A 56,589-nucleotide genomic window follows, 5' to 3' on the forward strand; every position below is an offset into this window, starting at 1 on the left:
TTGTTTGGGGCCCCGGGTCTGGCGGGGGGGTGGGGTTTTCTGTAGCCCCCCGGGGGGGGGGGGGGGGGGGGGGGGGGGGGGGGGGCCGGGGGGGGGGGGCGGGGGGGGGGGCGCCCCCCCGCGACTGCGAGTCATATGCGAAGAGTGATCATCTCTTTCGTACCACCACGAAGTCGGCGAGCTCGGTGAGCTGCTCCCGCACCCGGTGGGACATGTCGACGGCGTGCAGCGCCTCGATGGCGATGGCGTGCTGACGACGGGCTTCCTGGGCGGTCCACTCGCGGCCGCCCGCCTCCTCGATGAGTGCCGCGCGGACGGCGAACTCCTCTTCGGAGAAGCTGTCGAAGTCATTGCTCTTGGCGTCGGCGGCGAGCAGTTCGCCCAGCCGCTCGGACGCCTCGCCGCCCGCGGCGAGCGCGGCGACGACGGGCAGGGACTTCTTGCGCTGGCGCAGGTCGCTCCAGGTCTGCTTGCCGGTGGACTCCGGGTCGCCCCAGATGCCGAGGAGGTCGTCGACGGCCTGGAAGGCGAGGCCGAGGTGGTAGCCGTACGCCTCCAGGGTGTCGGCGGTACGGTCGTCGGCGCCGCCGAGCACCGCGCCGATGGAGACCGCGCAGGCCAGCAGGGCGCCGGTCTTGTTGCCCTCCATCTCCAGGCACTCCTCGACGGTGACCCGCTCGCGGTGCTCGTAGGAGATGTCCTGGGCCTGCCCGTCGATGAGCTTGCGGGTGGCGGTGGTCAGCCGGCGGGCCGCGCGGCCCGCCTCGACCGTGCCGAGCTCCAGCAGCAGGTCGTAGGCGAGCGCGAAGAGCGCGTCGCCGACCAGGATCGCCTGGGCGGGGCCGTGCACCTTCCAGACGGTGTCGCGGTGGCGGCGCTGCTCGTCGCCGTCCATCAGGTCGTCGTGCAGCAGCGAGAAGTTGTGCACGAGTTCGACGGCCACCGCGCCGGGGATGCCGGCCTCGGCGGGGGCGCCCGCGGCCTCGGCGGAGAGCAGGGCGAGCGCGGGGCGCACGGCCTTGCCGCCGTCGCCGTCCGAGGGGTGTCCCTCGGCGTCGATCCAGCCGAAGTGGTAAGCGGCGACGGTGTCCATGGGCGGCGCGAGCCGGCCCACGGCAGCCCGCAGGACCGGCGCTGACAGGGCTCGTCCGCGCTCCAGAAGCGCGGTGACGTCCGCGGTGTCCGCCACGGTGTCGAAAGCCGGATTCGCCGGGGTCACAGACTCTCCTCTTGTTCCGGTGGTACTGCTCATGCCGCCTCCTGCAGCGGATGTCCAAGGGGGCGGCCGAGGTCGTGGAGGGCCGCGTCGGCGGCGCCGGCGCCGCTGCGCACGGCCCCCTCCATCGTCGCGGGCCAGCCGGTGGCGGTCCAGGCCCCCGCCAGCTGGAGACCGGGCAGCCGGGTGCGGGGGCCGGGGCGCAACCGTCCGACGCCCGGGGCGGGCGCGAAGGTGGCGGTGCGCTCCCGGGTGACGAAGAAGTCGCGGATGCCGGCGCCGCGGGCGGCGGGCAGCAGCCGCTCCAGCTCGGGCAGGTAGCGGGAGCGCAGTTCGGCGACGGGCAGGTCGATCTCGTCCTGGGCGGCCGACTGCGAGACGGCCAGATACTGGCCGGGGCCCGTCAGTCCCGAGGAGTGGGTGCGGTCGAAGACCCATTGGACCGGGGAGCCGATCGCGGCGAAGAACGGCCTGCGCAGCACCTTGCGGTCGTAGATGACGTGCACGTTGAGGATGGGCGCGTTGTCGATGTCGAGCAGCAGGTCCGGTTCGTCCAGCGCGCCCGCGGGCAGCAGGTCGTGGGTCTCCGTCTGCGGCACGGCCAGGACGACGGTGTCGGCGGTGATCCGCTCCCCCGCCGTCTCGACGCTCCAGCGGCCGTCCTCGGTGCGGGTGAGGGAGCCCACCTTGGCGCGGAGTTCGGTGCGGACGCCCGCGGTGTCCAGGGCCTTGCGGGCGAGGGTGTCGTGCAGTTCGCCGAGCGGCACGGAGGCCCAGCCGATGTCGGCGGCGCCGGGCTCGGAGAGCAGGCCGGTCTTGAAGACCTTCGCCGCGAGCGCCATGGAGGCGTTCGGGGCGGTGGCGTTCAGAGTGGCGACGCCGACGAGGTCCCAGAGGGCCTCGATGGTGCGCTCCGACTGGCCGTGCCGCCGCAGCCAGGTGGCGAAGTCGATCCGGTCGAGCTCCGGATCGGCGGGGTCGAGGCGGCCGAGCGCGAGGGCGGCCCGGCCGACGCCCGCCTTCTCGGCGAGCGAGAGGTGCGGATAGGCGGCGAGGCCCCCGGCGAGGTGCAGCGGAACGGGCAGTCCGGTGCGGCGCAGCCGTCCCAGGCGCGGTCCGGCGGCCCGGCCGACGTCCAGCACGGGCACGTCGAGGCGGTCCTGGAGCGGGGCCAGGTGGGCGGCGTCGATCCGGTCGAGGAACCAGCGGTAGCCGGTGCAGCAGCGCAGGTAAACGTGCTGGCCGTTGTCGACGGTGAGGTCGCCGCGCTGGAAGGAGAAGGCGAGGCCGCCGAGGCGGGGGCGTCCTTCCAGGAGGGTCACGTCAAGTCCGGCGTCGGCGAGGCGGAGCGCCGCCGTGACGCCGGCGAGACCGCCGCCGACGACGACGGCGACGGGGCGCGGGGTCTCGTCGCTCATGCGTGCCCCTCCCGCCGGGTCGTGGCCGTCTGCCGGGTCCTCGTTCCGGTGATCGTCGCAGTCGATGACGCGTCGGGCCACCGGAGGGTTGCCCGGGGGCCGGAGCCGCGGGGACGCATCAGGCACGCCCCCTGGCGGTGAGCCGCGAGATGTGGCGGGCGTCCAGTCCGGACAGGCCGCGCACGGCCACGTAGGCCTTCTCGTGGCCGGGCAGCGAGACCCGTCCGCGCAGGACGGCCTCGGGGTCGCGCTCGATCCGGTCGAGGAGGCGGCGATAGATTCCGGCCATCGCCGCGACGCAGGCGCCGCTGCGGCGGTCGAGCATCGGCAGCAGCCGGTAGCCCTCGGCGAACAGGGCGCGGGCGCGGCGGACCTCGAAGTGGATGAGGCCCGCGAAGTCGGAGCCGGGGGGCGGGGTGGTGCGGTGGAAGCCGGCCGAGCAGCCGAATTTGGCCAGGTCGTCGGCGGGCAGATAGGTGCGTCCGTTGCCGGCGTCCTCGCGGACGTCGCGCAGGATGTTGGTGAGCTGGAGGGCGAGGCCGAGGGTGTCGGCGTACTCCGCGGCGCGCTCGGCCCCGCGGGCGCCCGGCGCGGTGCCGAAGACGCCGAGGCTGAGGCGTCCGATGGCTCCGGCGACGCACCGGCAGTAGGTCTTGAGGTCGTCCCAGGTCTCGTAGGTCGCGCCCCGGACGTCCATCAGGACGCCGTCGATCAGTTCGTCGAGCCCGTCGAGCGGGAGCGGGAAGCGGTGGGCCGCGTCGGAGAGCGCGACGGCCACCGGGTCGGTGTCGTCCTCGTCGACCGCGTCCTTCCGGACCCGGTCGAGCAGCTCGCGGGTGCTCTCCAGCCGGGCACGCTTGGTCTCCGGGTCCAGCTCCCCGTCGCCGATGTCGTCGACCCGACGGGAGAAGGCGTACAGCGCCGACATGGCCTGCCGCTTCTCGTACGGCAGCAGCCGGATGCCGTAGGCGAAGTTACGTGCCTGCTGTCCGGTGACGGCTTCGCAGTAACTGTATGCGGCCTGCACCGGCGGCGACATGTACGTCGTCTGTCCCTCCACGGTCCGGCTCACCTCTCTCCACGCGCTCTTCGCAAGACGATTCCCACTTCGCGCAGCAGGCTGGGCTTGGTGGGCTTGGGCGGTCCGGGCAGTACGTCGAACCCGGCGGCCGAGATCGCCGTGAGCGCGCTGCGCCCGCCTCCGACGAATCCGGCGAGGAGCAGCTTGAGCCTGCCGTCGACGCTGCCCACCAGTGGGGGGCCTTCGTTCAGCAGCTCGCTCGCACGCTGGGCCTCGTACGCGATCAGGGCGCGCACGGAGGCTCCGGCGGTGGGCGCGGCCAGGTCGGTCTCGGTGACCCGGAAGCGTTCCATGTCCTCGGCGGGCAGATAGATCCGGTCGCGTTCCAGGTCCTCGGCCACGTCCTGCAGGTGCTCGACGATCTGGAGCGCGGTGCAGACCGCGTCGGAGCGGCGGATACGTTCCGGGCTCGCGGTGCCGGTGAGAGCGAGGACCAGGCGGCCGACCGGGTTCGCCGAGAGCTCGCAGTAGGCGGCGAGCTCGGCGTACGTGCCGTAGCGGCGGATCTTCTGGTCCTGGCGGTTGGCCTCGATCAGGCCGAGAAAGGGTTCGGGGGTGAGCGCGCGGCGCCGCACGGTGGGGCGCAGCTTGCGCAGCAGCGGGTGGTGCGGGTCCTCGCCGGTGGTGGCGAAGACCCGGTGGAGGTCGGTCTCGAAGGCGTCGAGCAGGGCGAGGCGGTCGTCGCTGCGCTCCGGCTCCAGGCCGAGGTGGCGGGCGTCTCCGCCGCCGGGGGCGAGGTCGCCGTCGCCGATGTCGTCGACGAGCCGGGCGAATCCGTAGACCGCCATCAGGTCGTCGCGCCAGGCGCGGGGCAGGAAGAAGGGCGCCACGGGGAAGTTCTCGTCCGCGGCCTTGCCGAGAGTGGCGTCACCGATGTGCGCCTCGGGGGTCGAAGTCACTGCCGACCGCCCGGCGCGGGGACGGCGAAACCACGTCGGAGCTGGAGATCTTCCGTCATTGCCGTCACATCTCCCGTTCTACACTGCTGACCCAAAACAACCCTTTTCGGACACGCCGCTCAATCTTCCGAGTGCACTGCGGCAGAGCGGGCGGTGCCGGGGCGTATCGCCCTACTTGCCATGAATCAGCACCGCTACAGCTTACGTTGTACAGCTCACAGGGGTTCGGCGGGGTGGAGCGCCTGCCGCCGCTTCCCGGCCGTGCCCGTCAACCTTCCCCGCGCACGGCGGAATTGACGTCATCCGCCGGGAGGAGATCGCCCCTGGGGGCCTACTGCGCAGGGCCTGCCCGGCACCGGACACCGCAGGGCCCCCGCCGGACCGGTCCGGCGGGGGCCACGGGGAGGGCTCGCGCTACTTGCCCGTTTCGCGCTCGTACGCCTTGAGGACTTCCTCGGTGGGGCCGTCCATCAGGAGCTCGCCCTTCTCCAGCCAGAGCGCGCGGTCGCAGGTGTCCCTGATCGACTTGTTGTTGTGGCTGACCAGGAAGACGGTGCCGGCCTCCTTGCGCAGCTCGCGGATGCGCTCCTCGGAGCGGATCCGGAACTTGCGGTCACCGGTGGCCAGCGCCTCGTCGATCATGAGGACGTCGTGGTTCTTGGCGGCGGCGATCGAGAAGCGCAGCCGCGCCGCCATGCCGGAGGAGTACGTCCGCATCGGCAGGGTGATGAAGTCGCCCTTCTCGTTGATCCCGGAGAACTCCACGATCTCGTCGTAGCGCTCGCGGATCTCGTCCCGGCTCATGCCCATCGCCAGACCGCCGAGCACGACGTTGCGCTCGCCGGTCAGATCGCTCATCAGCGCCGCGTTCACCCCGAGCAGCGAAGGCTGACCGTCCGTGTACACATGGCCGGATTCGGTCGGCAGCAGACCGGCGATGGCCCGCAGCAACGTCGACTTGCCGGAGCCGTTGGTGCCGATGAGGCCGATGGCCTCGCCGCGGTAGGCGGTGAAGGAGACACCGCGTACGGCGTGCACCTTCCGGACGCCGCGCGGCTCGCCCTTGCCCCGCCGCATCATGCGGCTCAGCGCGGCGGTGGCACTGCCGCGGCCGCCGCCCGTGCCGTTGACCCGGTACACGATGTGCACGTCGTCGGCGATCACCGTGGGGATGCGTCCCTGTGCGTTGTCCTCAGCCACGGCCGTACCGTTCCTCTGCCTTCCAGAAGTACACGAATCCCACGCCGCCCAGCAGCACGGCCCAGCCCAGGCCGACGGCCCAGACGTGGTCCGGCAGGTTCTCGGAGCCGTATCCGTCGATCAGTGCGAAGCGCACCAGGTCCATGTAGATCGCCGCCGGGTTGTACTGGAGCACGTCGGCGATCCAGGCGGGCTTGTCCTTGAGCATCACCGGGATGGAGAACATGACGCCCGAGGCGTACATCCAGGTCCGCATGACGAACGGCATCAGCTGCGCGAGGTCGGGGGTCTTGGAGCCGAGCCGCGCCATGACGAGGGCCAGGCCCGTATTGAAGAAGAACTGGAGAATCAGGGCGGGGATCACCAGGAGCCACGACAGCGAGGGGTAGCTGCCGAAGATCACGGCGACCGCGACCAGCACGATCATCGAGAACAGCAGTTGCTGGAGCTGCTGGAGCGAGAAGGAGATGGGCAGTGAGGCCCGGGGGAAGTGGAGGGCCCGGACGAGTCCGAGGTTGCCGGAGATCGACTTGACGCCCGCCATCACGGAGCTCTGCGTGAAGGTGAAGACGAAGACGCCGGTGACCAGGAACGGCACGAAGACGTCGTGGGGAATCCCCTCCCTGGTCCCCAGGATCAGGCCGAAGATCAGGTAATAGACACAGGCGTTCAGCAAAGGCGTGACCACTTGCCACAGCTGGCCCAGTTTGGCCTGGCTGTACTGCGCGGTCAGCTTCGCCCGGGAGAAAGCCAGGATGAAGTGGCGTCGGCCCCAGAGCTGTCGCATGTACGCGAACAGCCCCGGCCGGGCGCCGCTCACGGTCAGGCCGTACTTGGCGGCCAGCTGGGCCGCGCCGAGGCCCTCGTCGGCGGACGGTGGGGTCCCGAGGGCTACCCCACCGTCGTGGGTCGTGTCACTCACAAGTTGAAACTCTCGTCTTCACGCGCAGCCAGTCGCGGGCGCGGCTCAGGCGGACAGGTCCCGGAAAGAAAATACGCCTCATGCTCTCAGAGGAAAGCCTCTCAGATGACCGGAGGTCGGCCCAGCCTCGTCAGCCGCCACACCGTACGCCACTTCATCGGGCGCCGGGGCCCGCAGGGGGTCGACCAGCCTTCCCGGAATCCGCCGAACCAGGCCTTGAGCGCGGGCGGCGACGGACGCCTGACCAGGGTCAGCAGCAGCCAGACCCCCAGGTAGAGGGGGACCAGCGGGGCGGGCAGGTTACGGCGGGCGAGCCAGACCCGGTTACGGGCGACCATGCGGTGGTAGACCGCGTGCCGGGACGGGGAGGTGGTGGGGTGGTTCAGCACCAGGTCCGCGCGGTAGTCGATCATCCAGCCCGCGTCCAGCGCCCGCCAGGCGAGGTCCGTCTCCTCGTGGGCGTAGAAGAAGTCCTCCGGCAGCGGGCCCACCTCGGCGATGACCCGGGTGCGTACGGCGTTGGCGCCGCCGAGGAACGTCGTCACGCGCGAGGAGCGCATCGGGTCGGCGGCCCGCAGCCGGGGCACGTGCCGCCGCTGGGTGGCGCCTGTGTCCGGGTCGGCGATCCGGAAGGTGATAATCCCCAGCTTCGGGTCCGCCGCGAACGCCTGCCGGCACAGCTCGGCGGTGTCCCGGTCCGGGAGCAGCCCGTCGTCGTCCAGGAAGAGCAGGGCGTCCACGTCCGCCCCGCAGGGGCCGAACGCCTCGATGCCGACGTTGCGGCCACCGGGGATGCCCAGGTTCTCGGGGAGTTCCACCGTGCGCACCCCGGCGGGCACGTCGGGGACCGGGGCGCCGTTGCCGACCACCACGACCTCGATCCGGTCACCGTGCTGGGCGGTGACCGAATCGAGGAGGGCGCGGAGCTCGTCCGGGCGGTTGCCCATGGTGATGATCACCGCGCCCAGTTTCATGGGAAGGGTCACTTCAGCCTGCTGGACACCAGGACGGACACCAGGTGCAGCAGGGTCTGCAGCAGCGCGATGCCGGCCATGACCGCCACGGTCAGGCGGGTGTAGAAGAGGTCGCCGCCGATCGCGTCGACGACGGCCACCACGAGGATCACCAGCGAGGCCTCGATGCCGAGGATCAGCCGGTGGAACTTGAGCGCCGCCGCGGCCTTGCGGGCCAGCGCCATGCCGGAGGAGCGCGGCTCGGACGCCGCCTCCTTCACCGGCGGCATCCCGCCCTGGTGGCGGGCCACGCCCACCAGGTCCGTCTCGGCCTTGATGAGGATCGCGCCGAGCGCGGCGAGGGTGCCGAGGAAGGCCCAGAGCCAGTCGGTCCGGCCCTCGCCCCAGATGTCGGCGGCGCGCAGGCCGAGGCCGACGAGCACCGCGGCGTCGCACAGGTAGGCGGCGACCCGGTCGAGATAGACCCCGCTGAGCGAGTACTGCTTCTTCCAGCGGGCCAGCTCGCCGTCCACGCAGTCGAACAGCAGGTAGAGCTGGACCATCACCACGCCGAGCACGGCGCCCCAGATGCCCGGCACCAGCAGCGCCGGGGCGGCCAGCGCACCGGCCAGCGTCATGACGTACGTGACCTGGTTCGGCGTGACCCGGGTGTTGACCAGGTAGCGGTCCACGCGCAGCGAGACCTCACGCATGTACATGCGCCCGGCCCAGTGCTCGCCGCTGCGCCGGTCCTTCACGCCCGGGGGGTGAACGACCGGACGGAGTTCAGCTACTGATGGTCGTCGCATAGTCGGCGTACGCGTCCCTGATCTGGTCGGTGGAAAGGTTGAGGTGCTCCAGGATCGTGAAACGTCCCGGACGGGTCTGCGGCGCGTAGTCGACGGCCCTGATGAACTCGTCGACGCTGAACCCGATCTCCTCGGGCAGCACCGGCAGACCGTGGCGGCGCAGTACCGATGCCATCAGGAGGGCCTCCTGGCGGGCACCGCGCAGATGCATGGCGAAGCAGGCGCCGAGGCCGACCTGCTCGCCGTGGCTGGCCGCCCGCTGGGCGTACAGCAGGTCGAAGGCATGGTTGATCTCGTGGCAGGCGCCGGACGCCGGACGGGAGTCGCCCGCGACCGACATCGAGATGCCGGTGAGCACGAGCCCCTCGGCCAGCACCTTGAGGAAGGCGTCGTCGCCGACCCCGCCGGGGTGGCGCAGCACGGCCTCGCCCGCCTGGCGGGCCATCGCGGCCGCGAGACCGTCGATCTCCTCGCCGTTGACCTCGTGGGCCAGCTCCCAGTCGGCGACGCAGGAGATGTTCGAGACCGCGTCGCCGACGCCGGAGCGGACGTACCGGGCGGGCGCCTCGCGGATCACGTCGAGGTCGATGACCACGGCGATCGGGGTGGGGACTCCGTAGGAGCCGCGCCCGTTGTCGTTGTCGAGCGTCGCGACCGGCGAGCACAGGCCGTCGTGCGAGAGGTTTGTCGCGACGGCGACCATGGGCAGACCGACCCGCGCGGCGGCGTACTTCGTCACGTCGATGATCTTGCCGCCGCCGAGGCCGACGACGGCGTCGTACCGGTTGCCCTTGATGTCGTCGGCGAGCTTCACCGCGGAGTCGATCGTGCCGTCGGAGACCGGGTACCAGTCGGCGCCCGGCAGGACCGGCGCGAGCCTCTCCCGCAGGGCGCGCCCGGAGCCGTCGCTGATCGCGATGGCGAGCTTGCCCGAGGAGGAGATCCGCTGATCGGCCAGGAGACCCGCCAGATCGTCCATGGCGCCGCGCCGGATGTCGACGACGACCGGGGACGGAATGAGCCGGGTCAGTACTGGCACGCGATCTCCCGGCCCTTCTGGAGGTCGTCGTGGTTGTCGATCTCGACCCAGGTCACGGTGCCGATGGGGGCCACGTCGACGGTGAAGCCGCGGTTCACGAGCTCCTGGTAGCCGTCCTCGTAGTAGAGGTCGGGGTCGCGCTCGAAGGTGGTCTTCAGCGCGTCCGCCAGCTCCTCGGCGGCCTCGGCCTCGATGAGGGTGACGCCGATGTACTCACCGGTCGCGGTGGCCGGGTCCATCAGCTTCGTGATGCGCGAGACGCCCTTGCCCTCCTCGGTGATGACCTTCATCTCCTCGTCGGCGAGGCTCTTCTCGGTGTCCAGGGCGAGGATGATCTTCTGGCCCTTGCCGCGGGCGTCCAGGAGGGTCTTCTCGACGGAGAACGGGTGCACGGTGTCGCCGTTGGCGAGGATCACACCGCGCTTGATGACGTCACGGGCGCACCACAGGGAGTAGGCGTTGTTCCACTCCTCGGCCTTGTCGTTGTCGATGAGCGTGAGGGTGACGCCGTACGTCTCCTCCAGCTCGGCCTTGCGGGCGTAGACGGCCTCCTTGCGGTAGCCGACGACGATCGCGACCTCGGTGAGTCCGACCTCCGCGAAGTTGGCGAGCGTGAGGTCGAGGACCGTCTTGTCGCCGTCGACAGGGACGAGCGCCTTGGGCAGCGTGTCCGTGTAGGGGCGCAGACGTCGTCCTGCACCGGCTGCCAGTACGAGGCCGATCATGCGAGTTCTCCTTCGTCGTGGACGGCGGGGGCCGAGGAGGACACCCAGAAGCGGATGGACTCCACGAGCACCACCAGAGCCACGGCGACCGCGAGCGCGGTCAGGGCCGTGGTGAAACCTGAGGTGTGGGTGAGTGCGGCGGCGAGGACGGCCACCAGCGCGGTACGGCCCTCGTGTCCACCGATCGTCCGTACCAGCCACTGGGGCGGTGCGCCGGTGCCGCCACGGATGCGGTACACCGTGTCGTAGTGGTGGTAGGCGACGGCCGAGACCAGCCCGAAGGCGGCCGGAACGGCGTGCGGCACGTCGCTGCGGGCCGCCAGCACGAGGATCGTGACGTACTCCGCGGCCCGGAAGAACGGCGGCACCAGCCAGTCGAGCGCGCCCTTGAGCGGGCCGGCGACGGCGAGGCCGGAGAGGACCACGTACACCGCCGCGGCGGCGACGGTGAGCCAACTGCCGTACGGGAGGAAGAGGGCGCCACCGATCATGACCAGCGTCCCGAGCAGGGCGACGGCCGGGACCGTGAACGCGCCCCGGAGCCCGGGGGCGACCGCCGCGACGCCCTGGGCGAGCGGGCCGGAGTCGGCGAGGTCCGCGAGGGCCCGCGCGGCCCGGTCGGTGCGACGGGCCTTACGGGTCAGTGAGCGCAGCAGTCGGCCCGCCGTGGTGTAGCAGGCGGCCAGGGCGCAGCCGATGAGCAGGGCGTAGAAGACGATGCGCGGGGTGGTGAGCGCGGTGAGCACCGCGATCATGGCCCAGCGCTCGCCGATCGGCAGCACGATCATCCGGCGTACCCAGACCGTCCAGCCGACGTTGTCGAGCTTGTCGGAGAGGGCGGCGGTGGGGCTGGTGTTGGCGACGGCGTCGTGGTTGGCCTCGTTGAACGAGAAGTCCACGACGTGGCGGCAGGCCTGGAGGACCATCGCGCCGAGCGCGAGGACCCAGACGTCATCACCGCCGCGTACGGCGCCGATGGCGAGCCCGGCGTAGTACGCGTACTCCTTGGCCCGGTCGAAGGTGGCGTCCAGCCAGGCGCCCATCGTGGAGTACTGCAGCGAGTAGCGGGCGAGCTGCCCGTCGGTGCAGTCCAGGACGAAGGAGACCAGGAGCAGGATCCCGGCGGCGACGTAACCGCCCCGGGTTCCGGTGGCCGCGCTGCCCGCCGCGATGAGCGCGGTGATCAGCGAGGCGGTGGTGACCTGGTTCGGGGTGAAGCCGCGGCGGGCGCACCAGCGGGCGATGTAGCGGGAGTAGGGGCTGATGCAGAAGGTGGTGAAGAACCCGTCGTGGGCCTTGACCGCGCTGCGCAGCCGTACGGCCTCGTCGTCCACCTCGTCGCGGGCCGTCTCGGCGGCCGCCCGCTGTCCGGCGTCGGTGGGGACGTCGGCGGTGAGCGAGCCGAGTTCGGGGCGCTTGACGGCGGTGCCCTCGGCCTCCAGCGCGACGGCGATGCGGCCCGGGACCGTGCGGTCCTCGGGCGCGGGGTCGGTCTCCGGCTCGACGACCGGGGCGCCCGCGCCGACCGCCGCGGTGGTGCGCTCGAGCGCACGCAGCAGGGCGCCGCGCGCCTCGGGCTGGGCGGTGAGCGCGCCGGGGACGGTGGCGGCGGGGAAGCGCGGGTCGGTCAGGCCGAGCCGCAGCGCGTGGACGTGGCCCACGAAACGCGGGTCGACCAGGGCGACCCGGCGGCCGGCCGGGACAGCGGCGAGGAGGGCTGCGGCGTCACCGGCGTCGACGGCGGTCCGCACATCGAAGCCCAGGGACCGCAGATCGTCCGCGAGCGACGACCCGGGTACCGGCGTACCGGTGAGAATGGCGGTCGACAGACGAACTCACTCCTTGGCACTGACGGGGGCGACACACGGCCGTACGGCCACGGGACGGGCCGGCGGCGTGTCGGCTGAGGCTATCCGATGAACGGAAGGCCGAGTTCACCACCCGTTTGTGCGCTGTTCGGGTGGGCCTGCAAGCGCGGCCGCCGTTCGCGATCATCATCATCGATCGGGGGCCCGGCCCACAAACCGCGGCTGGAACCGCGTGGGCGGGGTGAGGGCGGGCCCTTAGGCTGACGGTCATGACATGGCTGATCACAGGCGGGGCGGGATACATCGGGGCACACGTGGCACGGGCCACGGTCGCGGCGGGCGAGCGGGTCGTGGTGCTCGACGACCGCTCCAGCGGCATCGTGGACCGGCTGCCGGAGGGCGTCACACTGGTGGAGGGATCCCTCTCCGACCGGCCCCTGCTGGACCGGGTGCTGGCCGACCACGCGGTGAGCGGTGTGGTGCATCTCGCGGCGAAGAAGCAGGTCGGCGAGTCCGTGGAGAAGCCGCTGCTGTACTACCGGGAGAACGTCACCGGGCTGGGCGTGCTGCTGGAGGCCGTGGTCGCGGCCGGGGTGCGGCGCTTCCTCTTCTCGTCCTCGGCGGCCGTCTACGGCGTACCGGACGTGGAACTCATCACCGAGGAGACGCCCTGCCTGCCGATCAACCCGTACGGCGAGACCAAGCTCGCCGGGGAGTGGCTGGTGCGGGCCACCGGGAAGGCGCACGGGATCTCGACCGCCTGCCTGCGGTACTTCAACGTGGCGGGCGCCGCCGCACCGGAGCTCGCGGACACCGGGGTCTTCAACATCGTGCCGATGATGTTCGAGCGGCTGACACGCGGCGAGGCCCCGCGGATCTTCGGCGACGACTACCCGACGCCGGACGGCACCTGTATCCGTGACTACATCCATGTCGCCGACCTGGCGGAGGCGCATCTCGCCGTGGCGCGGCGGCTGGACGAGGCGGGCACCGGCGACCTGACGCTGAACGTCGGCCGGGGCGAGGGCGTCTCCGTACGGGAGCTGGCCGAGGTGATCGGCGAGGTGACGGGCCACGACCTGAAGCCGGTGGTCGAGCCGCGCCGGGCCGGTGACGCGCCGAAGGCGGTGGCGTCGGCCGCGCGGATCACCGAGGAGCTGGGCTGGACGGCGCGGCGGAGCGTGCGCGCGATGGTGGAGTCGGCCTGGGAGGGCTGGTGCCTGCGTCACCCCGAGGCCCGTTCGTGATCGTTCACGGGTGGCGTCGGTGATCGTGTCAACGCTCTGACCTGCGGAACGTTTCCGCAGGTCAGAGCACATGACAACGGTGTTCAGTGCCGTGTTGCCTCATACCCCCCACCCGTAGTTCACTGGCCTGGTCGGGGCGGTTTCGACCCGACACGTCCTACGGACCTGGAGGCGTTTCGCATGGGGGCTGGCCACGATCACGGGCATACGCACGGCGGGCCGCCTCCGACCGGCACGGCGGCCGCCGCGTACCGGGGCAGGCTCCGGGTGGCCCTGGCGATCACGCTGAGCGTGATGGTCATGGAGATCGTCGGCGGGGTGCTCTCCGACTCGCTGGCCCTGATCGCGGACGCCGCCCATATGGCCACCGACGCCCTGGGGCTCGGGATGGCGCTGCTCGCCATCCACTTCGCCAACCGTCCGGCCGGCCCGAACCGCACCTTCGGCTTCGCCCGTGCGGAGATCCTGGCGGCGCTCGCGAACTGTCTGCTGCTGCTGGGGGTCGGTGGCTATCTGGTCTTCGAAGCGGTCGAGCGGTTCATCACCCCGGCCGAGACGAAGGGCGGCCTGGCCATCGCGTTCGCCGCCGTCGGTCTGGTGGCCAACGTCGTCTCCCTCTCCCTGCTGACGCGCGGACAGCAGGAGAGTCTCAATGTGCGGGGCGCCTATCTGGAGGTGCTGGCCGACACCCTGGGCTCGCTCGCGGTGATCATCTCGGCGGGCATCATCATGGCGACCGGCTGGCAGCCCGCCGACCCGATCGCCTCGCTGGTGATCGGCCTGATGATCGTCCCCCGGACGGTGAAGCTGTTGCGGGAGACCCTCAACGTGCTGCTGGAGGCGGCGCCCAAGGGTGTGGACATGGCGGAGGTGCGGGCCCACATCACGGCGCTGCCCGGGGTCCTGGACGTCCACGACCTGCACGCCTGGACGATCACTTCGGGGATGCCGGTGCTCTCGGCGCATGTGGTGGTGCGCCAGGAGATGCTCGACTCGATAGGGCACGAGAAGGTGCTGCACGAGCTGCAGGGCTGTCTCGGGGACCACTTCGACGTGGAGCACTGCACCTTCCAGCTGGAGCCGAGCGGTCACGCGGAGCACGAGGCGCATCTCTGCCACTGAGGCGGTGCTAGGGTGGTTTCGCTGAGACGTTCGAGTCTCACGGTGGAGCGGAACCCGGTGTCACCGGGACCCTTTTCGAGAGGAGCTGAGGTTGATGACGGTCGCGACGACGCCTTCCCGGCGCAGCAATCGGTCCTTCCTCATCTCCCGGGTTTCCGGCTAGGTCCACTTCTTCCCGGATCAGGTCGGAGCCCTCACACCCAAGGGTTCCCACGTTGACCGACCACACTGACGACGCCTCGCGCACCGAGGCGTTCTTCACCCTGCACCACCGTCTTCCCCGGCAGAGCCCCGGCTCCGACGCGACCACGCGCCGGCTGCTCGCTCTGGCCGGCCCGTTGCCCGACCGTCCGCGCGTCCTCGACCTGGGCTGCGGTCCGGGCCGTGCCGCTCTGCTGCTCGCCGCCGAGGCGGGCGCCGAGGTGACCGCGGTCGACCTGCACCAGCCGTTCCTGGACGAGCTGCGCGAGGCGGCCGGGGCCCGTGGCCTCGACGACCGCATCCGTACGGTCCGGGCGGACATGGGCGACCTCACCGGCCCCGCGTTCCCCGAAGGGTCCTTCGACCTGATCTGGGCCGAGGGATCGGCGTACTGCATCGGGTTCGACACCGCCGCCCGCGACTGGCAGCGGCTACTGGCCCCGGGCGGCGCGATGATGATCTCCGAGTGCGTCTGGACCACGGACGCACCCTCCGCCGGGGCGCGCGAATTCTGGGACCGCAACGGTTCCCCGCGCACCCTGCCGGAGACCACCGCGGCGGCCGTCGCCGCGGGCTGCACGGTCGACGCCGTGCTGGTCCAGCCCGACAGCGACTGGGACGAGTACTACGTACCGCTCGCCGAACGGGTCGGGAGCACCGACCCGGGCGCTCCGGGCATGGAGTGGGCGCTCGCGGCCACCCGCGAGGAGCTGGCCGTACGGCGGGAGCACGGCACGGAGTACGGCTACGCCGCGTATGTGCTGCGCCCGGCCGACCCCCGGTGGTCCACCCGTGCGGAGACGCCGGCGGACCGTGCGACCGTGCACGCGGTCAACGCGGCCGCGTTCCCGACCCGGGACGAGGCGGACCTCGTGGACGCCCTGCGGGCGGACGCGGAGGCCTGGCTGCCGGACCTCAGTTACGTCGCCGAGGCCCCGGACGGGTCGCTCGCGGCGTACGCGCTGCTGACCCGCTGCCGGGTCGGCGACGCCCCGGCGCTCGCCCTGGCCCCGGTGGCCACCTCTCCCGCGTACCAGCGGCAGGGTGCGGGGCAGGCCGTGGTGCGGGCGGTGCTGGACGCCGCCCGGGTGCGCGGTGAGGCGCTGGTGCTGGTGCTCGGTCATCCCGAGTACTACCCGCGCTTCGGTTTCGTGCCGGCCTCGCGCTACGGAATCCGGCCAGGTTTCGAGGTGCCGGACGAGGCGATGATGGCCCTGGTGCTGGACGATTCCGTCCCGGTTCCGGCGGGCATGATCCGTTATCCGGCGGCCTTCGGGGTCTGACGGTCCGTCCGTCCCGCCGCGCTCACCGGGCGCGGCGGGGCGGACATGCCCGGACCCGAAGTACGGACAAGCGGCTTTTGTACGGCAGACTTGACCGGACTCCAGGGGCCCGGCGCACGAGGCCGGGGACCAAAGCGAAGGATGGGTATGCCGACCACACCAGCCACCGCGACGCACAGCTCGTCGAACGGCACCGCAGAAGCGATCATGCTCGAACTGGTCGACGAGAACGGCACCACCATCGGCACCGCGGAGAAGCTGGCGGCCCACCAGGCCCCCGGGCAGCTGCACCGCGCGTTCTCCGTGTTCCTCTTCGACGAGCAGGGACGGCTCCTGCTCCAGCGCCGGGCGCTCGGCAAGTACCACTCCCCCGGTGTCTGGTCGAACACCTGCTGCGGGCACCCGTATCCCGGCGAGGCCCCGTTCGCGGCCGCCGCCCGGCGTACGTACGAGGAGCTGGGGATCTCGCCCTCGCTGCTGGCCGAGGCGGGCACGGTCCGCTACAACCACCCGGACCCCGCGTCGGGTCTGGTGGAGCAGGAGTTCAACCACCTGTTCGTGGGAATGGCGCAGGAGGCGCTGAAGCCGGACCCCGAGGAGGTCGGGGAGACGGCCTTCGTGACGGCGGAGGAGCTGGGTGAGCGGCACGCGCGGGCGCCGTTCTCGGCGTGGTTCATGACGGTGCTGGACGCGGCCCGGCCGGCGATCCGTGAGCTGACGGGCCCCTCGGCGGGCTGGTGACCCTCCGCCCGGTCGCGTACGGGGCGGTCAGAGCTGCGTCTTCAACGGCAGCGCCGCCCAGATGATCTTCCCGCCGCTCGCGGTGTGCTCGACGTCGCAGGTGCCGCCCGCCTCCGCGGTGACCACCTTGACCAGCAGCAGGCCCCGGCCGCCGGTCTGCGCGTAGTCCGTCTCCAGGGCGGTGGGGCGGTAGGGGTGGTTGTCCTCGACCGAGACTCTGACCCAGTCGGCGGCGATGGCCACCTCGACGGCCAGCTCGGGCGAGAGGAGCGCCGCGTGCTTGACGGCGTTGGTGACCAGTTCCGAGACGATCAGCAGGAGCCCCTGGAGGATGTCGTCCTCGATCGGCACGCCCTGCCGGCCGAGGAGATCGCGTACGGCGTGCCGGGCACTGGGCACGGACGCGTCCACCGCGGGGGCGGTGAAACGCCACACCCCCTCGTACGACACGGGGTCGGCGGGGGCACTCCCGAGGCTCTCCATCGTCCGGCACCAGCTCTCACTCGCACTGCACTGACCGTCGAGTAAAGAGTGTTGGGAATGGCTTGGTCCGGACCGTGCCACTGATCGGAAGTAGTCAGGTATCGGCGCTATTCGACCAAACACGCACGCCTTTGCGGGCTCAGCGACTACTTCTGCTCTTCTTCTGGTGACGTGATCGGCTCGTCCGGGGCCGGGGCAGTTTCATCGAGCCGCTCCGAGACCATGCTGACGATGCGCCGGCCGCCGACGCCGATGGCGATCAGCCCGAGCCCGTCGAACAGCAGGGCCAGCGAGAAGAAGCAGCCCAGAACATACAGACTGCTGTGCGGCCAGTCGAACAGCACCAGCAGCCCCAGCAGCAGGCCGAAGGCTCCCTGGAGCAGCGTCCACCCCATCTGCGGGCCGCGCACCACGACGCTGCCGACCAGCCGGAAGACCCCGCCGGTCAGGAAGAGCAGGGCGGCGAACATGGTCAGCGCCTCGGCCGTGCCCTCGGGGTGCTTGATGACGACGACGCCCGCGGCGAGGTTGAGGGCCGCGACCACGACGCCCAGCCAGAAGTAGTTCGTGCCGCGCGACTCGATCGCGTGCAGCAGCCCGACCAGCCCGCCGACGAGCAGCAGCCAGCCGAAGAGCAGCATCGAGGTGAGGGTGGCGACGCCGGTGTAGACGAGGCCGATGACGCCCGCGATCACCAGCAGCGTGCCGAGCAGCGCGAGCCAGCCGAAACTGCGGCTGAGCCTGCGGCCCTCGGCGGTGGGTTCGTTCATCGACAGCTCCTCACGGTGCGTGCCCGGTTCGCGACCCCTTCTTGATCATAGGTTCGAACCCCCCGGATAGCATCCGGCCCATGGACCGTACGGAACCCCGCCTGATCCCGTCCGTCGAGCGCGGCGTCGCCACCGTCGTGATCGCGAACCCCGCCAAGCGCAACGCGATGACCGCCGCGATGTGGCGGAGCCTGCCGGAGCTGCTGGAGCGGCTGGCGGCCGACCCGGCGGTCCGGGTCCTGGTGCTGACCGGGGCCGGGGACACCTTCTGCGCCGGGGCCGACATCTCCACGCTGCGGGAGGGCGCGGACACCGCCCAGGGCCTGGCGGTGGCGGCCGAGGAGGCGCTCGCCGCGTTCCCCCGTCCGACGCTGGCAGCGGTGCGCGGCTACTGCGTGGGCGGCGGCAGTCAGCTGGCCGCCGCCTGCGATCTGCGGTTCGCGGAGGAGGGGGCCTCCTTCGGGGTCACCCCGGCCAAGCTCGGCATCGTCTATCCCGCCTCCTCGACCCGGCGGCTGGTCGCCCTCGTCGGTCCGGGCACGGTCAAGCATCTGCTGTTCTCCGGCGAGCTGATCGACGCGGAACGGGCGCTGCGCACCGGCCTGGCCGACGAGGTGCTGCCCCCGGGCGGCCTGGACAAGCGGGTCGAGGAGTACGTACGGGTCCTGGCGTCCCGGTCCCAGCTGACCCAGGCCGCGGCGAAGGAGTTCGCCGCGGGCCGGACGGACCGGGACGCGCACTGGGCCGGTGAGGCGCGGGGCAGCGATGACACGGCGGAGGGCGTCGCCGCCTTCCTGGAGCGGCGCGCGCCCCGGTTCACCTACACCACCGGGCCCACCGGGTGACGCGGTGCGCCACGGGTCCTACCGCGTGACGTGACGGCTCTTGGCCCGCCACTCCTCGACCAGGGCCGCCGGGGCCTTCTCCGGCGAGCCGCAGTCGTACGGCGGCTGCGGGTCGTACTCCGTGAGCAGCTGAACCGTGCGCGCCGCGTCGTCGCCCGCGATCCGGCCGAGCAGGGTCAGCCCCATGTCGATGCCGGAGGAGACTCCGGCGGCGGTGACGTACTTGCCGTCGAGGACGACGCGTTCCCCGGTGGGCTCGACGCCGAACTCCTTGAGCACCTCCAGCGCCAGCCAGTGCGAGGTGGCCCGTCGGCCCTTCAGGAGTCCGGCCGCCGCGAGGAGCAGCGACCCGGTGCAGACCGAGGTGGTCCAGGTGCTGGTGGCGTCGACCGCGCGCAGCCAGCCGAGCAGGGCCTCGTTCGCCATCTGGTCGCTCTGGCCGGGGCCGCCCGGCACGATGACCAGATCGGGCGACGGCACCTCGGCGAGCGTCTTCTCCGCGACGAGTGCGAGGCTTCCGCTGTCGTTGCGGACGGGTCCGGTCCGTTCGGCGACGAAGACGGTCTCCGCGCCCGGAGCGCGGCTGAGGATCTCGTAGGGGCCCACCGCGTCCAGGGCGGTGAAACGGTCGAAGAGCAGGATGGCGATCTGCACGGGAGCTGCCTCTCGGTTCGGTCGGTGGTGGTGCCGTCGGTCGGTCAGGAGCCGGCCGCGGGGGTGCGGAAGCGGCGGCGGTATTCGGCCGGCGCCGTCGCGAGGGTCTTCACGAAGGCGCGGCGCATGGCCTCCGGGGTGCCGTAGCCGCTGGCGCGGGCGATCCGCTCGACGCCGTCGGCGGTGTCCTCCAGGAGTCGGCGGGCGTGTTCCAGACGGACACGCTCGACGTACCGGCCCGGGGTCGTGCCGGTCTCCGCGCGGAACGCCCGGGCGAAGTGCCGGGGCGAGAGCCGGGCGCGAGCCGCGAGGGCGTCGACCCCGAGGTCGGCGTCGGGGTGCTGGGCGATCCAGTGCTGGATCTCGCGCAGCGGTTCGCGCTGTGCGGTCTGGGCGCTGAGCTGGGCGCTGAACTGGGCCTGGTTGCCGGGGCGGCGCAGGAACACCACGAGGTGCCGGGCGATGTTCAGCGCGAGGTCCCGCCCGTGGTCCTCCTCCACGAGCGCGAGAGCCAGATCGATCCCCGCGGTGACGCCCGCCGAGGTGGCCAGCCTCCCGTCCCGTACGAAGATCGGCTCCGGATCGACCCGGACGGCCGGATGGTCGCGGGCCAGCCGCTCGCAGTAGTTCCAGTGGGTGGTGACCCGGTGCCCGTCCAGCAGGCCCGCCCCGGCCAGCAGCAGCGCCCCGGTGCACACGGAGACGAGCCGCTCCGCCCGTGGCGCGTGCTCCCGCAGCCAGTCGGTCAGCTCGGGGTGCGCGTCGCGGGTGCCGTGTCCGCCGGGCACCAGCAGGGTGTGCGGTACGGGTGCGTCGGCCAGGCTGCCGTCGGGCACCAGGGTCAGGCCGCAGGTGGACCGGACAGGGCCGCCGTCGAGCGAGGCGGTCCGCAGGTCGTAGGAGACCCCGGGCGACCGGGAGGCGCCCGCGAAGACCTCCATCGGGCCGCTCACGTCGAGGCTCTGGACGCCGTCGAAGAGGACGACGAGCACGGTTCGCTGCTTCACGTCCGCCATCCTGGGCGACGGGCGGAGATGGCCGCAATGACGAGTACCCCACCTTTCCTGCCATCACCCCGGCTGTGAGGATCGCCCCGCTCCCCCGGGGTTCCGCGTCGTACCGACCAGTCGGTAACGTGCCGGTATGAGTTCTCTCCCGGCCCGCGCGGAGCGCCGCTGCCACAACGCCGTCAACCCGCTGCACTCGTGTCTCTTCTTCTCCCCCGACCTGGGTACGGAGATGGCGAAGATCGGCATCGAGGACCCCAGTGCCGCCTACTTCGCGACCCGGGCCGCCGCGCTCGGCGCGGTGGGTGCGGGGACCGTCAGCGCCACCTTCTACAACTTCAACCCCGTGCTGGTGGCCCGTCATGTGCCCGCCGTCTGGGAGACCGCTTCTCCCGACGTGGTCCTCGGGGCCCGGCTGCGGGCGGCGGACGCCACGCTGCGACGGCTCCTCGGCGAGGAGATCATCGCCTCCGACGCGATGGCGGAGGCGGCCCGGCTCGCGCTGCGCGCCACCGAGGCCTGCACCCCGCACGCCCGCCCGCTGTACGCCGCGCACGCGGATCTGCCGGTGCCCGAGGAGCCGCACCTGGCGTTCTGGCACGCGGCGACCCTGCTGCGCGAGCACCGGGGCGACGCGCATCTCGCCGCCCTGCTCGCCGCCGGTCTGGACCCGCTGGAGTCGCTCGTCAGCCACACGGCGACCGGCAAGGGGATGGCGATCCGCTGGATCCTGTCCTCCCGCGGCTGGCGCCGCACCGACTGGGAGGCGGCCTCCGACCGGCTGCGGAAGCGCGGGCTGCTGGCCGACGGCGAGAAGCTGGCGCTGACCGAGGGCGGCACGGCGCTGCGCGCGGAGGTCGAGGAGGCGACGGACCGCATGGACACCGCCCCGTACGAACACCTGGGCGCGGAGGGCGTGGAGCGGCTCACCGAACTGGGACGCGGCTTCCTGTTCACGGCCGCCTCCGCGGGGGCGTTCCCGGCCTCGGCGACCGGCCAGGGCTGACGCCGGACCTTACGGAGCCCTCGCCCACGCCGGCGGGGGCTCCGGGCGTGTTGCCCGAGGTCACGCGACACGGCCCCCGGCCACGCGGCACAATGCAGGCCAGGGGGGATGCCCCCCGGCAAGCAAGAACGTGCTCATCGCGACCCGAGCACGGCCAGCACAGCCAGTACGAGAAGGCGAGTCGGGAAAACCGTGACGACGTCCATCGAAGGCAGGATCGCCGAGGAGCTCGGCGTACGTGAGCGACAGGTCAGGGCCGCCGTCGAGCTGCTCGACGGCGGATCGACCGTGCCGTTCATCGCGCGCTACCGCAAGGAGGCGACCGAATCCCTCGACGATGCGCAGCTGCGCACGCTGGAGGAACGGCTGCGCTATCTGCGGGAGCTGGAGGAGCGGCGTACGTCGATCCTGGAATCCGTACGCGAACAGGGCAAGCTCGACGCGGCGCTGGAGGCGAGCATCCGGGCCGCCGAGACCAAGGCGCGCCTGGAGGACATCTACCTGCCGTTCAAGCCGAAGCGGCGGACGAAGGCGCAGATCGCCCGGGAGGCCGGGCTCGAACCGCTGGCGGACGGGCTGCTCGGCGACCCGTCGGTCGATCCGCTCGCGGCGGCCGCCGCGTTCGTGGACGGCGACAAGGGCGTCGCGGACGCGGCCGCCGCGCTGGACGGCGCCCGGTCGATCCTCACCGAGCGGTTCTCCGAGGACGCCGACCTGACCGGCGAGCTGCGCGAGCGCATGTGGACGCGCGGCCGGCTGGCGGCGAAGGTGCGCGAGGGCCAGGAGGAGGCGGGCGCGAAGTTCGCCGACTACTTCGACTTCGCCGAGCCGTTCACCGCGCTGCCCTCGCACCGGGTGCTCGCGATGCTGCGCGGCGAGAAGGAGAACGTCCTCGACCTGGTCCTGGAACCGGAGGAGCCGGAGGCCGCCGAGAAGCCGGGCCCTTCCACGTACGAGAACATGATCGCCCGTCGCTTCGAGATCGCCGACCGGGGCCGCCCGGGCGACAAGTGGCTCGGCGACACCGTGCGTTGGGCATGGCGGACCCGGATCCAGGTGCACCTGGGCATCGATCTGCGGCTGCGGCTGCGCACGGCGGCGGAGGACGAGGCGGTACGGGTCTTCGCGTCGAACCTGCGCGATCTGCTGCTCGCCGCCCCGGCCGGCACGCGCGCCACCCTGGGCCTGGACCCCGGTTTCCGTACGGGGGTGAAGGTCGCGGTCGTCGACGCCACCGGCAAGGTGGTGGCCACCGATGTGATCCACCCGCACGTGCCCGCCAACAAGTGGGACCAGGCGCTGGCGAAGCTCGCGCATCTCGCGAAGGAGCACGCGGTCGACCTGGTCGCGATCGGCAACGGCACGGCGTCCCGCGAGACGGACAAGCTCGCCGGTGAACTGATCGACAAGCACCCGGAGTTGAAGCTCACCAAGGTGATGGTCTCGGAGGCGGGCGCCTCGGTGTACTCCGCCTCCGCGTTCGCCTCGCAGGAACTGCCCGACATGGACGTGTCGTTGCGCGGCGCGGTCTCCATCGCGCGGCGGCTCCAGGACCCGCTGGCCGAGCTGGTGAAGATCGACCCGAAGTCGATCGGTGTCGGCCAGTACCAGCACGACCTGTCCGAGGTGAAGCTGTCCCGTTCGCTGGACGCGGTCGTCGAGGACTGTGTGAACGGCGTCGGTGTGGACGTCAACACCGCGTCCGCGCCGCTGCTTTCACGGGTCTCGGGGATCAGCTCGGGGCTCGCCGAGAACATCGTGACGCACCGGGACACCAACGGCCCCTTCCGCTCCCGCAAGGCGCTGAAGGACGTGGCGCGGCTCGGCCCGAAGGCGTACGAGCAGTGCGCGGGCTTCCTGAGGATCCGGGGCGGCGACGACCCGCTGGACGGCTCCAGCGTGCACCCCGAGGCGTACCCCGTTGTGCGACGGATGGGGAAGACGGCGGGCGGCGAGGTGGCCTCGCTGATCGGCAACGCGGAGGCCCTGCGGTCGCTGCGCGCCGCGGACTTCGTGGACGACATGTTCGGGCTGCCGACGGTGACGGACATCCTCAAGGAGCTGGAGAAGCCGGGCCGCGACCCACGCCCCGCTTTCCGCACGGCGACCTTCAAGGAGGGTGTCGAGAAGCTCGGCGACCTGGAGCCCGGCATGGTGCTGGAGGGCGTCGTGACGAACGTGGCCGCCTTCGGCGCGTTCGTCGACATCGGCGTTCACCAGGACGGTCTGGTGCATGTCTCGGCGCTGTCGAAGACGTTCGTGAAGGACCCGCGGGACGTCGTGAAGCCCGGGGACATCGTGAAGGTCAAGGTCATGGACGTCGACGTGCCGCGCAAGCGGATCTCGCTGACGCTGCGTCTTGACGACGAGCCCGGCGCGGGCGGCGGTTCCGGCGGCGGGCAGCAGGGCCGCGGCGAGCGGGGCGGCCGTCCTCCGAAGCAGCGCCAGGGCCAGGGCCAGCCGTCCGGTGGCGGTCAGGGCCGGCAGGGCGGCGGCGGCCGGGACCGGCGCGGCGGTGGCGGCGGCGGTGGATCCCGGCAGGGCCAGGGGGCTCCGGCTCCGGCGAACAGCGCGATGGCGGACGCGCTGCGGCGGGCCGGGCTGACCGACCCGAAGCAGGGCGGCGGCCGGGGGCGCTGAGGTGGATCGCGGTGGGGGCGGATCGCCGTGTGCGGCCCGCCCCCACCGCCGCGGTTCCGCTCAGACTTCCTTGACCTGGCCGTCGGCCACTTCGATGCGGCGAGTCGTCCGGACCGCCTCCAGCATCCGCCGGTCGTGCGTGACCAGCAGCAGAGTGCCCGTGTACGTCTCCAGGGCCGCTTCCAGCTGCTCGATGGCGGGCAGGTCGAGGTGGTTCGTCGGCTCGTCGAGCACCAGGAGATTGACGCCCCGGCCCTGGAGCAGGGCGAGGGCCGCACGGGTGCGTTCGCCCGGGGACAGGCTGGTCGCGGGCCGCATCACATGGTCGGCGCGGAGGCCGAACTTGGCGAGCAGGGTGCGGACTTCGGCCGGCTCGGTGTCCGGAACCGCCGCGCAGAACGCGTCGAGCAGCGACTGCGCGCCGAGGAACAGCTTGCGGGCCTGGTCCACTTCGCCGACGACGACGCCCGAACCGAGCGTGGCGTTGCCGGAGTCCAGCGGCAGCCGCTCCAACAGGGCTGCCAGCAAAGTGGACTTGCCCGCGCCGTTGGCTCCGGTGATGGCGACCCGGTCCGCCCAGTCGATCTGGAGCGAGGCGGGGCCGAAGGAGAAGTCGCCGCGCACCACCCGGGCCTCGCGCAGGGTCGCGACGACGGCCCCGGAGCGCGGGGCGGAGGCGATCTCCATCCGCAGCTCCCACTCCTTGCGCGGCTCCTCGACGACATCGAGACGCTCGATCATGCGCTGGGTCTGCCGGGCCTTCGCGGCCTGCTTCTCGCTGGCCTCGCTGCGGGCGTTACGGCCGAGCTTGTCGCCGTCGGTGGCCTTGCGGCGGGCGTTCTTGACGCCCTTGTCCATCCAGGAGCGCTGCATATGGCCACGCGCCTCGAGGGACGCCTTCTTGTCGGCGTACTCCTCGAAGCCCTCGCGGGCGTGCCGGCGGGCGGTCTCCCGCTCCTCCAGGTAGGCCGCGTAGCCACCGCCGTACAGGTTGATCTGCTGCTGGGCGAGGTCCAGCTCCAGCACCTTGGTGACCGTGCGCATCAGGAACTCGCGGTCGTGGCTGATGACGACGGTGCCCGCGCGCAGGCCGGACACGAAGCGCTCCAGGCGCTCCAGGCCATCCAGGTCGAGGTCGTTGGTGGGCTCGTCGAGCAGGAAGACGTCGTAGCGGGACAGGAGCAGCGAGGCGAGTCCGGCACGAGCCGCCTGTCCGCCGGAGAGCGCGGTCATGGGCCGGTCGAGGCCCACGGTCAGGCCCAGCTCGGCGGCGACCTGCTCGGCCCGCTCCTCCAGGTCCGCGCCGCCGAGGGCGAGCCAGCGCTCCAGGGACTCGGAGTACGCGTCGTCCGCGCCGGGGGCGCCCGCGACGAGGACCTCGGTGGCCTCGTCCATGGTGCGCTGGGCGTCGGCGACGCCGGTGCGGCGGGCGAGGAACGCGGCCACGGTCTCACCGTCGCGCCGCTCGGGCTCCTGCGGGAGGTGGCCGACGGTGGCGGTGGGCGGGGAGAGCCGCAGCTCGCCCTCCTCCGGGCGGTCGAGCCCGGCGAGCAGCCGGAGCAGGGAGGATTTGCCGGCGCCGTTGACTCCGACGAGACCGATCACGTCACCGGGGGCGACGACGAGGTCGAGCCCGGCGAAGAGCGTGCGGTCGCCGTGTCCGGCGGCGAGGTCCTTGGCGACAAGAGTGGCAGTCATCAGGGTCCCGATCCTAGTCTCCGTCGCTCCATGCCCCTCGCCCCGCTGCCCCTGGCCTCGGGTTTCCGGTTTCGGTTAGCGTCCGGGCAGCGACGGACGCGTACCGAGGGGACAGGAGTGACCGTGATGACGGATGTGATCGTGGTGGGCGGCGGGGTCATCGGGCTCACCACCGCCGTGACCCTGGCGGAGCGCGGGCTGCGGGTGCGGGTCTGGTCGCGCGATCCGGCCGGGGCGACGACGTCGGCGGTGGCGGGGGCCCTGTGGTGGCCGTACCGGATCGAGCCGGCGGAGCGGGTGGGCGACTGGTCGCTGGAGACGCTCGCGGTGTACGAGGAGCTGTCGGGCGCACCGGAGGAGACCGGCGTACGGCGGGTGGCGGGGCTGCACGCCGGGGAGCGGTTCGCGGCGCTGGGCGGCTGGGCGGCGGAGCTGAAGGACGCGGTGGAGGTGCCCGAGGGGCTGCGGGTGACGCTGCCGCTGCTGGACATGCCCGTCCATCTGGCGTGGCTGGAGCGACGGCTGGTGGCGGCGGGCGGCGCGGTGGAGCGGCGGGCGGTGGCGGGGTTCGGCGAGGCGGCGGAGCGGAGCCCGGTGGTGGTGAACTGCACGGGCCTCGGGGCGCGCGAGCTGGTGCCCGACGCCGGGGTGCGGCCGGTGCGGGGGCAGCTGGTCGCGGTGGAGAACCCGGGGATCGAGGAGTGGTACACGGAGGCGGATCCGGCGTCGGCCGCGACGACGTACTTCTTCCCGCAGCCGGGCCGGCTGGTGCTGGGCGGTACGGCCGAGGCGGACGACCCGCGCACCGAGCCCGACCCGGGGACGGCTCGGGAGATCGTGGCGCGGTGCGCCCGGATCCGGCCGGAGATCGCCGGAGCCCGGGTGCTCGGGCACCGGGTGGGGCTGCGGCCGGCGCGGGAGGCCGGGGTGCGGATCGAGGCGGAGGCGCTGCCGGGCGGCGGCCTGCTGGTGCACAACTACGGGCACGGCGGCGCGGGTGTGACCGTGGCCTGGGGGTGTGCTCGGGCGGCGGCGGCGCTGGTGGGCTGAGCCGAACCGGCCGACGGCGCACAGCGGCCGACGGCACCGGAGCCCGCGACCGGTCGACGGTCGCGGGCTCCGGGTGGACGTACGGTTCTGCGGTTCTGCGGTTCTGCGGTTGTGCGGTGCCGCGGTCAGTCGGAGGGGCGCTTCTCCGTGGCCGTGGAACCCGATCCGGTGGCGTCGGGCTTGTGACGCTCGTCCGTGATCGTCGCGGTCCCGGGGCCGATGCGGATCTCGAAGTCGCCGTCGTACTTGGCGTGTCCCTCGATCACCGCGGACTCGACCGCCTCCACGCCGAATTCCTGCCGGACGATCTGCGGGTCCTTGCGCAGGTCCCGCATCAGGGCCACGCACATGCCGATCATCACGACCGCGAAGGGGGCGGCCACCAGGATGGTGAGGTTCTGCAGCCCTTGGAGCGCGTTGTCCTTGCCGTCGCCGATGAGCAGCATGATCGCGGCCACGGCTCCGGTCACGACACCCCAGAAGATGACGACCCACTTGCTCGGTTCGAGGACGCCCTTCTGCGAGAGGGTGCCCATGACGATCGAGGCGGCGTCCGCGCCGGATACGAAGAAGATGCCGACCAGGACCATCACGAGGATGCTCGTGAGCGTGGCGATCGGGAACTCCTGGAGGACGCCGAACAGCTGCGCCTCCGGGGTGTCGGCGCCGGTGAGCTTCCCGGCCTCGTCCAGCTTCATGGCCGAGCCGCCGAAGACGGCGAACCAGATCAGGCTGACCGTGCTGGGCACCAGGATGACGCCGCCGACGAACTGACGGATCGTCCGGCCGCGGCTGATCCTGGCGATGAACATGCCGACGAAGGGCGTCCAGGAGATCCACCAGGCCCAGTAGAAGACCGTCCAGCCGCCGAGCCAGTCGGCCACGTCACCGCCGCCGGTCGCCTCGGTGCGTCCCGCGAGCTGCCCCAGGTCGGTGATGTACGCGCCGAGGGACGTGGGCACCAGGTCGAGCACGAAGATCGTGGGACCGGCGATGAAGACGAACAGGACGAGCAGCAGGGCCAGCACCATGTTGATGTTGGACAGCCACTGGATGCCCTTCTCGACCCCGGAGACCGCGGAGGCGACGAAGGCGACGGTCAGCACGGCGATGATCGCGACGAGAAGTCCGGTGCCGGCCTTCTGCAGCCAGTCCAGCTCCTGGATGCCGCTGCCGATCTGGAGCGCGCCGAGGCCCAGCGAGGCCGCCGAGCCGAACAGGGTGGCGAAGATGGCCAGGATGTCGATGACGCGGCCGACGCCGCCGTACGCGTGGCGCTTGCCGATCAGCGGCTCGAAGACGGCGCTGATCGTCTGCCGCCTGCGCATCCGGTAGGCGCTGTAGGCGATGGCGAGCCCGACCACCGCGTAGATGGCCCACGGGTGCAGCGTCCAGTGGAAGAGCGTGGTGGCCATGGCCGTCTGCATGGCCTCGGCCGCGTCGGCGGGGTCGGTGCCCGGCGGTGGGTTCCGGAAGTGGGCGAGGGGTTCGCTCACGCCCCAGAACATCAGCCCGATGCCCATGCCGGCGCTGAACATCATCGCGATCCAGGAGATGGTCCGGAACTCCGGCTCCTCACCCTCCTGGCCGAGGCAGATCTTGCCGTAGCGGCTGATGGCCAGCCACAGGGCGAAGATGACGAAGGCCGACGCGGCCAGTATGAAGGCCCAGCCACCGTTGTGGATCAGCCCCTTGAGCAGCCTGCCCGACACGCTCTCCAGGGAGTCGGTGGCGGTCGCACCCCAGACGACGAAGGCGAGGGTGAACACCGCCGTGACGCCGAACACCACCCTGTCGGTGGTCGGACTCCTGGTGCTTACCGGATCAGGGGGAAGATCCGCCGTGACCGACAGCCCTTCCCGCCCGTCCGTTGTCTGGTCGTCCTGGGACACTAATGGCACCTTTCACCGAGTCTGAAAAACGCTCTCCGTAGGCAGTACCACACCTGCCCCGGATCTCGAAGGATCAACAAGCAGTTCTGGCTTGACCGTTTGTGAGGTGATATGTCGCTCGCTGATCGAGTAGCAGCGGGATCAGGCTACGAGCCGACTGGCGCAGGGGCACAAACGCGCCATCCTTCTCCGGGCGGGCCCTGACGCCGTGCAGGGCCAGCTCGTCCTTCACCTCCGCGTACTGGGCCGCGTCCAGCCGGTAGCCGCACGGCGGGTCGGCGAGGATCTCGTGGGGCTCGGCCGGGTCGTTGTCGGCGCCGCCGAGATACACGGGCCCCCGGTCGGCCAGGCCGGTCAGCCGCGAGAGGGCGGTGGCGCCGCGGAGCCGGGCGCGCTGCTCGTCGGTGAAGTCGAAGAGGCCGCCGAGCGCGGTCCGCTGGGAGTGCACCCTGCGCCGGTGGTTGAGCGCCGGATCGTCCTTCTCCGCGTCGCTCAGCGCGTCGACCCGGGATTCGATGAGCAGGCCGACGGCGTGCTTGAGGCCGGAGGTGTTGCGCAGGATGCGCTCCTGGCCGTCGCCGGCGACCTGCTTGATCGGCTCCCCGGTGGCCGGGTCGGTCCAGATGCCGTAGTGGCCGCTGCTGTAGCCGCCCGCCGTCGCGGCCGGACGGACATAGCGCTCGGAGAGGGTGCGCGAGGCGTCGTGGACCCGGTCGTCGACGTTGAGGTTGCGCGGCCACAGGGCGAACAGGTCCTTGTCGTAGTACGGCGGGGTCGCGCCGTACTCGTGCAAGTCGTAGATCACGTGCGGTCGTTCGTCGCGTACGACGGCGGCGACGGCCCGCGCCTCGGCGGTCTCCAGGGCGATGTGGTCGCGGTTGACGTCGATGCCGTCGGCGTTCCCGCGGGTGTCGGCGGCGCGTCCGTCGGGGTTGGCCGTGGGCAGCACCAGCAGGGTCGTACGGGCCAGGAAGGCGCGGGTCGCGCGGTCCTCGGCGTACGCCAGGTCGCGGATCGTGGTCAGACAGGCCTCGCGTCCGGCGGGCTCGTCGCCGTGCTGACTGCAGATCAGCAGCACCGTGGTGGCGCCGGGGCGCTCCGGGCCGACGCGTACGAGGCGGAGCGGGCGGCCCTGTTCGGTCGTGCCGATCCGGTCCACGGAGACCTGGTCGCTCCCCCGGTCCACCGCGGCGAGGAAGGCCCGCTCCTCCGCCTCGCCGGTCCAGCGGGCCCCCTCGCTCGTCTCGAACCCGGTGCGCGGCGGGCGGTGCGCCGCCTCGGCGGGAGCGATGGCGAACGGGAGGGCCAGCGCGGCGAGCGTCGCCGCCACGGCGGTCCTGCGCATCACCCTCGTACCCCGGCGCGAGGGCGCGGACTCCGGCCGGGCCGGGCCGGCGACCGGCGCGAGCCACGGGTGCGGGCTGAGCATGCGGAGTGCGCGAGCGACGCGATGGGTCATCGGCGGCTGCCTCCCGGGCATGTGGGGCGGGCACCGTGACGCCCGTAGGGCCCCTCGGCGATGTGCGGACGTTACACCGGTCAACTCCTGTGCAACAGGGGGCGATCACTGCCGACCGTACGGCCGACCGTGACGACGGAATGGCGATCGTGTGACAGGAGTGCCCGGAATAGCACGTCCTGCTCCGGCGCGCGCATAGCCTCGTGACGACCGGTCGGAAGATCATCCGTCCCGACTATTTGGAGCTTGTTGTGCACCGCAGATTCATCGTCCCCAGCGCACTGGCGGCCACCCTTCTGCTGGCGATCCCGGCAGCGGCCGCACCGGGCACCGTGGGCGCCCCGGGTATCGGCGACCCCTACTACCCGGCCAGCGGAAACGGCGGCTACGACGTCTCCCACTACGACCTGCGGCTGAAGTACCAGCCGGCGACCGACCTGCTGGAGGGCACGGCGACGATCCTCGCCACCACCACGCAGGAACTGTCCCGCTTCAACCTCGACTTCGGACTCGACGTCTCCGAGGTGCGGGTCAACGGCAAGAAGGCCCGCTTCGCCACGAGCGGCGACCACGAGCTGGAGGTCACACCGGCGGAGGCCCTGCCGCAGGGCAGGAGCGTCTCGGTGGTGGTCCGGTACGCCGGGAAGCCCTCCGAGCTGAAGATCGGCGGCTGGACCGCCTGGGCCCGGACCCCGGACGGCGGTGTCGCCGCGCAGGAGCCGGAGTCGGCCGTGTGGTGGTACCCGAGCAACGACCACCCGCTGGACAAGGCCACCTACGACGTATCGGTCTCGGTGCCGGACGGCACCCAGGCGATCAGCAACGGGGTGCTCCAGTCGCAGAGCTCGAAGCTCGGCTGGACCCGGTTCGACTGGCGCTCCGACAAGCCGCAGGCGACCTATCTGACGACGCTCGCCATCGGCAAGTTCGACATCACCACGGACAGAACGACGGACGGCCTGCCGGTCCTGAACGCCTACAGCAAGGACCTGGGCGCCAACGCCGGTGCGGCCCGCGCGAGCATCGAGCGGACCACCGAGGTCGCCGAGTGGCTGACCGAGGTGTTCGGCCCGTATCCGTTCAACGCGCTGGGCGGATACGTGCCCAACGTGACGAGCGGCTTCGCCCTGGAGACCCAGACCAGGCCCTTCTACAGCCCGAAGCAGTTCGCCAACGGCGCCAACGTCTCGGTCGTCGTCCATGAGCTGGCCCACCAGTGGTACGGCGACAGCGTCTCGGTCGACGGCTGGAAGGACATCTGGATCAACGAGGGCTTCGCCCGCTACAGCCAGTGGCTCTGGTCGGAGAAGGAGGGCGAGGGCACCGCGCAGGAGCTGGCGGACTACACGTACGCCCAGCACCCCGCCGACGACCCGTTCTGGAACGTGAAGCCGGGCGACCCGGGCCCGGACAACCAGTTCGACATCGCCGTGTACGACCGGGGCGCGCTGGCACTCCAGGCGCTGCGCAACGAGGTCGGCGACGACACCTTCTTCGAGCTGCTGAAGGGCTGGCCGGCCGAGCACGCGTACGGCAACGCGAACGTGGGCGACTTCGTCCGGTACGCGGAGCGGGTCTCGGGCAAGCCGCTCGCCACGCTCTTCGACACCTGGCTCTACAAGCCGGCGCGACCGGCGCTCCCGGCGGCGGCCGACGCGGGTCTCGCCGAGGCGGCGCTGTCGGCACGCTCGGCGGCGCGGGTCGAGCGGCCCGCGTCCTGGAAGAAGATCGCGGCGACGAACACGGTGCACGACCACGGTGACCAGGGCGATCACGCGGCTTCCGCGGACCGTTCCGAGGGCGGCCACGAGCACCGCTGACCGTCGTACGCACGGACGCCGGGGCCGTCGGAGCGGCGAGGTTCAGCTGCTCCGACGGCCCCGGCTGCCGCGTACCGGTGTCCGCACGGCGGCGCGGGCCGCCCGGGCCCGGGGCAGATAGCGCAGCCGGTCCGGGAGGGCGGGGACGACGACCCGCAGCACCGCGCACATCCGGCGCAGGCGCTTCTCCTGGTCGTCGGTCCACGGCAGGCCGATGGCGTCGCGGGCGGCGGGCGGCATGAAACCGATGGTGACGAACCGCCGGAAGCGGGCCAGCGGCGGCAGCAGCACCGGCCACAGCGCCCGCAGCAGCAGCCGGAGCGGCCACGGTCCCCGGTCCGGCGGGGGTACGGGCTGGTCGACGTCGACCAGCTCACGCACGACGGGGGTCGCCTCGATCTCCCCGGCGAGCATCTTTTCCCAGTACGGCCAGAACTCCTCGATGGTTTGGGGCATGTCCCGGTCGTGGATGCCGAGGATCCGGCCGACCTGGAGCCACTCCGCGTACAGGGCGCGCTCCTGGGCGGGGCTCATGGGCCGGATGAGATAGCGGGCCGCGTGCTGGTGGACGGGGAAGCCGGTGGCGTGCACCCAGGCGTAGTTGGCGGGCGTCAGGGCGTGGTAGGGGCGGCCCCGGGTGTCGGTGCCCTGGATGGTGCGGTGCAGCCGGCGCAGTCGGCGGCCCTCCTCGGCCGCCTCCGCCCCGCCGTAGACCCAGAGCTGGAGCGAGCGCAGCGAGCGTTCGCCGCGCCCCCACGGGTCCGTGCGGAAGACGGAGTGCTCGTCGACCCCGGCGCCGACGGCGGGGTGGGCGACCTGGAGGGTGAGGGCAGCGGGCAGCATCAGCAGGGAGCGGATGTCGCCGGACAGGCTCCAGAGCACACCGCCGGGCGGGGGCGGCTCGGGGTCCCCGGCGCCGCCGGACGGACGCGGCCCGGGGTCCCTCGCGGCGCCGGACGGACGCGGCTCAGGATCTCTCGCGCCGCCGGACGAAGGCGGCCCGGGGTCTCTCGCGTCCTTCGCGCTGCTCATCCGGTGCTCCCGCGGTCCCGGCGGGCCTGCCGTGCGCTGCCCGTCCCCTTCTCCTCCATGATCCCTCGTGTGCGGGAGGACCGTGGGGGCGGGGTCCGGGACCGGCGGTGCCCCGGTCAGTCGTGGTCGTACACCGTCACCGGTATCCCGGCGGATATGAGACGCCGCTCGATCAGCGGCTCGATCCTGGACCATGTGCCGCCCGCGAGCCCGCAGCCGATCCGGGGCATATGGACCGATGCCCCGAGCTCTCCGGCCCGGACGGCCACCGCGCCGAGCGCCGCGTCGATGGCCTCGTACCGCACGGGCACCCCTTTGCTGCCGGTGCGCATGCCCCGCTGGCCGATCATGTTGGCCACCCACAGATAGGGCCCCACCTGCACGAACTGCGCCGTGCCCAGGGCGAAGTCGTTGCCCGCCCGCTCGCGGTGCCAGCGACGGTAGGCGGCCTCGGGCTCCGGCCAGCGGCGGGAGAGGGCCAGGACGAAGCCCTTGCCCCAGCCGCCGAGGTCGTTGCAGACGTGGACGATCAGCTTGACGCCCTTGCCCTGCGGGGCGGTGGCGTCCCCCCGTACGTAAGTGATCTCCGACATGACCTCACCGTACGGGCCGCCACTGACAGCGGGGCACCCCACACGGCCGTCGCCCGCTCCGCGTCGGTGAAGTGGTCGAGGAAGTGGCCGCCGAGCCGCTCGGCCAGCGCCCTCGCCTCCTCCTGCAGCGCGGCCGGCGGCTGCTCCGCCGTCTGCCACCGCCCGCCCTCCCCTTCGATCCTGGCCAGGGCTTCCCCGGGGGTCCTGGCCGGTACGACGGCGATGAAGTCCAGGCCCAGCAGGCTCGCGAAGTGGGCTCCGGCCACGGCGACCGCTCCGCTCGTGGCCGCGATCACCGGTGTGCCGGCCTCGATGGCGCCGTTGGCGATCGCCTCGCGGAACATGGCCCGCACCAGGCGGTACTTCATGCTGCCGGTGGGGTGCGCGGACTCGTCCTTGAGGTACACCTCGACATCCCGCATCGCGGGAAGCGGAAGCCGGCGCAGTGGTGTCGGCGCCGCCTTCCGGCCAGGTGCCTCTACCCGCCGAATCGCCTCGGCGGCCCACGCGTTGGGGTGCTCGTCGGTCATGGCCCGACCCTATGCGCCGGTCGCCGCCCGCCCTGATGCCCGGGCCGGCGCTCGCCGGCAGGCGGCCTGTAATCCGTTGCCCGGGCCGGTGGGGGTAGCCCACAATCCCCGGATGCGCTTCTCGATCAATATCCCGAACTTCGGCGACTTCGCCGACCCCCGAAACGTGGCAACCGTGGCGGCGGCGGCCGAGGAGTCCGGGTGGGACGGGCTCTTCGTCTGGGACCACGTCCACTACCGGGAGTACGCGGGACGGCCCTTCGGGGACGCCTGGATGCTGCTGACCGCGGCCGCACTCGCGACGTCACGGATCCGCGTGGGGACGCTGCTCACTCCGGTGGCCCGTTATCGGCCGCAGCAGCTCGCCCGCCAGGTGGCCACCTTGGACCACCTCAGCGGCGGCAGGGTCGTCTTCGCCGCGGGGCTGGGCGGGCCGGTCGAGGACGAGTACGGCAGCTTCGGCGACTCCACCGATCGACGTGTGCTCGCCGAGCGACTGGACGAAGGGCTGGAGTTGTTGGGGCGGTTCTGGACGGGCGAGCCCGTCGACCATCACGGTCGGCACTACCGGGCGCATGACGTGAGCCTGCGGCCCGCCACCGTGCAGCGGCCCCGGCCGCCGGTGTGGATCGGGGGGTTCTGGCCGAACCGTCCGCCCATGCGACGGGCCGCTCGGTGGGACGGCGCGGTTCCCCTGTTCAAGAACGCCCTGCACGGATGCCCGCCGGACCGCGAGGACGTGCGGGAGTTGATCACCTATGTGCGCGATCATCGAGAAGCCGACGCCCAACGCCCCTTCGACCTCGTGGTCGGCGGCGCCACTCCGGCGGACGCCGCCGAGGCCAAGGATGTGATCGGCCCGCTGCGTGACACGGGTGCCACCTGGTGGGACGAGAGGCAACTCGATCCCGGCCCCGATGTGGACCGCCTGGCTCCGGTGCTGCGGCGCATCGAGGCGGGGCCACCGGTACTGGATTAGGCCCCCGGTCGCACGGTGCTGTGACCGTTCGCGATAGTTGGCGGATGCGTGGAGGCATTGGCGCTGGTCGCTCGCCAGCTGTTCAACGTAGTTGGCGGAGCCTGTTCCCGATAGTTGGCAATTCCGGGGCTTAGCTGCTCACGGAGCGTCGCTGCTGGTGCCGTCTCTCCCACGAGGCGAGGTCTCTGTGGGCTGCCTGCCGTAGGAGGTCAGCCACCGCCTTCCAGGTGCGATCGGGTGGGCAGGAGAGGCGTTGGATGATCTTGGAGTCCTGTTGCGTGAACGTCCGACCCTCGGGCGAGTGAGGCGGCAGGAAGCATGGGGCGAGTTTCCATTCACTGCCCGTGAGGAGTGACCAGACGAACGCGGAGGAGCACTCGCGGAACTGGTCGTCTGACCGAACGATCCTCGTGGTGGGGACGGTGCGGCAGATCTTGTTCCAGGTAGCGGTGGAGAGGTTCCAGGGCTGGAAGGACTCGCGGCGCTGCCTGTAGTCGACCTGCTGAGGCAGAGCGGCGATGTGTTCGGCGAGCTGTTCAAGGGCGCCGGCCAGGTCGTAGGGCTTCTTCTGGAAGATCAAACGGAGGGGATGTAGCGGGGCGGGGAACGGGCCGAGCCAGTTGGTGGGGATGCCGAGGAACCGGGCGGCTTCGTCCATGCGCATGCCGGTGACAGCTTGGACGAGTTGAACCGCGACTGCTCTTCGCAGCCCATTGGTCTGCGGTGATCGTGGCAGGAACTTCGAACGGGAGGCCTGGCTGAGGAGGGTGAACCACTCGTCAGGGAGGTGCTGAGGGATGTTCTCGGCCTGGTAGCCACGTGCGCGGACGGGGATGACGCAAGCGGTCCGATCGGCTTGATCGGACGAGCCGGGAGGATGTTGCGCGGGGAAGCGCCGTCTGAAGGCGTTGTCGATCTCGTGCCGGATCAAGGGGGAAGCGTCGCGTTGCAGGGTGACCCATGTTGCGCCCCAGCGGCGATCGGGGGTCTCCGGTGCGTGCTCAAGCAGGGAGGTCAGGGTCTCTCGCAGTTGGTGGACGGGTTGCCGGAGGTGGGTGTGAGCGATGGTGAGCAACGCGGCCGTGGCCGCTGAGGATCTCGGTTCGGTGCTCCAGAGGCTGGGGTGGCGGCTCCCTCGGTGGGGTGGTTTGCCGCCAACGGATTCGGCTGCCTGCTGCTGGGCGGCGTGCTGCTCGTCAAGGGCTGCCGTCAGCACGTGGGGAAGGTGGGTCGCGTCCGCAGTGTGTGGCCAGGTCGCGTTGACGATCGAGGCCATGGCCTGCAAGTCCGCGAACCTATGGAAGGCGGTCTGGGGAGTCGCGGACGGGCTGAGCCAGTCGAGGATCGTGCGCTGCAAGCCGTCCAGTTCAGGGCTGAGGCGGATCTGGTTGAGGCCGCTGCCGTCGTCGAGCCGGTGACCACAGAATGCTCTCCCGGCGCTTGTGCTGATGCTGCTGTTGCGGCATTGAAGTGGGTGGAGGCCTGCTGTCGATGGAGACGGAACGAGTTTGAGACGGCCCTCGGGGTGCCGGCTCTGGGCAGCATGCTGGCAGGCAGGGCATGTGTCTTGGAGCAGGACCTGGTGTTCCAGGCATGCGAAGACGACGGGCAAGTGCCAGAGCAATCGCCAGGCACCTCCGTGTCGTTCCTGGATCACTGATCCGTCGCCCTTGAGGCAGGCCGGGCAGTAGCGAGTGGAACCGACGAGGAGCCAGGAAGGGAAGACGTTCCGGGCGCGGGGCGGGTCGTTCGGTTGTCGTGTGAGGGCTTCGGCGACGGGGGGATAGCGGCCGAGATAGGGCAGGAGTGTGAGCCGTTCGACGGTCGCGGTAGGCATGCGGGTCGCGTGCGCGAACGCGGACGCCTCAGGGGGCTCCATCATGAGCAGGTGGCGGACGGGCGACATTCCGCCTGTGACGCGGTAGGGGGTCAGGCCCGTGCGCCACGTGACGTTGCTGGGCGCGACGTGCAGTCGATGGGACAGCCGCAGGATGAACCCGGCCATGCTCTCTCCCGGCAGTGGGATCAGGCTGCGGGGCATGGGTTCGGCGGGCGGTCGCTGCATCAACTCGCTGCTTCGGCAGGAGCTTCGGGGTCGACTCGTGGCCCGCGGTCGTCGAAGACGGTATTGCGTGCCCTGCGCGTCTTCCTGGTGACCTTCTTGCCGTCGTCCGGCTCGGCAGGGACAGCTGTTGGTGCCGGCCCGGCCTCCTCAGCGGGGATATCCCGGCCGATGATGATCTCGTCGAGCAGGTTCTCGGTGATGTTCTCTTTGCCGGTGGCCATGGCTTCCTGAGCGCCCTCCTCAAGAAGCCGGCCGAGTAGACCGATGGCCCCTCCGGTGCGGTTCATCAGGTATTCGGGCATCGAGCCGTTTGTGAGCATGCCCTTCTTCGCCTTCAAGAGCCGCAGGTGGGCCTCAGCTCCTCGCAGGTGCTTCACGAACGCCTGGATCTGGGAGGGCGTCGAGTAGGAGAAGTGGTCGAGTTCCACGAGTTCGAAGCGCCGCTCGATCTGGGTGACTTCGAGGCCGTGGACGCGTGTGGTCTCCAGCGGTGGCAGCACCCATTGGCGGTCGCGGCGGCTGAAGTGGGCTTCCCGCAGCAGGCCGGTGCCAGGGATGTTGACTCCGGTGAGGATGAGCGTGACGTTGAAGCTCATCAGGGCCCGGATGAGGTCGAGAACGTCCTGATCGTCGGCGCGGTGCATCCGCAGTCGGTTGATGTCGTCGATGATCAGAACCTTGACCCCGTGGTCTCGCAGGCAGTCGGCGACCAGTTGGATCAGTTGAGGGAGCGTGAATTTCCAGCGTTCGGGCCCGAAGAAGTTCAGGATCGACTCGCAGAGACTCTTCGGGGTGGCGGTGACAGGCGTTTGGACATAAACGACCGGTGCGTGCAGGTCCGACGTGCCCGGGACGGATTCCGGGTTGAGGTGGTGGTGGAAATCCAGCCACTGATCCTCGAATGCCGCGGCAACCGAGCAGACCGTGGCGGTCTTGCCGTGATTGCCCCAGCCGCTGACCATCACGCCCGGCATCGTGGGGCTGTTGCGTCGCAGCGTGTTGCCCTGCAGGCGCCGGTCGATCAGCCGCGTCACGCCTTCGAGCGTCGGCGTTTCCTGGACCGGCAGGTTCACGTTGGTCAGACGCCGGTAGATGTCGTAGTCCGAGCGTCTTTCGGTCGGCAGCATCTGGTACTGCCTGATGGTGAGCCGAGGCGGCGGGATGAACTGGTCGCGGGTGGTGCGGTAATGCTGCCAGCCGGTGAAGGAGTGCCGGTGCGACTCGGGGCCAAGGATCATGGCGGCGATCTGGCGGCGGGAGGGCAGGCCGTCCAGCCGCCCTGCCGGGAGGTCGTCGAGCCTCACACATTCGCCTCGGTGTCGGCCGTGTCCTCATCCACGTCTTCGTCGCCCGCCAGAACGGACGGCATCAGGAACAGGTGGCGGCTTTTGAGAGATTCGTTCAGTAGCTGTTTCTGATCCCAGGTTCTGAGTAGCCTTGGGTCCTACGCTGGCGTGGTGTCCAAGGGCACCGGGCGGGCCGGGGAGAGGAACTGTCGGGCTTGTGGCGAACGGCTTAGGCCGGGGGCACGGCCTGATGCTTCGTTCTGTTCGTCGGCATGTCGTGCCAGGCAATGGCGTACGGAACGCCGGTTGCTCAAGCGCTTGGCTGCCGTGCGGGGCGGTGTCGATGAGGCAGAGTGCCCGGAGTGCGGGGCCCGCTGGGTCGCCGGGGTCGATCGGCGTTCGAACGCGGTCTACTGCTCACGCCGGTGTGTGGTGAGGGCCTGGCGGCGCCGGAAGGAAACGTTCGGCGAACGGGCACAGTGACCGCATCGCGAACGCATCTTCACTCCATTTTCGTTCAGAACGCGGTCACTTGCGGTCATTCGTTGTGATCAGCGTATTTGCGGTCTGACTCTCGGTGATGAGCGGGTCGTGTCCACGTCACGGGCTCCAGTTCCGTGCCCTGGCCCGCATGGGTGGTGGAACACCATGCGGGAGGAGATCGACAAAGTCAAAAGTGTGAGCCAGCGGCGCTACGAGCAGATCGTGGCCGAGCTGCGGGAAGTGGTCGAACAGCAGACGCAGGGCTCATTCACGATCGGGGACCGCGCGCTGGAGATCGAGCCGATGCGTGAGCGGGGCGGCCAACAGGCGGCCCCGGGCCAGGAGTTGTTCACGGTCCGCGAGACGCTGCACCGTCTGGCCGAGGACATCGGACTCGCCTACAAGACGGTGGAAAGCGCCAGGTGGACAGCGTCTCGGTGGCCCAAGGACAAACGGCAGAGGGGCGTGTCGTTCAGGGTCCACCGGATCCTGGGACAGATCGACAGCGAGGCCGAGCGGTTCGCGTCCATCACCAAACCTCCCGCGGGGAGGACCCGGTGGACGTCGGACGAAGCCAACCGCAAGGTGGGCCGGCAGGTCGAGCGTCCAGCATCGCCGCAGGAGAAGATTACCGCGATCCACCACCTGGCTCGGGACGAGGACGTCGCCGCGACGGTGACCAGCGACTTCCTCAAGCGTCCGACGGTGGCGGCCAAGGTCTCCGACCAGGACAAGGTCCGGGTGGTGGAGGAGTTCACCCGGGACGAGCACGTCGCCACCCAGGTGACCACCGGTCTGCTGCGCCGACCCGAGGTCGCGTTCAAGGCGATGAGCGACGACACCGCCCGCCACCAGGTCAATCACGCCCAGGTCGAGCGGGGCCGACAGGCCCGCGAGCACTTCGAGGACACCAGCCCGGTCGCGCCGGCGGTCCGCAACATCGACCGGACGGTGGAGTTCCTGGACCTGGTCACCGCCTGCCACTCGTTCGTGGCCGCAGCCGGCCGGGCGGTCCCCGGTCTGCGCGATCGCACCCTGGGCGAGGACGAACGCGCGATCGTGCACGAGAACGTGGCCAAGGTGAGGGCGACGCTCGACTGGATCGAGACCGCCGTCGACACAGGCAAGGTCGACATGGACGGCGAGCTGGCCCGCATGCTGCGGGGCGAGTAGCTGTGGCTCGCGCCTCACGGCGCAAGGGTGATGCCGCCCGGCGGCACGCGGACACCATCCGGTTCGTCCTGTTCGAGGCCAGGCCCGCTGGCCTGCTGATGCACCAGCTGATCAGGGCCAGCGGGCTGTCGGACAGCCAGGTCAGATCAGGGCTTGCGGCCCTGCGGGACGAAGCGGCATCCAAGGGCTGGCCGCCCCTGATCTGGACCCGGGCTGACGGCTACCAGCTCGGCGCTGAGCGGGCCGCGCTGGAGGCATACGAACGGGCGGTGGTCAGGGAGAAGCTGACCCAGTTCCGCCGGTTCATCACCGGCACCGTCGCCCCGCATGCCGCGGCCCATCCGAACGACAAGTGGGTCAAGCACATCGTCGCCCAGCTCAACTCCATCGAATCCACCCTCGACCTCATCGCCAGCGCCTGACCGATCCCGCGGGTCAGTGACGGGAGGAGAAGTGCGTCACCGCTGCTATCCCTCGGACATGACGGACGACGAGTGGACACTGATCGAACCGCTGCTGCCGCCGCCGGCCTGCGACACCACACGCGGCGGGCGGCCGGAGAAACATCCCCGGCGCGAGGTCGTCGACGCGATCCGATACGTCGTGGACACCGGCTGCAAATGGCGGGCCCTGCCTGCGGATTTCCCTCCCTGGAGGACCGTTTGGGGCTTCATGGCCCGCTGGGCGGCAGCCGGAGTCATCGGCCAGATCCGTGACGCCCTGGCCCAGCGCCTCCGCCGCGAGATGGGCAAAGGCCCCAGAGCCGTGGCCACGATCATCGACTCCCAGTCGGTGAAGGCGGCCTCCACCGTCGGCAAGGACAGCCGCGGCTACGACGCAGGCAAAAAGATCAACGGCCGCAAGCGGCACCTCGTGGTCGACACCCGCGGCCTGCCGCTGATGGTGATGGTCACCCCGGCCGACCTGCACGACTCTGCCGCCGCCAGGGAAGTCCTCTTCCGCCTGCGGCTGATGCACCCCGAGATCACCATCGTCTGGGCCGACCGGGCCTACGCGGGAAAGCTCGTGACCTGGGCAAAAAGGCACCTGAACCTCACGATCAAGACCGTCAGCCGCCCCAAGGACACCTCCGGCTGCATCGTGCTGCCCCGACGCTGGGTCGTTGAACGAAGCCTGGCCTGGATGCTGAACGCCCGCCGGCACGCCCGGGACTACGAACGGCTCATCCAGCACTCGGAGACACTGATCACCTGGGCCGCGATCACGCTTATGACCAGGCGTCTGGTCCGAACCGGCCGGACGAAGTAGCAAGAGGCGGACCAGCCGATCCGTCAGCCCGTCCCCCGACGAGGGAAGAAACGGCGCCGCAGACGGTCACCGACTTCGCCGACGACAATCACCAGCACCGCACTCGCCGCACAGCCCGCGAGACTCGTCGGCTGATCGAACAGCATCCCCAAGCCCAAGAAGGCAGCAGTAATAGCCGCCCACCACGCAACCCACAAGCTGACCACAGACCACCAGCGCCGTCTCTTCACGCGATCAAGATACGTCCCCCATCAGAGCGGGCCCAGCGTCAGAAACAGCTGCTCGCCTTCAACGACGTCACCGTCGAGATCCGATCCTTGAGCTCTCAAGAACCGTCCCAGAGACCCAGACGTGTGAGCCGACGCTGCCGCAGCCGCTCCCCAGCCGCTGTCAGAGCGAAGAGGAGCCACACAACCAGCCCGGCCAGCGCTGCTACCACAGGGCCGTCAGATTCGTCCTCAGACGACACCATCAGGAAGAAGAACGCAAAGGGCACAGCCATGCAGAGGCCGGCGCCGACCGGGTGCCGGGCCACCCACTTCTGAATCCGAGTCGGACGCCTCTGTCCACCAAGCGCCCGGTCCACGGCCCAAAACGCATTACCCAGAGACCGCCACCAGCTCGTCACGGCTGAAGGATACGACAGCCAGTCGGGCACGCCGATAGAGGCTCAGGCCCGAGCTGGTTGAGAGACAACTCAGCCTTCCCGAGGTGCGACTGGGCCAGCTGTCCGGGCGCCTGAATCCTTGCGTGCCGAGAGCAGGAACAGGACCGCAGCGGCGGCGAACCCCAAGCCGACGCCGCTGCAGGCCGTGACCGTCTCGAATGAAGCGTCGGCGATCCGGGGGATACCGTTGAAGAGCATGAGGACGTAGATGCACAAAACGCCGTAGGCGCGAAGCCGCATCCCAGCTTGTCGCTTGCGCATCCACGGCGGCGTCCACCCCGCCAGTATCGCCACCGGCATCGGCAGCATGAGCGCTGTGGACACTGCCAGCACTATCCAGTGGTACAGCGGATTGCCGTTCATTCCGACCCCTTCGTAGGCGATCACCAGCCTACGGAGAGCTTCCGGCAGACCAATCCGGTCAGAGCACCAGTTGCGAAACAGCTACTCAGGAGCCGGGGCACGGACGTGTCGGCGGTCACGGCAGCCTCGCGGCGGCGGCGCCGGTCGGCGGTCACGGCCTGACCGACCGTGCGGGCCTGTTCCTGCCAGTCCTGCGGCTCGGCAGGCCGGCCCGCGATCCGGTCGGCGGCGGCCGTCTCGGCGCGGGAGATCTCGCGCGAGCGGGCGATTCGGGCTCGCTTCTGCGATTTCTTCTTCGCCGCTTTCCCCTTCTCCTGCTTTTCGTCTCGCTGGGTCGGCCACTGATCGACGGGTGCCGCCTCGCCGAGGATCTCCAGCAGCAGCGACAGAAGGTCGGCGTCCGAGCGAGGAGCGAGTCGGCGCTGACGTGCGGTGGCCAGCACTTCGGCTGCGGTCTTGTCGGAGAAGGCCGGGACTTCGCCTTCCGGGGGAAGCCCGGTCCATCGCAGCACATGCCAGGATTCGTGATCGTCCGGGTCCTGGAGGAAGACCCGGCGCCGGTCCCGGCGGTCGCTGCTGACGACCCACTTGTCGGCGTGTCTGCCGCCCCGGCCCGAGGGCCGCAGGAATAGGGACTCCTGCAGAAGGTCTGCGTAATACCAGAGCCCGAGGATCTTCACTCCGCGGCGGGGGTGAACTTGGACGTGGTGCTTGGGCAAGACCTTGTAGTAGAGCTCAGGGCCGGGAATCTGCATCGACCAGCCGCCCTGGTGCATGGCCGCGGCGAACAGTGAGTCGGGGCTGTGGTCCTCTTCCGGCCCCCAGGACGGCGCGTATTCACCGAGCCGGTGGTTCTGCCAGACCTTCACGATCCAGGTCGCGATGACGTGTTCCATCTGCGAGCGGGTCATCACCGCGTCAGCCTCCGGGTCGGCGCCGCGGTCAGCGACGTCCGTGCCGGTGAAGCCCAGCAGATGCTCGAACAGCATGGTCTTGAACGCGGAGAAGGCGCGCTCGACGGCGAACTTGTCGCTGGCCCGGAAGGCTCGGGCCGGAAGGATGTTGCAGCCCAGGCTCCGTTGCGCCTCCACCAGGTCGTGGTTCTTGTAGACGGCGAACTCCGCGATCACCTCGGATGGCACCCCTGGATAGGGCCATTCCATGTCCTGGCCCCAGCCCTCGCGCATCGGCAGGGGCAGCATCACGTCTCTGAGCAGCATCGCGACATCGACCGACGTATCGGACTCCAGCGTCAGTCTGAAAGCCGGGGGCAGAGTGTGTGTAGAGATCGAGCCCCAGCGTCAGGGTCGCCGACACCGCCTCGCCGAACACGCTCTCCCGCAACTTGACCGGCAGCGGCGTGGAGTCCAGAGCGATCACCTGCCCCGGGCGGTGGACGATCAGTCGCCGTCCGACGTCCGCGTCCTCGGCGTCCTCAGCCGAACGGGCGTAACGGGCCCGAGCCCCGCCGCTTCCGAACCATTCCCGCCAGACTCGCATCAAGGTGATCCGCGACGGGATGTCCTTGACAGGAAAGGACGGGAAGGTCTCCCGGATGTACTGGTGCATAAGGCGATGCCGGGCAGCCATGGTGATCGAGGACCGGTTTCTGCACTCCCGCTTCACCGCGAAGATCGCTTTGCGGACTTCCTCAGTGACACTGGGATGGCCCCCGCTGCGGCGGTCCAGCGGCCGTCTGCGCAGGCCAGCAGCAGGCTGTCCCCGGATCTCGCGGACAGCCGTTCCAGCGTTCGCTCGCTCATGAACCGAAGCCCCAGCATCTCGGCCTCCTGGCGCGGCAGGGCCTTCAGCTCGGACGCCTTCGCTCGCCGGCGCTCGCTCAGCAACGTCCGCTCGGGATCGTAGGCAGGCCGTGGTTCACCGGGCCGGGCCCGGTCGGCCCGGCCGTCCCGGAAGCCGGTCTCCGCCTCCAGCACGTGCTCAGCCCTGATCCGGGCCCGCTTGCGCTGTCCTTCGGTCAGGTCGTCCAGCGACCTCGCCTGCCGGCCGACGGGGACGAACGTCGTCGGCCGGTTCGCCGCGGCCTTCGCATCCGGGTGGTGGATCAGCCAGCGGATCGACCTCGTCTCCTCCCGGCCCTCACCATCCGTCAGGACGAACCGGCTGAACTGAGGCTCCGCTGCTGTCACCGTCCACTCGACGCCGTTCAACTGCAGCACGCTGCCGATTTTCATGTCCAGCAGACCGTGTCCCGCAGCCATCACGACCCCCCGGCCGATGCGCGGCCCCGCCAGATCAGCGAGCCATCCCCCAGCGGACTGCCCAGATCAACACCGAGCCTCCGCCACCACAGCAGATGAGTAGCGTGAGCACGAGCGACGGCCGGAAGGCATGTTCCCTCCACCAGGTCGCCGAACCTGTCCACCCCGCGTGCAACAGCGTCCTCAAGCTCCCGCTGGAGGCCCAGCTGATCGACCAGCGGCCGACGCTGCGACGACAGGTGGTCGAGCACGCTGTGGACGTGAGGCCGCCAGCCAACTGCGACCGAATATCGCCAGCCGCAGGCCGATGCTGACTGTGCCGTTGCCGCGAACTTCATCGCGTCGTCATCCTCGATCAAGCCCTCGGGGCGGACGTGCCACCTCTTGCCTTCGCTGCTGTCAAAGTCGAGGCGGAACGGCTGCGGCAGGACTTCAGCGACCCCGAAGTAGTCCAGCGCCAGCAGAAGCTGTTGCTCTTCCAGCGACTCGAACCCGTGAAGCCGACCCGTCGACACCATGAACTGCAGACCTGGCCGGTGCCCCTGGCCAGCTCGCCACGTAAACCCCCGGATCACCCTGGACGACCGGCACCGAGGCCATGTCACGAACAGGCCAGGTCACCTTGCCCTCCCCGACCCGCCACGTCACTGTCCACCGACGCGGCCACCCGTCGTCCGTAACCAGCCTTGACTCGAACTCGGCGAGACCGACGTACGGAGTGAGTAGATCACTGAGTACGCACGAATCGGAACGGATCAAGACAGGCGATGGACGGAGCACCCATCCAGAGCAGCACGGAGTCCCCTGCAGTCGGCACGGATCACCGCAGTTGTCCGTAACTGTCCCTTCTCCGAACTACTGAGGGTGTCTCGTGATCAGGTGACGGAACGATCAGTCCCGAGGGGAAGGGTAGGTATGGGGCCGGGCAACGGCTGCGAACGGCACGGGTGTTAGTTTCCTTCCCGTGTTGGAACACCAGGGCGAGACCAGGACGGCCTACGACGGGGTTGTCGAGCTGTATGCGTCGATGTTCGCTAATCGGTTGGAGACGCAGCCGTTCGCGCGGAACATGATCGGCACCTTCGCCGAGCTCGTGCGTGGGACGGGGAACCTGCGGACAGCCGACGTCGGGTGCGGGCCCGGACATCTGACGGCCATGCTGCACGACTTGGGGCTGGACGCCTTCGGGCTCGACCTCTCCCCGGCCATGGTCGACCACGCCCGGCGGGCCCATCCGGCGCTGCGGTTCGACGAAGCGCGAATGGAGGCCCTGCCGGTCGAGGACGGCGCGCTCGGCGGAGTGCTGGCTCACTACTCGATGATCCATACCCCGCCTGGGGAACTGCCCGCACTGCTCGCCGAGCAGGTGCGTGTCCTGGCACCAGGGGGCCTGCTCCTGGTGTCGTTCTTCGGGACCGAAGGACCGGAGCCGGTCCGCTTCGATCACAAAGTGACGCCCGCCTATAGCTGGCCGGCCGAGCGGTTTGCCGAGTTGCTGGCCGGGGCCGGGCTCGTCACGGTTGCTCGGTTGCTCCACGACCCGGCCTCCGAGCGGGGCTTCCTCGACGCCCATTTGTTGGCCCGCCGCCCCTAGAGCGTGCCCCGTGGCCTGGGACGGAGTGGTGTAGATCCGCGTGGATGAAGTTCGTCTGAAGCGCCACGTGCGGGACTGGTTCACTGCTCGCCGATAGCCTCCAGGATCGCGCGGAGACGCGACAAGCATTCGCTGACGAAAAGGGGATAGGTGCCCCAGTAGTACGACACCCCGCTGACTCCGACAGCGATGGCCCACGCCCGGGCACGCAGCCATGTCACGTCGTCGAGGCTTGTGGCGTCCCAGTACGCCTGTCGGGCCCCGGGTGGAAAATCCCACAGAGGCGAGTGCTCGGCGTCGGGAAAGCCGACTGAGAGGCCTCCGAAGTCGATGACGGCGTGCAGCTTCCCCTGCTGGACCAGAAGGTTGGTGGGTTTGAGGTCTCCGTGGAGCCACACATGGCGGGCAGAAGGCTCGGGCAGGGTGAGCGCGCTCTGCCACAGGTGTTGCAGATGCGCGATGTCGAGGTCGAGGCCCTGGATCGTTCGGCAGTTGTCGAAGCACCCGCTGATCCACCGGTCACACGCGTGCAGGCCACCTCCGCGGTACCAGCTGAGCCCGCCCTGGCGAGTGGCTCCCATGAGGGGGATGGAATGCAGGCTCTGCACGATCGTCGCCAGGTCACCTCCGAAGGCGGCCCAGTCTCTGACCGATCCCGGACCGGCTTCCTCGCCATCGATCCAGCGGTACACCGACCAGGCGAGCGGGAATGCGGAACTCGGCGTGCCGTTGTGCACCGGCTCCGGGATGCGACAGGGAAGATCTGGCGCCAGCCGTGGCAGCCAGGTCTGCTCTTTCCGTACGGCCTTCGCGTTGTCCGGGGTGCGCGGTAGCCGCAGGAGCAGTTGGTCGCCGAGCCGGTACATCGTGTTGTCCGTGCCCGCACCGGCCGGCGAGATGGGGAGGTCGGCCCACTCCGGTCGCTGTTCCCGCAGCAGTGACCGGACGACCGTCTCATTCACACGGATCTCGTTCTCATGAAGCGTCACGGTGAGAGCCTTCTGCCCGGGCTTCGCCGCCGCCAGTCATTTTCCCGAGGCGACCGCTGTACGTACCTCGATCCCTTGAGGATCTGCCAGGCCAGGTGAGACCGAGTGAGACTCTGCCAGCTTCAGCTCGACCGGACAGTAACTCTGCGTAGGTTGATCGCTCTCTGACGTCGGCTCGCCAACTATCGCGAACGGTCACAGGAGCCGGGGTGGACGGCGCGGCTCCGGTGCCGGAGACTTTCACAGTAGTGGTGAGACAGCGGCACTGTCCGATACGAGGGTTCGACCGCGGGGAGCAGAGATGGCGACGGGGACCGACGAGCCGACGCTCACGGTGGACGAGCTGGCGGCACGCGCCGGGGTCACCGTGCGCACCGTGCGGTTCTACGGCACCCGGGGCCTGTTGCCGCCTCCGGCCATCGGGCCCCGCCGGGTCGGACACTACGGGCCGGACCATCTCTCGCGGCTCGCGCTGATCGAGGAGCTCCAGCAGCAGGGCATGACGCTGGCCGCGATCGAACGGTATCTGGAGCAGTTGCCGCCCGACCTGAGCGCCCACGATCTGGCGATCCACCGGGCGCTCGTCGCGTCCTGGGCCCCGGACAAGAGCGAGGACCTCTCCCGGACCGAGCTGGAGCGGCGGGCCGGGCGGGCGCTGTCGGAGGCGGATGTGGAGCGGCTGGCGGCGATGGGGGTGCTGGTCCGGCCGCAGGAGGACGGCGGGGCCTACCGGGTGGATCCGGGGCTGTTGCGGCTCGGGGTGGAGCTGCTGGACGTGCCGATCGCGCACGAGACGATCCTGGCGGCGCGGACCGTGCTGCTGGAGCACACCCGCTCGGCCGCCCAGGAGATGACCCGGCTGTTCCGGGACGAGGTGTGGAATCCCTACCGGGAGCGCGAGGGCGACCCGGAGCATGTGGCGGCGATGAAGTCGCTGTCCGCCGATATGCAACCGATCGTGGTGCAGGCGCTGGTGACGGCGTTCCAGCGGTCGCTGAAGGAGGAGCTGCGGGCCGCGTTCACCGCCGAGTGATGACGGTGAACGCGGCCCGCGACAGGCCCTGTTGACGGACTCAGTCGTGGAAGGTCTCGCCCTTCTCCGCCTTCTCCACCAGCAGCGCGGGCGGCAGGAAGCGGTCGCCGTAGCGCTCGGCGAGTTCCCGGGCGCGGGCCACGAAGCCGGGCAGGCCGCCCTCGTACCCGTTGATGTACTGGAGGACGCCGCCGGTCCACGGCGGGAAGCCGATGCCCATGATGGAGCCGATGTTGGCGTCGGCGACGGAGATGAGGACGTTCTCCTCCAGGCAGCGGACGCTGTCCAGGGCCTCGGAGAAGAGCATCCGCTCCTTCATGTCCTCGAAGGGCACCTCCGCGTCCGGCTTGGCGAAGTGCTCGCGCAGTCCGGGCCAGAGGCCGGCGCGCTTGCCGTCCTCGTCGTAGTCGTAGAAGCCCGCGCCGCCGCTGCGCCCCGGGCGGCCGAACTCGTCGACCATGCGGTCGATGACCGCGTCGGAGGGGTGTCCGGGCCAGGTGCCGCCGGCCTCCTCCACCGCGCGCTTGGTCTCGTTGCGGATCTTACGGGGCAGGGTCAGGGTCAGCTCGTCCATCAGGGAGAGCACCTTGGCCGGGTAGCCGGACTGGGCGGCGGCCTGCTCGATGGAGGCGGGCTCGACGCCCTCGCCGATCATGGCGACGCCCTCGTTGATGAACTGGCCGATGACGCGCGAGGTGAAGAAGCCGCGCGAGTCGTTGACGACGATCGGCGTCTTCTTGATCCGGCGGACCAGGTCGAAGGCGCGGGCCAGCGCCTCGTCGCCCGTCCGCTCGCCCTTGATGATCTCGACGAGCGGCATCTTGTCGACGGGCGAGAAGAAGTGCAGCCCGATGAAGTCGACGGGGCGCGAGACGCCTTCGGCGAGGACCGTGATCGGGAGGGTGGAGGTGTTGGAGCAGAGCAGCGCGTCGGGCTCGATGACGTCCTGGATCTCCTGGAACACCTTGTGCTTGAGCGAGGTGTCCTCGAAGACGGCCTCGATCACCGCGTCGCAGCCCGCGAGGTCGGCCGCGTCGCCGGTGGGGGTGATCCGGGCCAGCAGTTCGTCGCGCTTCGCCTCGGTCGTACGGCCCCGGGAGAGCGCCTTGGCGAGCAGCTTCTCGCTGTACGCCTTGCCCTTGGCGGCCGCCTCGGTGGAGACGTCCTTGAGGACGACGTCGATCCCGGCCTTGGCGCAGGAGTAGGCGATGCCCGCGCCCATCATGCCGGCGCCGAGGACGGCCACCTTGCGGACGGGGCGCTCGGGGATGTTCTTGGGGCGGTTGGCGCCGGAGTTGACGGCCTGGAGGTCGAAGAAGAACGCCTGGATCATGTTCTTGGCGACCTGGCCGGTGACCAGCTCGGTGAAGTACCGGGCCTCGATGGTCAGGGCGGTCTCGAAGTCGACCTGGGAGCCCTCGACGGCCGCCGCGAGGATGTTGCGCGGCGCGGGCATGGGCGCGCCCGCGAGCTGCTTCTTCAAGTTGGCGGGGAACGCCGGCAGGTTGGCGGCGAAGCGCGGGTTGGACGGGGTACCGCCGGGGATCTTGTAGCCCTTGACGTCCCAGGGCTGCTGCGACTCGGGGTTGGCGTCGATGAAGGCGCGGGCCTTCTCGATCATCTCCTCGCGGGTGGCGGCGACTTCGTGGACGAGGCCGTTCTCCAGGGCGCGCCGCGGGGTGTACTGGGTGCCCTGGAGGAGCACCTTGAGCAGGGCGTCGGCGATGCCCATGAGGCGTACGGTCCGGGTGACGCCGCCGCCCGCCGGGAGCAGGCCGAGGGTGACCTCGGGCAGGCCGATGCGGGAGCCGGGGGCGTCGAGGGCGACGCGGTGGTGGGAGGCGAGCGCGATCTCGTAACCGCCGCCGAGGGCCGCGCCATTGATGGCGGCGACGACGGGCTTGCCGAGGGTCTCGATGCGGCGCAGCGAGCGTTTGATGGCGGTGCCGGTGTCGAAGGCGGCCTGGGCGTTCTCGGGGCCGACCTTGATCATGTCCTTGAGGTCGCCGCCGGCGAAGAAGGTCTTCTTGGCGGAGGTGTAGATGATGCCGCGGATGGAGTCCTTCTCGGCCTCGGCGCGGTCCGCGATGGCCGCGATGGAGTCCTTGAAGGCCTGGTTCATCGTGTTGGCGGACTGGTCGGGGTCGTCGAGGACGAGGGTGACGACGCCGGTCTCGTCCTGTTCCCAGCGGATGGTGGTGCTCTCGGTCGTCATGTCGGTGTTTTCTCCGTAAGCAGGTGTGGCCGGGCCAGGGCCTGTCGTCGAACTGCCGTCGTCGCCCGGAGGGCGGCCGCGCGGCGTCTGGTGCGTGCGATCGCAAGGCGCTGGAATGGTCTTGTAGCGGAGCTACCAGGGCATTTCGGCAACGCCGCGAGCGTGCGTGCCAGGCGTCGCGCGGCAGGCGGCAGTTCGACGACAGGCCCTGGAAGGTCAGATGCGTTCGACGATGGTCGCGACGCCCATGCCGCCGCCGACGCAGAGGGTGACCAGGCCGAACTGCTGGTCGCGGCGCTCCAGTTCGTCGATGACGGTGCCGAGGATCATCGCGCCGGTCGCGCCGAGGGGGTGGCCGAGCGCGATGGCGCCGCCGTTGACGTTGACCTTGTCCAGGGAGAGGCCCATGTCCTTGACGAAGCGCAGGACGACTCCGGCGAAGGCTTCGTTGATCTCGACGAGGTCGATGTCGTCGATGGTCAGCCCGGCCTTGGTGAGCGCCTTGCGGGTGGCGGGGGCGGGGCCGGTGAGCATGATGGTGGGCTCGGAGCCGGAGACGGCGGCGGAGACGATACGGGCGCGCGGGGTGAGGCCGTAGCGCTCGCCGACCTCCTTCGAGCCGATGGCGACGAGGGCCGCGCCGTCCACGATGCCGGAGGAGTTGCCCGCGTGGTGGACGTGGTCGATCTTCTCGATCCAGTGGTACTTCTGCAGCGCCACCGCGTCGAAGCCGCCCATCTCGCCGATGCCCGCGAAGGACGGCTTGAGGCCGGCGAGGGAGTCGGCGGTGGTGCCGGGGCGCAGGTGCTCGTCGTGGTCGAGGACGACCAGGCCGTTGCGGTCCTTGACGGGGACGACGGAGCGGGCGAAGCGGCCGTCCTTCCAGGCCGCGGCGGCGCGTTCCTGGGAGAGCCCGGCGTACTCGTCGACGTCGCGGCGGCTGAAGCCCTCGATGGTGGCGATGAGGTCGGCGCCGATGCCCTGGGGGGCGAAGCCGGTCTCGAAGCTGGTCATCGGGTCCATGGCCCAGGCCCCGCCGTCGGAGCCCATCGGGACGCGGGACATCGACTCGACGCCACCGGCCAGGACGAGGTCCTCCCAGCCCGAACGGACCTTGGCGGCGGCCAGGTTGACCGCTTCCAGGCCGGAGGCACAGAAGCGGTTCTCCTGGACCCCGGCGACGGAGTCGGGCAGCCCGGCCGCGATGGCGGCGATGCGGGCGATGTCGGAGCCCTGGTCGCCGAGCGGGCTGACCACGCCGAGGACGATGTCGTCGATGGCGGCCGGGTCGAGGTCCGGGAAGCGGCCCCGGATCTCGTGGATGAGGCCGACGACCAGGTCGATCGGCTTGGTGCCGTGCAGGGCGCCGTTGGCCTTGCCGCGGCCGCGCGGCGTGCGGATCGCGTCGTAGACGAATGCTTCGGTACTCAAGACAGCTGCCTTTCGAGGGTGGTTGTCGGCCCGGGACCGGGGCGTGACGATCGGGGTCGGTCAGGCGAGCAGCGAGCGACCGATGATCTCCTTCATGATCTCGGTCGTGCCGCCGTAGATGGTCTGGATGCGGCCGTCGGTGAAGGCCTTGGCGACCTTGTACTCGCTCATGTAGCCGTAGCCTCCGTGGAGTTGGAGGCAGCGGTCGGCGACGCGCTTCTGCAGTTCGGTGGCCCACCACTTGGCCATGGAGGCGTGGACGGCGTCCAGGACGCCGTCGGAGTGGTCGACGATGCACCGGTCGAGGAAGGACCGGGTGACGGCGCACTCGGTGGCCATCTCGGCGATCTCGAAGCGGATGTGCTGGAGCTTGGAGAGCGGGCGTCCGAAGGCCTCGCGCTCCTTGACGTACTGGGTGGTGATCTCCAGCAGGTGTTCGGCGGCGGCGATCCCGGCGACCGCTATGCCCATGCGCTCCTGGGCCAGGTTGGTCATCAGGTGGATGAACGCGCCGTCGAGTTCACCGAGGAGGTTCTCCTTCGGCACGCGGACGTCGTTGAAGAACAACTCGGCGGTGTCCTGGGACTTCTGGCCGATCTTGTCGAGGTTGCGGCCGCGCTCGAAGCCCTCCGCGCCGCGTTCGACGACGATGAGGGAGAGCCCCTTGGCCCCGCCCTCGGGGGTGGTCTTCGCGACGACAACGACCAGGTCGGCGAGGATCCCGTTGGAGATGAAGGTCTTGGAGCCGTTGAGCAGCCAGTGGTCGCCCTTGTCCTCGGCGGTGGTGCGGATGCCCTGGAGGTCGGAGCCCGCGCCCGGCTCGGTCATCGCGATCGCGGTGATGGTCTCGCCGGAGCAGAAGCCGGGGAGCCAGCGCCGCTTCTGCTCATCGGTGGCCAGACCGGTGAGGTAGGGGCCGATGATGTCGTTGTGCAGGCCGATCGCGAGTCCGGCGGCCCCGGCGCGGGTGAACTCCTCGGCGAGGACGGCGCTGTAGCGGAAGTCGTCGCTGCCGCCGCCCCCGTACTCCTCCGGGACGGCGAGGCCCAGCAGCCCCGCGCGCCCGGCGGCGAGCCAGGCCTCGCGCGAGACGATGCCGTCCTGCTCCCACTGCTCGTAGTACGGGAGGACCTCCTTGGCCAGGAAGGCCCGGACGGTCTCGCGGAAGGCGTCGTGCTCATCGGTGAAGATCTGCCGTTGCACGGGGTCTCCTAGTCGTGAGAGGTGGGCCTGAGCCCCGGTACGTCCCAGTCGGCGGCGACGGCTGCGGTGTCGGCGCCGGGCCGTGCGGGCCCGCTGCGTACGGAGACAGGGGTGGCCGAGAAGCGCGGGGCGGGGGCGGGCTGGGCGATGCCGCTGTGCTCGACGAAGGTGGAGCGGGCGGCGAGGTGCGGGTGGTGCGGCGCTTCGGCGAGCGAGAGGACGGGGGCCACGCAGGCGTCGGTGCCGTCGAAGACCTCGGTCCACTCGGCACGCGTACGGGTCAGGAACCGCGCGGTGACGGCGGCGCGCAGCTCGTCCCAGCGGGCGAGGTCCCAGCGGTCGGGGAAGTCGTCCGCGATGCCGAGGAGGCCGGCGAATTCGGCGTAGAACTGCCCCTCCAGCGGGCCGACCGCCATGTGGCCGCCGTCGGACGTGGCGTAGGTGCCGTAGAACGGGCAGCCGCCGTCCAGCAGATTCGTGCCGCGCCGGTCCTGCCAGCTCCCGGCGGCCAGCATGCCGTGGATCATCGAGGCGAGATGGGCGGCGCCGTCCACGATCGCGGCGTCGACGACCTGTCCCTCGCCGTGGGTACGGGCGTGCTGGAGGGCGGCGAGGACGCCGACGACGAGGTAGAGCGAGCCGCCCGCGTAGTCGCCGACCAGGTTGGCGGGGACCGTGGGCGGTTCGTCGGGCTTGCCGATCATGGACAGGGTGCCGGTGAGCGCGAGGTAGGCGATGTCGTGCCCGGCACGCTCCGCGAGCGGCCCGTCCTGGCCCCAGCCGGTCATCCGCCCGTAGACCAGCTTCGGGTTCCGGGCGAGGCAGGGCTCGGGGCCGACGCCCAGCCGCTCCGCGACGCCGGGGCGGTAGCCCTCGATCAGGATGTCGGCGCGTTCGACGAGGTCCAGGACGCGGGCCGGTCCCTCGTCGCTCTTGAGGTCCAGGAGGACGGAGCGCTTGTTGCGGTTGGTGAGGTCGTACGCGGGATCGATGCCGAGCCCCGCGCCGCCGGGTCGGTCGACGCGTACGACGTCGGCCCCGAGGTCCGCCAGCAGCATCGCGGCGAACGGGCCGGGACCGATGCCCGCCAGTTCGACGACCCGGACACCGGTCAGCGGACCGTGCCCGGGCCTTGGGCCATTCGCCATCTGTGAGCCCCCAGGGGTATGACACAACCGATGTAACACCTGTGATGCTAAGAACGCGCCCGGCTCCGCACAACCCCTCGGGCCGAGCAAGCGCTTAGTACTTCGCATCCGATCCTCTCGCATCCGGCCCGCCCGGCCGCACGCCGCCACGGCGCTCTCCGCTACCCTCTGCCTGCCACGTCGGCACCCGTCTCCCAGCCGGAGGTACTCGTGAACAGGCAGAACGACGCGACACGCCCCTTGGACGTCGTCCTCTTCGGCGCCACCGGCTTCGTGGGGACGCTCACGGCCGAATATCTGGCGGCCCACGCCCCCGCCGGCCTCCGCTGGGCGCTGGCCGGCCGCAGCCGGACCAAGCTGGCGGCGCTGCGCGAGCGGCTCACGGCGATCGCCCCGGGCTGCGCGGAGCTGCCGCTACTGGAGACCGACGCGGAAGACGCGGAGGCGCTGGCCGAACTGGCCGCCTCCACCCGGGTGGTGGCCTCGACGGTGGGCCCGTACATCCGTTACGGCGAGAAGCTCGTCGCCGCCTGCGCGGAGGCCGGGACGGACTACGCGGACCTCACGGGCGAGGCCGAGTTCATCGACCGGACCTACCTGGAACACGACGCGCGGGCCCGCGAGACGGGGGCGCGCATCGTGCACGCCTGCGGGTTCGACTCCGTCCCGCACGACCTGGGTGCGTACTTCACCGTCCAGCAGCTGCCCGAGGACGTGCCCCTGACCGTGGACGGCTTCGTCCGTGCCGACGGGGTGTTCTCCGGCGGGACGTTCGCCTCGGCTCTGACCGCGATGGGCCGGGGGCCGCAGATGCTGGCCGCCGCCCGGGAGCGCCGGCTGCACGAGCCCCGCCTGGTCGGCCGCCGCGTCCGCACCCCGGTGGGATCGCCGCACTTCAGCGGGTCCGTCGGCACCTGGGCGCTGCCGCTGCCGACGGTGGACCCGACGATCGTGGGCCGCTCCGCACGGGCCCTGGAGCGCTACGGCCCCGACTTCCGCTACCGGCACTTCGCCTCGGTCAAGACGCTGCCGATGGCCCTCGGCGCACCGGTGGCGATCGGCGCGCTGGTGGCCGCCGCACAGGTGGAGGGCGCACGGGAGTGGCTGATGGGGCGTTACGAGCCGGGCCAGGGGCCGGACGAGGGGCGCCGCGAACGCAGTTGGTTCACCATCCGCTTCGTCGGCGAGGGCGGCGGGCGGCGCGTCTTCACCGAGGTGTCCGGCGGCGACCCGGGCTACGGCGAGACGGCGAAGATCCTCGCCGAGTCGGCGGTGTGCCTGGCCCTGGACGAGCTGCCGGAGACCTCCGGGCAGGTCACCACGGCGGTGGCCATGGGTGACGCGCTGCTGGATCGGCTGACGGCGGCGGGGCTGCGGTTCCGGGTGGCGGCGGTGCGATAACGGACGGGCCCGGGGCCCGGCACGTTCCGGGACCTAGAAGATCCAGTCGACCAGCGTGTAGAGCATCGCGCCCAGCCAGACGAGCCCGACGCCGCCGCCGAGGACGGCGCCGAGCACCGCGCGGCGCTGGGCGGGGTCGAGGGGCGTGGCGCGGACGGCTGTACGAGATGCGTTCATACGTTTCAGCCTGCCCAGCCGGGCAGATTTACGCCATCCGTACGGGTACTCAGTTGCAGGACTGTTCCACGCCCGGGACCTTCAGGCGGCAGGCGGAAGCTGTTCGCGTACCCACGCGGGGTCCGGGTTGGAGTGCGGCCGGTCCGCCACGACGACGGTCGGCACGGTCTCATCGCCGCCGTTGGCCGCCCGCACCACGGCCGCTCCCGCCGGATCGCGCCAGATGTCGACCCAGTGCAGCCGGGAGGCGTCGCGGCCCAGCCGGAGGCGGAGCCGCAGGCAGTACGTGCAGCCGGGCCGCCAGTAGACGACCGGGCGGCCGTCGGCCGCGCTGCGGCGCCGCGCCTCGGCGGCGGGGACCGGCCTCGGGAAGATCAGGGGCGAGGTCATGCCGGCGAGCAGCACGAACAGCAGCAGGAACACGGCCGCCTCGACGGGCTCGCCCCGGAGGGCCGGTCCCGTCGCGACGACCGCGCCGCTGAGCACCAACAGGACCGGCAGCAGCCACACGCGCGTCATGACGCCGCACGCTATCGTCGCGCCGCCCCGCTCATCGAGGCGGGCCTCCGGCCCGGAGCGGTGCGACCCGAACCGTGCCGCCTCCGTCAGGCGGTCGCTTCGCGCAGGGTCTGCCGGCACAGGGCGTCCGCGCGGCGGGTGCTCTCCGGCTGGCGGTAGCGGCCGGAGAGGCGGAGGGTGTGGGCGCAGGCGTTGTCGAGGCTGACGCGGTGGCCCACCGAGACGAACA

The 56,589-nt window shown here is 70.8% G+C and carries 51 protein-coding genes (1 of these 51 only partly in view); 16 read left to right on the forward strand and 35 right to left on the reverse strand.

The window, feature by feature from the left end:
- Nucleotides 1–148: 148 nt before the first annotated feature.
- The 11 genes from ACIQPT_RS33240 to ACIQPT_RS33290 all read right to left on the reverse strand — a co-directional run bounded on the left by ACIQPT_RS33240 (nucleotide 149) and on the right by ACIQPT_RS33290 (nucleotide 12,013).
- Nucleotides 149–1,219: a polyprenyl synthetase family protein gene (locus tag ACIQPT_RS33240; RefSeq protein ID WP_401161444.1), complete on the reverse strand. Its 1,071-nt coding sequence runs from the start codon at nucleotides 1,217–1,219 to the stop codon at nucleotides 149–151.
- Nucleotides 1,220–1,248: 29 nt separating this feature from the next.
- Nucleotides 1,249–2,634 (reverse strand): hydroxysqualene dehydroxylase HpnE, encoded by a 1,386-nt coding sequence (gene hpnE / locus ACIQPT_RS33245; protein WP_401161446.1) that lies wholly within the window; start codon nucleotides 2,632–2,634, stop codon nucleotides 1,249–1,251.
- 118 nt (nucleotides 2,635–2,752) lie between these two features.
- Entirely contained in the window at nucleotides 2,753–3,673 is a 921-nt protein-coding gene (gene hpnD, locus ACIQPT_RS33250) for a presqualene diphosphate synthase HpnD (protein WP_401161582.1), read from the reverse strand.
- 29 nt (nucleotides 3,674–3,702) lie between these two features.
- Nucleotides 3,703–4,614, reverse strand: coding sequence for a squalene synthase HpnC (hpnC, locus tag ACIQPT_RS33255; protein ID WP_401161448.1), 912 nt, complete (start codon nucleotides 4,612–4,614; stop codon nucleotides 3,703–3,705).
- Between the two features lie 414 nt (nucleotides 4,615–5,028).
- Nucleotides 5,029–5,814 carry an ABC transporter ATP-binding protein gene (locus ACIQPT_RS33260; RefSeq protein ID WP_401161450.1) on the reverse strand — a complete coding sequence of 262 codons (786 nt, stop codon included), beginning with the start codon at nucleotides 5,812–5,814 and terminating at the stop codon, nucleotides 5,029–5,031.
- Entirely contained in the window at nucleotides 5,807–6,736 is a 930-nt protein-coding gene (locus ACIQPT_RS33265) for an ABC transporter permease (RefSeq protein WP_401161452.1), read from the reverse strand. The genes ACIQPT_RS33260 and ACIQPT_RS33265 overlap by 8 nt, the downstream gene beginning before the upstream one ends.
- A 101-nt stretch (nucleotides 6,737–6,837) precedes the next feature.
- Entirely contained in the window at nucleotides 6,838–7,710 is an 873-nt protein-coding gene (locus tag ACIQPT_RS33270) for a glycosyltransferase family 2 protein (protein WP_401161584.1), read from the reverse strand.
- 8 nt (nucleotides 7,711–7,718) lie between these two features.
- Entirely contained in the window at nucleotides 7,719–8,498 is a 780-nt protein-coding gene (locus ACIQPT_RS33275) for a CDP-alcohol phosphatidyltransferase family protein (RefSeq protein ID WP_401161454.1), read from the reverse strand.
- Nucleotides 8,476–9,537, reverse strand: a complete 1,062-nt coding sequence (locus tag ACIQPT_RS33280) for an iron-containing alcohol dehydrogenase family protein (RefSeq protein WP_401161456.1) — start codon at nucleotides 9,535–9,537, stop codon at nucleotides 8,476–8,478. The genes ACIQPT_RS33275 and ACIQPT_RS33280 overlap by 23 nt, the downstream gene beginning before the upstream one ends.
- Nucleotides 9,525–10,262, reverse strand: coding sequence for a sugar phosphate nucleotidyltransferase (locus ACIQPT_RS33285; protein WP_401161458.1), 738 nt, complete (start codon nucleotides 10,260–10,262; stop codon nucleotides 9,525–9,527). Before ACIQPT_RS33285 ends, ACIQPT_RS33280 begins: the two co-directional genes overlap by 13 nt.
- On the reverse strand, nucleotides 10,259–12,013 hold the full coding sequence (locus ACIQPT_RS33290) for a DUF5941 domain-containing protein (RefSeq protein WP_401161460.1): 1,755 nt from the start codon (nucleotides 12,011–12,013) through the stop codon (nucleotides 10,259–10,261). The genes ACIQPT_RS33285 and ACIQPT_RS33290 overlap by 4 nt, the downstream gene beginning before the upstream one ends.
- 326 nt (nucleotides 12,014–12,339) lie before the next feature.
- Between ACIQPT_RS33290 and galE the strand changes: the two genes are divergently transcribed.
- From galE to idi, 4 genes are all read left to right on the forward strand, one after another.
- Entirely contained in the window at nucleotides 12,340–13,317 is a 978-nt protein-coding gene (gene galE / locus ACIQPT_RS33295) for a UDP-glucose 4-epimerase GalE (RefSeq protein ID WP_401161462.1), read from the forward strand.
- 180 nt (nucleotides 13,318–13,497) lie between these two features.
- Nucleotides 13,498–14,439, forward strand: coding sequence for a cation diffusion facilitator family transporter (locus ACIQPT_RS33300; RefSeq protein WP_401161464.1), 942 nt, complete (start codon nucleotides 13,498–13,500; stop codon nucleotides 14,437–14,439).
- Between the two features lie 215 nt (nucleotides 14,440–14,654).
- Nucleotides 14,655–15,923 carry a GNAT family N-acetyltransferase gene (locus ACIQPT_RS33305; RefSeq protein ID WP_401161465.1) on the forward strand — a complete coding sequence of 423 codons (1,269 nt, stop codon included), beginning with the start codon at nucleotides 14,655–14,657 and terminating at the stop codon, nucleotides 15,921–15,923.
- A 147-nt stretch (nucleotides 15,924–16,070) separates the two neighbouring features.
- Nucleotides 16,071–16,664, forward strand: coding sequence for an isopentenyl-diphosphate Delta-isomerase (gene idi, locus ACIQPT_RS33310; RefSeq protein WP_401161467.1), 594 nt, complete (start codon nucleotides 16,071–16,073; stop codon nucleotides 16,662–16,664).
- Between the two features lie 27 nt (nucleotides 16,665–16,691).
- Here idi and ACIQPT_RS33315 read toward each other — a convergent pair whose 3' ends face one another.
- The gene (locus ACIQPT_RS33315; RefSeq protein WP_030076393.1) at nucleotides 16,692–17,147 is read right to left on the reverse strand and encodes an ATP-binding protein; all 456 of its coding nucleotides are present in this window, start codon (nucleotides 17,145–17,147) and stop codon (nucleotides 16,692–16,694) included.
- Nucleotides 17,148–17,293: 146 nt separating this feature from the next.
- On the reverse strand, nucleotides 17,294–17,917 hold the full coding sequence (locus tag ACIQPT_RS33320) for an HdeD family acid-resistance protein (RefSeq protein ID WP_401161469.1): 624 nt from the start codon (nucleotides 17,915–17,917) through the stop codon (nucleotides 17,294–17,296).
- An 80-nt stretch (nucleotides 17,918–17,997) separates the two neighbouring features.
- Here ACIQPT_RS33320 and ACIQPT_RS33325 point away from each other — a divergent pair, with 80 nt between their 5' ends.
- Entirely contained in the window at nucleotides 17,998–18,762 is a 765-nt protein-coding gene (locus ACIQPT_RS33325) for an enoyl-CoA hydratase/isomerase family protein (protein WP_401161470.1), read from the forward strand.
- A gap of 18 nt (nucleotides 18,763–18,780) precedes the next feature.
- Here the strand turns inward: ACIQPT_RS33325 and ACIQPT_RS33330 are convergent, their stop codons facing one another.
- Nucleotides 18,781–19,416 carry a DJ-1/PfpI family protein gene (locus tag ACIQPT_RS33330; RefSeq protein WP_401161472.1) on the reverse strand — a complete coding sequence of 212 codons (636 nt, stop codon included), beginning with the start codon at nucleotides 19,414–19,416 and terminating at the stop codon, nucleotides 18,781–18,783.
- 44 nt (nucleotides 19,417–19,460) lie between these two features.
- A complete protein-coding gene (locus ACIQPT_RS33335; RefSeq protein ID WP_401161474.1) occupies nucleotides 19,461–20,432 on the reverse strand; it encodes a GlxA family transcriptional regulator in 972 nt (323 codons plus the stop codon).
- Between the two features lie 127 nt (nucleotides 20,433–20,559).
- Between ACIQPT_RS33335 and ACIQPT_RS33340 the strand changes: the two genes are divergently transcribed.
- On the forward strand, nucleotides 20,560–21,429 hold the full coding sequence (locus tag ACIQPT_RS33340; RefSeq protein WP_401161476.1) for a hypothetical protein: 870 nt from the start codon (nucleotides 20,560–20,562) through the stop codon (nucleotides 21,427–21,429).
- A 192-nt stretch (nucleotides 21,430–21,621) separates the two neighbouring features.
- A complete protein-coding gene (locus ACIQPT_RS33345; protein WP_401161478.1) occupies nucleotides 21,622–24,069 on the forward strand; it encodes a Tex family protein in 2,448 nt (815 codons plus the stop codon).
- A 60-nt stretch (nucleotides 24,070–24,129) separates the two neighbouring features.
- Here ACIQPT_RS33345 and ACIQPT_RS33350 read toward each other — a convergent pair whose 3' ends face one another.
- Nucleotides 24,130–25,767 (reverse strand): ABC-F family ATP-binding cassette domain-containing protein, encoded by a 1,638-nt coding sequence (locus tag ACIQPT_RS33350; protein ID WP_401161479.1) that lies wholly within the window; start codon nucleotides 25,765–25,767, stop codon nucleotides 24,130–24,132.
- Nucleotides 25,768–25,893: 126 nt separating this feature from the next.
- On the opposite strand from ACIQPT_RS33350, the gene ACIQPT_RS33355 reads away from it, so the two are divergent.
- Complete coding sequence (locus ACIQPT_RS33355; protein WP_401161481.1) at nucleotides 25,894–26,817, forward strand: FAD-dependent oxidoreductase; 924 nt, start codon at nucleotides 25,894–25,896, stop codon at nucleotides 26,815–26,817.
- A gap of 125 nt (nucleotides 26,818–26,942) precedes the next feature.
- On the opposite strand, the gene ACIQPT_RS33360 is transcribed toward ACIQPT_RS33355, so the two are convergent.
- Together ACIQPT_RS33360 and ACIQPT_RS33365 are read right to left on the reverse strand one after the other, a co-directional pair.
- Nucleotides 26,943–28,709 (reverse strand): BCCT family transporter, encoded by a 1,767-nt coding sequence (locus tag ACIQPT_RS33360; RefSeq protein WP_401161482.1) that lies wholly within the window; start codon nucleotides 28,707–28,709, stop codon nucleotides 26,943–26,945.
- 73 nt (nucleotides 28,710–28,782) lie between these two features.
- Nucleotides 28,783–30,168: a M14 family metallocarboxypeptidase gene (locus ACIQPT_RS33365; protein ID WP_401161484.1), complete on the reverse strand. Its 1,386-nt coding sequence runs from the start codon at nucleotides 30,166–30,168 to the stop codon at nucleotides 28,783–28,785.
- 251 nt (nucleotides 30,169–30,419) lie between these two features.
- Here ACIQPT_RS33365 and ACIQPT_RS33370 point away from each other — a divergent pair, with 251 nt between their 5' ends.
- Nucleotides 30,420–31,988, forward strand: coding sequence for a M1 family metallopeptidase (locus tag ACIQPT_RS33370; protein ID WP_401161486.1), 1,569 nt, complete (start codon nucleotides 30,420–30,422; stop codon nucleotides 31,986–31,988).
- Between the two features lie 42 nt (nucleotides 31,989–32,030).
- On the opposite strand, the gene ACIQPT_RS33375 is transcribed toward ACIQPT_RS33370, so the two are convergent.
- The 3 genes from ACIQPT_RS33375 to ACIQPT_RS33385 form a co-directional block, all read right to left on the reverse strand.
- Nucleotides 32,031–33,020, reverse strand: coding sequence for an oxygenase MpaB family protein (locus ACIQPT_RS33375; protein WP_401161487.1), 990 nt, complete (start codon nucleotides 33,018–33,020; stop codon nucleotides 32,031–32,033).
- Between the two features lie 116 nt (nucleotides 33,021–33,136).
- Nucleotides 33,137–33,613 carry a macro domain-containing protein gene (locus tag ACIQPT_RS33380; protein WP_401161489.1) on the reverse strand — a complete coding sequence of 159 codons (477 nt, stop codon included), beginning with the start codon at nucleotides 33,611–33,613 and terminating at the stop codon, nucleotides 33,137–33,139.
- Nucleotides 33,550–34,143: a pyridoxal-phosphate dependent enzyme gene (locus ACIQPT_RS33385; protein ID WP_401161491.1), complete on the reverse strand. Its 594-nt coding sequence runs from the start codon at nucleotides 34,141–34,143 to the stop codon at nucleotides 33,550–33,552. The genes ACIQPT_RS33380 and ACIQPT_RS33385 overlap by 64 nt, the downstream gene beginning before the upstream one ends.
- A gap of 112 nt (nucleotides 34,144–34,255) precedes the next feature.
- Between ACIQPT_RS33385 and ACIQPT_RS33390 the strand changes: the two genes are divergently transcribed.
- Nucleotides 34,256–35,122 carry an LLM class flavin-dependent oxidoreductase gene (locus tag ACIQPT_RS33390; protein WP_401161493.1) on the forward strand — a complete coding sequence of 289 codons (867 nt, stop codon included), beginning with the start codon at nucleotides 34,256–34,258 and terminating at the stop codon, nucleotides 35,120–35,122.
- 130 nt (nucleotides 35,123–35,252) lie between these two features.
- Here the strand turns inward: ACIQPT_RS33390 and ACIQPT_RS33395 are convergent, their stop codons facing one another.
- Nucleotides 35,253–37,187 (reverse strand): TniQ family protein, encoded by a 1,935-nt coding sequence (locus ACIQPT_RS33395; protein ID WP_401161495.1) that lies wholly within the window; start codon nucleotides 37,185–37,187, stop codon nucleotides 35,253–35,255.
- Entirely contained in the window at nucleotides 37,187–38,491 is a 1,305-nt protein-coding gene (locus ACIQPT_RS33400) for a TniB family NTP-binding protein (protein ID WP_401161497.1), read from the reverse strand. The genes ACIQPT_RS33395 and ACIQPT_RS33400 overlap by 1 nt, the downstream gene beginning before the upstream one ends.
- A gap of 630 nt (nucleotides 38,492–39,121) precedes the next feature.
- Between ACIQPT_RS33400 and ACIQPT_RS33405 the strand changes: the two genes are divergently transcribed.
- The 3 genes from ACIQPT_RS33405 to ACIQPT_RS33415 are packed head-to-tail and all read left to right on the forward strand — an operon-like array spanning nucleotide 39,122 to nucleotide 41,398.
- Nucleotides 39,122–40,129 carry a DUF6192 family protein gene (locus ACIQPT_RS33405; protein ID WP_401161499.1) on the forward strand — a complete coding sequence of 336 codons (1,008 nt, stop codon included), beginning with the start codon at nucleotides 39,122–39,124 and terminating at the stop codon, nucleotides 40,127–40,129.
- 2 nt (nucleotides 40,130–40,131) lie between these two features.
- Entirely contained in the window at nucleotides 40,132–40,551 is a 420-nt protein-coding gene (locus ACIQPT_RS33410) for a RacP protein (RefSeq protein WP_327372364.1), read from the forward strand.
- 31 nt (nucleotides 40,552–40,582) lie between these two features.
- On the forward strand, nucleotides 40,583–41,398 hold the full coding sequence (locus ACIQPT_RS33415) for an IS5 family transposase (protein WP_401161501.1): 816 nt from the start codon (nucleotides 40,583–40,585) through the stop codon (nucleotides 41,396–41,398).
- A 697-nt stretch (nucleotides 41,399–42,095) separates the two neighbouring features.
- On the opposite strand, the gene ACIQPT_RS33420 is transcribed toward ACIQPT_RS33415, so the two are convergent.
- The 4 genes from ACIQPT_RS33420 to ACIQPT_RS33435 all read right to left on the reverse strand — a co-directional run bounded on the left by ACIQPT_RS33420 (nucleotide 42,096) and on the right by ACIQPT_RS33435 (nucleotide 45,168).
- The gene (locus ACIQPT_RS33420) at nucleotides 42,096–42,452 is read right to left on the reverse strand and encodes a hypothetical protein (protein ID WP_401161503.1); all 357 of its coding nucleotides are present in this window, start codon (nucleotides 42,450–42,452) and stop codon (nucleotides 42,096–42,098) included.
- Nucleotides 42,449–43,648, reverse strand: coding sequence for a hypothetical protein (locus ACIQPT_RS33425; RefSeq protein WP_401161505.1), 1,200 nt, complete (start codon nucleotides 43,646–43,648; stop codon nucleotides 42,449–42,451). Before ACIQPT_RS33425 ends, ACIQPT_RS33420 begins: the two co-directional genes overlap by 4 nt.
- A 402-nt stretch (nucleotides 43,649–44,050) precedes the next feature.
- Nucleotides 44,051–44,650, reverse strand: coding sequence for a hypothetical protein (locus ACIQPT_RS33430; RefSeq protein ID WP_401161507.1), 600 nt, complete (start codon nucleotides 44,648–44,650; stop codon nucleotides 44,051–44,053).
- Entirely contained in the window at nucleotides 44,650–45,168 is a 519-nt protein-coding gene (locus ACIQPT_RS33435; protein WP_401161509.1) for a hypothetical protein, read from the reverse strand. Before ACIQPT_RS33435 ends, ACIQPT_RS33430 begins: the two co-directional genes overlap by 1 nt.
- A gap of 446 nt (nucleotides 45,169–45,614) precedes the next feature.
- Here ACIQPT_RS33435 and ACIQPT_RS33440 point away from each other — a divergent pair, with 446 nt between their 5' ends.
- Nucleotides 45,615–46,244, forward strand: a complete 630-nt coding sequence (locus ACIQPT_RS33440) for a class I SAM-dependent methyltransferase (RefSeq protein WP_030587128.1) — start codon at nucleotides 45,615–45,617, stop codon at nucleotides 46,242–46,244.
- Nucleotides 46,245–46,324: 80 nt separating this feature from the next.
- Here the strand turns inward: ACIQPT_RS33440 and ACIQPT_RS33445 are convergent, their stop codons facing one another.
- Entirely contained in the window at nucleotides 46,325–47,233 is a 909-nt protein-coding gene (locus ACIQPT_RS33445; protein ID WP_030587125.1) for an aminoglycoside phosphotransferase family protein, read from the reverse strand.
- A gap of 301 nt (nucleotides 47,234–47,534) precedes the next feature.
- Between ACIQPT_RS33445 and ACIQPT_RS33450 the strand changes: the two genes are divergently transcribed.
- Nucleotides 47,535–48,266: a MerR family transcriptional regulator gene (locus ACIQPT_RS33450; RefSeq protein WP_401161512.1), complete on the forward strand. Its 732-nt coding sequence runs from the start codon at nucleotides 47,535–47,537 to the stop codon at nucleotides 48,264–48,266.
- A 40-nt stretch (nucleotides 48,267–48,306) separates the two neighbouring features.
- On the opposite strand, the gene ACIQPT_RS33455 is transcribed toward ACIQPT_RS33450, so the two are convergent.
- The 4 genes from ACIQPT_RS33455 to ACIQPT_RS33470 form a co-directional block, all read right to left on the reverse strand.
- On the reverse strand, nucleotides 48,307–50,481 hold the full coding sequence (locus tag ACIQPT_RS33455) for a 3-hydroxyacyl-CoA dehydrogenase NAD-binding domain-containing protein (RefSeq protein WP_401161513.1): 2,175 nt from the start codon (nucleotides 50,479–50,481) through the stop codon (nucleotides 48,307–48,309).
- Between the two features lie 216 nt (nucleotides 50,482–50,697).
- Nucleotides 50,698–51,912, reverse strand: a complete 1,215-nt coding sequence (locus tag ACIQPT_RS33460; RefSeq protein ID WP_401161515.1) for an acetyl-CoA C-acetyltransferase — start codon at nucleotides 51,910–51,912, stop codon at nucleotides 50,698–50,700.
- 60 nt (nucleotides 51,913–51,972) lie between these two features.
- Complete coding sequence (locus ACIQPT_RS33465) at nucleotides 51,973–53,115, reverse strand: acyl-CoA dehydrogenase family protein (protein ID WP_401161517.1); 1,143 nt, start codon at nucleotides 53,113–53,115, stop codon at nucleotides 51,973–51,975.
- Nucleotides 53,116–53,123: 8 nt separating this feature from the next.
- Nucleotides 53,124–54,263, reverse strand: coding sequence for a CaiB/BaiF CoA transferase family protein (locus ACIQPT_RS33470; RefSeq protein ID WP_401161519.1), 1,140 nt, complete (start codon nucleotides 54,261–54,263; stop codon nucleotides 53,124–53,126).
- Between the two features lie 210 nt (nucleotides 54,264–54,473).
- On the opposite strand from ACIQPT_RS33470, the gene ACIQPT_RS33475 reads away from it, so the two are divergent.
- Nucleotides 54,474–55,664: a saccharopine dehydrogenase family protein gene (locus tag ACIQPT_RS33475; RefSeq protein WP_401161521.1), complete on the forward strand. Its 1,191-nt coding sequence runs from the start codon at nucleotides 54,474–54,476 to the stop codon at nucleotides 55,662–55,664.
- A gap of 33 nt (nucleotides 55,665–55,697) precedes the next feature.
- On the opposite strand, the gene mmpA is transcribed toward ACIQPT_RS33475, so the two are convergent.
- The 3 genes from mmpA to ACIQPT_RS33490 form a co-directional block, all read right to left on the reverse strand.
- On the reverse strand, nucleotides 55,698–55,841 hold the full coding sequence (gene mmpA / locus ACIQPT_RS33480) for a morphogenic membrane protein MmpA (protein ID WP_401161523.1): 144 nt from the start codon (nucleotides 55,839–55,841) through the stop codon (nucleotides 55,698–55,700).
- An 81-nt stretch (nucleotides 55,842–55,922) separates the two neighbouring features.
- Nucleotides 55,923–56,360 carry a glutaredoxin domain-containing protein gene (locus ACIQPT_RS33485; RefSeq protein ID WP_401161524.1) on the reverse strand — a complete coding sequence of 146 codons (438 nt, stop codon included), beginning with the start codon at nucleotides 56,358–56,360 and terminating at the stop codon, nucleotides 55,923–55,925.
- Between the two features lie 86 nt (nucleotides 56,361–56,446).
- A protein-coding gene (locus ACIQPT_RS33490; RefSeq protein ID WP_401161526.1) for an endonuclease V crosses the window boundary here: on the reverse strand, nucleotides 56,447–56,589 show its 3' portion. Its footprint extends 550 nt past the window's final position; only the last 143 of its 693 coding nucleotides appear in the window; its start codon lies off the right edge, out of view; its stop codon occupies nucleotides 56,447–56,449.

The organism is Streptomyces sp. NPDC091289 (genome assembly GCF_044757365.1).
In the GTDB taxonomy this organism is placed as follows: Bacteria; Actinomycetota; Actinomycetes; order Streptomycetales; family Streptomycetaceae; genus Streptomyces.

Coding starts and splice junctions, on each gene's coding strand:
- hpnE (WP_401161446.1), bottom strand. CDS start 2,634: ATGAGCGACGAGACCCCGCGCCCCGTCGCCGTCGTCGTCGGCGGCGGT.
- hpnD (WP_401161582.1), bottom strand. CDS start 3,673: ATGTCGCCGCCGGTGCAGGCCGCATACAGTTACTGCGAAGCCGTCACC.
- ACIQPT_RS33270 (WP_401161584.1), bottom strand. CDS start 7,710: ATGAAACTGGGCGCGGTGATCATCACCATGGGCAACCGCCCGGACGAG.
- ACIQPT_RS33275 (WP_401161454.1), bottom strand. CDS start 8,498: ATGCGACGACCATCAGTAGCTGAACTCCGTCCGGTCGTTCACCCCCCG.
- ACIQPT_RS33285 (WP_401161458.1), bottom strand. CDS start 10,262: ATGATCGGCCTCGTACTGGCAGCCGGTGCAGGACGACGTCTGCGCCCC.
- galE (WP_401161462.1), top strand. CDS start 12,340: ATGACATGGCTGATCACAGGCGGGGCGGGATACATCGGGGCACACGTG.
- ACIQPT_RS33300 (WP_401161464.1), top strand. CDS start 13,498: ATGGGGGCTGGCCACGATCACGGGCATACGCACGGCGGGCCGCCTCCG.
- idi (WP_401161467.1), top strand. CDS start 16,071: ATGCCGACCACACCAGCCACCGCGACGCACAGCTCGTCGAACGGCACC.
- ACIQPT_RS33315 (WP_030076393.1), bottom strand. CDS start 17,147: ATGGAGAGCCTCGGGAGTGCCCCCGCCGACCCCGTGTCGTACGAGGGG.
- ACIQPT_RS33320 (WP_401161469.1), bottom strand. CDS start 17,917: ATGAACGAACCCACCGCCGAGGGCCGCAGGCTCAGCCGCAGTTTCGGC.
- ACIQPT_RS33325 (WP_401161470.1), top strand. CDS start 17,998: ATGGACCGTACGGAACCCCGCCTGATCCCGTCCGTCGAGCGCGGCGTC.
- ACIQPT_RS33335 (WP_401161474.1), bottom strand. CDS start 20,432: ATGGCGGACGTGAAGCAGCGAACCGTGCTCGTCGTCCTCTTCGACGGC.
- ACIQPT_RS33340 (WP_401161476.1), top strand. CDS start 20,560: ATGAGTTCTCTCCCGGCCCGCGCGGAGCGCCGCTGCCACAACGCCGTC.
- ACIQPT_RS33350 (WP_401161479.1), bottom strand. CDS start 25,767: ATGACTGCCACTCTTGTCGCCAAGGACCTCGCCGCCGGACACGGCGAC.
- ACIQPT_RS33355 (WP_401161481.1), top strand. CDS start 25,894: ATGACGGATGTGATCGTGGTGGGCGGCGGGGTCATCGGGCTCACCACC.
- ACIQPT_RS33365 (WP_401161484.1), bottom strand. CDS start 30,168: ATGACCCATCGCGTCGCTCGCGCACTCCGCATGCTCAGCCCGCACCCG.
- ACIQPT_RS33375 (WP_401161487.1), bottom strand. CDS start 33,020: ATGAGCAGCGCGAAGGACGCGAGAGACCCCGGGCCGCCTTCGTCCGGC.
- ACIQPT_RS33380 (WP_401161489.1), bottom strand. CDS start 33,613: ATGTCGGAGATCACTTACGTACGGGGGGACGCCACCGCCCCGCAGGGC.
- ACIQPT_RS33385 (WP_401161491.1), bottom strand. CDS start 34,143: ATGACCGACGAGCACCCCAACGCGTGGGCCGCCGAGGCGATTCGGCGG.
- ACIQPT_RS33390 (WP_401161493.1), top strand. CDS start 34,256: ATGCGCTTCTCGATCAATATCCCGAACTTCGGCGACTTCGCCGACCCC.
- ACIQPT_RS33395 (WP_401161495.1), bottom strand. CDS start 37,187: ATGCAGCGACCGCCCGCCGAACCCATGCCCCGCAGCCTGATCCCACTG.
- ACIQPT_RS33405 (WP_401161499.1), top strand. CDS start 39,122: ATGCGGGAGGAGATCGACAAAGTCAAAAGTGTGAGCCAGCGGCGCTAC.
- ACIQPT_RS33425 (WP_401161505.1), bottom strand. CDS start 43,648: ATGCTGCTCAGAGACGTGATGCTGCCCCTGCCGATGCGCGAGGGCTGG.
- ACIQPT_RS33430 (WP_401161507.1), bottom strand. CDS start 44,650: ATGGCTGCGGGACACGGTCTGCTGGACATGAAAATCGGCAGCGTGCTG.
- ACIQPT_RS33435 (WP_401161509.1), bottom strand. CDS start 45,168: ATGGTGTCGACGGGTCGGCTTCACGGGTTCGAGTCGCTGGAAGAGCAA.
- ACIQPT_RS33450 (WP_401161512.1), top strand. CDS start 47,535: ATGGCGACGGGGACCGACGAGCCGACGCTCACGGTGGACGAGCTGGCG.
- ACIQPT_RS33455 (WP_401161513.1), bottom strand. CDS start 50,481: ATGACGACCGAGAGCACCACCATCCGCTGGGAACAGGACGAGACCGGC.
- ACIQPT_RS33470 (WP_401161519.1), bottom strand. CDS start 54,263: ATGGCGAATGGCCCAAGGCCCGGGCACGGTCCGCTGACCGGTGTCCGG.
- mmpA (WP_401161523.1), bottom strand. CDS start 55,841: ATGAACGCATCTCGTACAGCCGTCCGCGCCACGCCCCTCGACCCCGCC.
- ACIQPT_RS33485 (WP_401161524.1), bottom strand. CDS start 56,360: ATGACGCGCGTGTGGCTGCTGCCGGTCCTGTTGGTGCTCAGCGGCGCG.